Annotated in this window: 54 protein-coding genes (2 of these 54 cut by a window edge); 18 read left to right on the top strand and 36 right to left on the bottom strand. The window is 61.3% G+C overall.

Annotated elements, in window-relative coordinates:
• The 6 genes from AAFN47_RS14420 to AAFN47_RS14395 all read right to left on the bottom strand — a co-directional run.
• A protein-coding gene (locus AAFN47_RS14420; protein ID WP_499809944.1) for a TRAP transporter small permease subunit crosses the window boundary here: on the bottom strand, positions 1-507 show its 5' portion. The gene continues 18 nt to the left of window position 1, outside the view; only the first 507 of its 525 coding nucleotides appear in the window; its start codon is at positions 505-507; its stop codon lies beyond the left edge, outside the window.
• A 58-nt stretch (positions 508-565) separates the two neighbouring features.
• Positions 566-1,585, bottom strand: coding sequence for a C4-dicarboxylate TRAP transporter substrate-binding protein (locus AAFN47_RS14415; protein ID WP_499809943.1), 1,020 nt, complete (start codon positions 1,583-1,585; stop codon positions 566-568).
• Between the two features lie 120 nt (positions 1,586-1,705).
• Complete coding sequence (locus AAFN47_RS14410) at positions 1,706-2,653, bottom strand: LysR family transcriptional regulator (protein ID WP_499809942.1); 948 nt, start codon at positions 2,651-2,653, stop codon at positions 1,706-1,708.
• 117 nt (positions 2,654-2,770) lie between these two features.
• A complete protein-coding gene (locus AAFN47_RS14405; protein ID WP_499809941.1) occupies positions 2,771-3,055 on the bottom strand; it encodes a hypothetical protein in 285 nt (94 codons plus the stop codon).
• A 43-nt stretch (positions 3,056-3,098) separates the two neighbouring features.
• Positions 3,099-3,671, bottom strand: a complete 573-nt coding sequence (locus AAFN47_RS14400) for a hypothetical protein (protein ID WP_499809940.1) — start codon at positions 3,669-3,671, stop codon at positions 3,099-3,101.
• 24 nt (positions 3,672-3,695) lie between these two features.
• Positions 3,696-3,962: a hypothetical protein gene (locus AAFN47_RS14395; RefSeq protein WP_499809939.1), complete on the bottom strand. Its 267-nt coding sequence runs from the start codon at positions 3,960-3,962 to the stop codon at positions 3,696-3,698.
• A 155-nt stretch (positions 3,963-4,117) separates the two neighbouring features.
• On the opposite strand from AAFN47_RS14395, the gene AAFN47_RS14390 reads away from it, so the two are divergent.
• Positions 4,118-4,999: a sulfurtransferase gene (locus AAFN47_RS14390; protein WP_499809938.1), complete on the top strand. Its 882-nt coding sequence runs from the start codon at positions 4,118-4,120 to the stop codon at positions 4,997-4,999.
• Between the two features lie 47 nt (positions 5,000-5,046).
• On the opposite strand, the gene AAFN47_RS14385 is transcribed toward AAFN47_RS14390, so the two are convergent.
• Positions 5,047-5,796 (bottom strand): SDR family NAD(P)-dependent oxidoreductase, encoded by a 750-nt coding sequence (locus AAFN47_RS14385; protein WP_499809937.1) that lies wholly within the window; start codon positions 5,794-5,796, stop codon positions 5,047-5,049.
• 121 nt (positions 5,797-5,917) lie between these two features.
• Between AAFN47_RS14385 and AAFN47_RS14380 the strand changes: the two genes are divergently transcribed.
• The gene (locus tag AAFN47_RS14380; RefSeq protein ID WP_499809936.1) at positions 5,918-6,820 is read left to right on the top strand and encodes a LysR substrate-binding domain-containing protein; all 903 of its coding nucleotides are present in this window, start codon (positions 5,918-5,920) and stop codon (positions 6,818-6,820) included.
• Here AAFN47_RS14380 and AAFN47_RS14375 read toward each other — a convergent pair.
• The 3 genes from AAFN47_RS14375 to AAFN47_RS14365 all read right to left on the bottom strand — a co-directional run bounded on the left by AAFN47_RS14375 (position 6,817) and on the right by AAFN47_RS14365 (position 10,413).
• Complete coding sequence (locus AAFN47_RS14375; RefSeq protein WP_499809935.1) at positions 6,817-8,676, bottom strand: ABC transporter ATP-binding protein; 1,860 nt, start codon at positions 8,674-8,676, stop codon at positions 6,817-6,819. The two genes, AAFN47_RS14380 and AAFN47_RS14375, sit on opposite strands and share 4 nt — an antisense overlap.
• 192 nt (positions 8,677-8,868) lie before the next feature.
• Positions 8,869-9,582 carry a spermine/spermidine synthase domain-containing protein gene (locus tag AAFN47_RS14370; RefSeq protein WP_499809934.1) on the bottom strand — a complete coding sequence of 238 codons (714 nt, stop codon included), beginning with the start codon at positions 9,580-9,582 and terminating at the stop codon, positions 8,869-8,871.
• A 366-nt stretch (positions 9,583-9,948) separates the two neighbouring features.
• The gene (locus tag AAFN47_RS14365) at positions 9,949-10,413 is read right to left on the bottom strand and encodes a hypothetical protein (protein WP_499809933.1); all 465 of its coding nucleotides are present in this window, start codon (positions 10,411-10,413) and stop codon (positions 9,949-9,951) included.
• A gap of 319 nt (positions 10,414-10,732) precedes the next feature.
• On the opposite strand from AAFN47_RS14365, the gene AAFN47_RS14360 reads away from it, so the two are divergent.
• Both AAFN47_RS14360 and AAFN47_RS14355 read left to right on the top strand, forming a co-directional pair.
• Positions 10,733-11,488, top strand: a complete 756-nt coding sequence (locus AAFN47_RS14360) for a gamma-glutamyl-gamma-aminobutyrate hydrolase family protein (RefSeq protein WP_499809932.1) — start codon at positions 10,733-10,735, stop codon at positions 11,486-11,488.
• A 302-nt stretch (positions 11,489-11,790) separates the two neighbouring features.
• Complete coding sequence (locus tag AAFN47_RS14355; protein ID WP_499809931.1) at positions 11,791-13,962, top strand: vWA domain-containing protein; 2,172 nt, start codon at positions 11,791-11,793, stop codon at positions 13,960-13,962.
• A 313-nt stretch (positions 13,963-14,275) separates the two neighbouring features.
• On the opposite strand, the gene AAFN47_RS14350 is transcribed toward AAFN47_RS14355, so the two are convergent.
• Entirely contained in the window at positions 14,276-14,566 is a 291-nt protein-coding gene (locus tag AAFN47_RS14350) for a HigA family addiction module antitoxin (protein ID WP_499809930.1), read from the bottom strand.
• A gap of 698 nt (positions 14,567-15,264) precedes the next feature.
• On the opposite strand from AAFN47_RS14350, the gene AAFN47_RS14345 reads away from it, so the two are divergent.
• Entirely contained in the window at positions 15,265-16,272 is a 1,008-nt protein-coding gene (locus tag AAFN47_RS14345; RefSeq protein ID WP_499809929.1) for an adenylate/guanylate cyclase domain-containing protein, read from the top strand.
• A gap of 18 nt (positions 16,273-16,290) precedes the next feature.
• Here AAFN47_RS14345 and AAFN47_RS14340 read toward each other — a convergent pair whose 3' ends face one another.
• The 5 genes from AAFN47_RS14340 to AAFN47_RS14320 form a co-directional block, all read right to left on the bottom strand.
• Complete coding sequence (locus tag AAFN47_RS14340) at positions 16,291-17,526, bottom strand: aminotransferase-like domain-containing protein (protein WP_499809928.1); 1,236 nt, start codon at positions 17,524-17,526, stop codon at positions 16,291-16,293.
• A gap of 119 nt (positions 17,527-17,645) precedes the next feature.
• A complete protein-coding gene (locus AAFN47_RS14335) occupies positions 17,646-18,851 on the bottom strand; it encodes an ABC transporter substrate-binding protein (RefSeq protein WP_499809927.1) in 1,206 nt (401 codons plus the stop codon).
• Positions 18,852-19,023: 172 nt separating this feature from the next.
• Positions 19,024-19,950, bottom strand: coding sequence for a dimethyl sulfoxide reductase anchor subunit family protein (locus AAFN47_RS14330; protein WP_499809926.1), 927 nt, complete (start codon positions 19,948-19,950; stop codon positions 19,024-19,026).
• Positions 19,950-20,696 carry a 4Fe-4S dicluster domain-containing protein gene (locus AAFN47_RS14325; protein ID WP_499809925.1) on the bottom strand — a complete coding sequence of 249 codons (747 nt, stop codon included), beginning with the start codon at positions 20,694-20,696 and terminating at the stop codon, positions 19,950-19,952. Before AAFN47_RS14325 ends, AAFN47_RS14330 begins: the two co-directional genes overlap by 1 nt.
• Positions 20,693-23,575 carry a molybdopterin oxidoreductase family protein gene (locus AAFN47_RS14320; protein ID WP_499809924.1) on the bottom strand — a complete coding sequence of 961 codons (2,883 nt, stop codon included), beginning with the start codon at positions 23,573-23,575 and terminating at the stop codon, positions 20,693-20,695. The genes AAFN47_RS14325 and AAFN47_RS14320 overlap by 4 nt, the downstream gene beginning before the upstream one ends.
• A 330-nt stretch (positions 23,576-23,905) precedes the next feature.
• On the opposite strand from AAFN47_RS14320, the gene AAFN47_RS14315 reads away from it, so the two are divergent.
• Positions 23,906-24,304, top strand: coding sequence for a DoxX family protein (locus AAFN47_RS14315; RefSeq protein ID WP_499809923.1), 399 nt, complete (start codon positions 23,906-23,908; stop codon positions 24,302-24,304).
• A 10-nt stretch (positions 24,305-24,314) separates the two neighbouring features.
• Here the strand turns inward: AAFN47_RS14315 and AAFN47_RS14310 are convergent, their stop codons facing one another.
• Both AAFN47_RS14310 and AAFN47_RS14305 read right to left on the bottom strand, forming a co-directional pair.
• Positions 24,315-26,030, bottom strand: a complete 1,716-nt coding sequence (locus AAFN47_RS14310) for a flavin-containing monooxygenase (RefSeq protein WP_499809922.1) — start codon at positions 26,028-26,030, stop codon at positions 24,315-24,317.
• 144 nt (positions 26,031-26,174) lie between these two features.
• Complete coding sequence (locus tag AAFN47_RS14305) at positions 26,175-27,089, bottom strand: diacylglycerol/lipid kinase family protein (RefSeq protein WP_499809921.1); 915 nt, start codon at positions 27,087-27,089, stop codon at positions 26,175-26,177.
• A gap of 238 nt (positions 27,090-27,327) precedes the next feature.
• Between AAFN47_RS14305 and AAFN47_RS14300 the strand changes: the two genes are divergently transcribed.
• Positions 27,328-27,975 (top strand): ThuA domain-containing protein, encoded by a 648-nt coding sequence (locus AAFN47_RS14300; RefSeq protein ID WP_499810094.1) that lies wholly within the window; start codon positions 27,328-27,330, stop codon positions 27,973-27,975.
• A 3-nt stretch (positions 27,976-27,978) separates the two neighbouring features.
• Here AAFN47_RS14300 and AAFN47_RS14295 read toward each other — a convergent pair whose 3' ends face one another.
• The 3 genes from AAFN47_RS14295 to AAFN47_RS14285 form a co-directional block, all read right to left on the bottom strand.
• Complete coding sequence (locus AAFN47_RS14295) at positions 27,979-28,779, bottom strand: alpha/beta fold hydrolase (RefSeq protein ID WP_499809920.1); 801 nt, start codon at positions 28,777-28,779, stop codon at positions 27,979-27,981.
• Between the two features lie 86 nt (positions 28,780-28,865).
• Positions 28,866-29,627 (bottom strand): ABC transporter permease, encoded by a 762-nt coding sequence (locus tag AAFN47_RS14290; RefSeq protein ID WP_499809919.1) that lies wholly within the window; start codon positions 29,625-29,627, stop codon positions 28,866-28,868.
• Positions 29,628-29,645: 18 nt separating this feature from the next.
• Entirely contained in the window at positions 29,646-30,617 is a 972-nt protein-coding gene (locus tag AAFN47_RS14285) for an ABC transporter ATP-binding protein (protein ID WP_499809918.1), read from the bottom strand.
• Between the two features lie 89 nt (positions 30,618-30,706).
• Here AAFN47_RS14285 and AAFN47_RS14280 point away from each other — a divergent pair, with 89 nt between their 5' ends.
• From AAFN47_RS14280 to AAFN47_RS14270, 3 genes are all read left to right on the top strand, one after another.
• Entirely contained in the window at positions 30,707-31,261 is a 555-nt protein-coding gene (locus AAFN47_RS14280; protein ID WP_499809917.1) for a MarR family transcriptional regulator, read from the top strand.
• Between the two features lie 78 nt (positions 31,262-31,339).
• Positions 31,340-32,296 carry an agmatinase gene (locus tag AAFN47_RS14275; protein WP_499809916.1) on the top strand — a complete coding sequence of 319 codons (957 nt, stop codon included), beginning with the start codon at positions 31,340-31,342 and terminating at the stop codon, positions 32,294-32,296.
• Between the two features lies 1 nt (position 32,297).
• Complete coding sequence (locus AAFN47_RS14270) at positions 32,298-33,716, top strand: 8-oxoguanine deaminase (protein ID WP_499809915.1); 1,419 nt, start codon at positions 32,298-32,300, stop codon at positions 33,714-33,716.
• 135 nt (positions 33,717-33,851) lie between these two features.
• Here the strand turns inward: AAFN47_RS14270 and AAFN47_RS14265 are convergent, their stop codons facing one another.
• The 12 genes from AAFN47_RS14265 to AAFN47_RS14210 form a co-directional block, all read right to left on the bottom strand.
• Entirely contained in the window at positions 33,852-34,334 is a 483-nt protein-coding gene (locus AAFN47_RS14265) for a DUF302 domain-containing protein (RefSeq protein WP_499809914.1), read from the bottom strand.
• A 139-nt stretch (positions 34,335-34,473) separates the two neighbouring features.
• Positions 34,474-35,925 (bottom strand): aldehyde dehydrogenase family protein, encoded by a 1,452-nt coding sequence (locus tag AAFN47_RS14260; protein ID WP_499809913.1) that lies wholly within the window; start codon positions 35,923-35,925, stop codon positions 34,474-34,476.
• An 11-nt stretch (positions 35,926-35,936) separates the two neighbouring features.
• Complete coding sequence (locus tag AAFN47_RS14255) at positions 35,937-36,704, bottom strand: sugar isomerase domain-containing protein (protein WP_499809912.1); 768 nt, start codon at positions 36,702-36,704, stop codon at positions 35,937-35,939.
• 41 nt (positions 36,705-36,745) lie between these two features.
• Positions 36,746-37,474: a phosphorylase family protein gene (locus tag AAFN47_RS14250; protein ID WP_499809911.1), complete on the bottom strand. Its 729-nt coding sequence runs from the start codon at positions 37,472-37,474 to the stop codon at positions 36,746-36,748.
• Positions 37,471-38,316, bottom strand: coding sequence for a carbohydrate kinase family protein (locus AAFN47_RS14245; protein ID WP_499809910.1), 846 nt, complete (start codon positions 38,314-38,316; stop codon positions 37,471-37,473). The genes AAFN47_RS14250 and AAFN47_RS14245 overlap by 4 nt, the downstream gene beginning before the upstream one ends.
• Positions 38,313-38,870, bottom strand: coding sequence for a cysteine hydrolase family protein (locus tag AAFN47_RS14240; protein ID WP_499809909.1), 558 nt, complete (start codon positions 38,868-38,870; stop codon positions 38,313-38,315). The genes AAFN47_RS14245 and AAFN47_RS14240 overlap by 4 nt, the downstream gene beginning before the upstream one ends.
• Positions 38,867-39,763: an ABC transporter permease gene (locus AAFN47_RS14235; RefSeq protein ID WP_499809908.1), complete on the bottom strand. Its 897-nt coding sequence runs from the start codon at positions 39,761-39,763 to the stop codon at positions 38,867-38,869. The genes AAFN47_RS14240 and AAFN47_RS14235 overlap by 4 nt, the downstream gene beginning before the upstream one ends.
• Positions 39,760-40,833, bottom strand: coding sequence for an ABC transporter permease (locus AAFN47_RS14230; protein WP_499809907.1), 1,074 nt, complete (start codon positions 40,831-40,833; stop codon positions 39,760-39,762). Before AAFN47_RS14230 ends, AAFN47_RS14235 begins: the two co-directional genes overlap by 4 nt.
• The gene (locus AAFN47_RS14225; RefSeq protein WP_499809906.1) at positions 40,826-42,403 is read right to left on the bottom strand and encodes an ABC transporter ATP-binding protein; all 1,578 of its coding nucleotides are present in this window, start codon (positions 42,401-42,403) and stop codon (positions 40,826-40,828) included. The genes AAFN47_RS14230 and AAFN47_RS14225 overlap by 8 nt, the downstream gene beginning before the upstream one ends.
• A 64-nt stretch (positions 42,404-42,467) precedes the next feature.
• Entirely contained in the window at positions 42,468-43,502 is a 1,035-nt protein-coding gene (locus tag AAFN47_RS14220; RefSeq protein ID WP_499809905.1) for a BMP family lipoprotein, read from the bottom strand.
• A 16-nt stretch (positions 43,503-43,518) separates the two neighbouring features.
• A complete protein-coding gene (locus AAFN47_RS14215) occupies positions 43,519-44,325 on the bottom strand; it encodes a GntR family transcriptional regulator (RefSeq protein ID WP_499809904.1) in 807 nt (268 codons plus the stop codon).
• A gap of 74 nt (positions 44,326-44,399) precedes the next feature.
• Positions 44,400-45,419 carry a nucleotidyltransferase family protein gene (locus tag AAFN47_RS14210; RefSeq protein WP_499809903.1) on the bottom strand — a complete coding sequence of 340 codons (1,020 nt, stop codon included), beginning with the start codon at positions 45,417-45,419 and terminating at the stop codon, positions 44,400-44,402.
• A gap of 232 nt (positions 45,420-45,651) precedes the next feature.
• Between AAFN47_RS14210 and AAFN47_RS14205 the strand changes: the two genes are divergently transcribed.
• Genes AAFN47_RS14205 through AAFN47_RS14195 form a run of 3 tightly spaced genes read left to right on the top strand, consistent with a single transcriptional unit; the run spans position 45,652 to position 47,812 of the window.
• Entirely contained in the window at positions 45,652-46,041 is a 390-nt protein-coding gene (locus AAFN47_RS14205) for an MbcA/ParS/Xre antitoxin family protein (RefSeq protein ID WP_499809902.1), read from the top strand.
• Positions 46,038-46,730, top strand: coding sequence for an RES family NAD+ phosphorylase (locus tag AAFN47_RS14200; RefSeq protein WP_499809901.1), 693 nt, complete (start codon positions 46,038-46,040; stop codon positions 46,728-46,730). Before AAFN47_RS14205 ends, AAFN47_RS14200 begins: the two co-directional genes overlap by 4 nt.
• Before the next feature lie 11 nt (positions 46,731-46,741).
• Positions 46,742-47,812, top strand: a complete 1,071-nt coding sequence (locus AAFN47_RS14195) for an aminopeptidase (protein ID WP_499809900.1) — start codon at positions 46,742-46,744, stop codon at positions 47,810-47,812.
• A 72-nt stretch (positions 47,813-47,884) separates the two neighbouring features.
• Here the strand turns inward: AAFN47_RS14195 and AAFN47_RS14190 are convergent, their stop codons facing one another.
• From AAFN47_RS14190 to AAFN47_RS14180, 3 genes are all read right to left on the bottom strand, one after another.
• Positions 47,885-49,417: an arylsulfatase gene (locus AAFN47_RS14190; RefSeq protein ID WP_499809899.1), complete on the bottom strand. Its 1,533-nt coding sequence runs from the start codon at positions 49,415-49,417 to the stop codon at positions 47,885-47,887.
• 170 nt (positions 49,418-49,587) lie between these two features.
• Complete coding sequence (locus tag AAFN47_RS14185) at positions 49,588-50,385, bottom strand: DUF2189 domain-containing protein (protein WP_499809898.1); 798 nt, start codon at positions 50,383-50,385, stop codon at positions 49,588-49,590.
• Between the two features lie 320 nt (positions 50,386-50,705).
• Positions 50,706-51,422 carry a DNA helicase gene (locus AAFN47_RS14180; protein ID WP_499809897.1) on the bottom strand — a complete coding sequence of 239 codons (717 nt, stop codon included), beginning with the start codon at positions 51,420-51,422 and terminating at the stop codon, positions 50,706-50,708.
• A gap of 360 nt (positions 51,423-51,782) precedes the next feature.
• Between AAFN47_RS14180 and AAFN47_RS14175 the strand changes: the two genes are divergently transcribed.
• The 5 genes from AAFN47_RS14175 to AAFN47_RS14155 form a co-directional block, all read left to right on the top strand.
• Entirely contained in the window at positions 51,783-52,238 is a 456-nt protein-coding gene (locus tag AAFN47_RS14175) for a GFA family protein (RefSeq protein ID WP_499809896.1), read from the top strand.
• An 83-nt stretch (positions 52,239-52,321) separates the two neighbouring features.
• A complete protein-coding gene (locus AAFN47_RS14170) occupies positions 52,322-52,834 on the top strand; it encodes a P-loop nucleotide/nucleoside kinase family protein (RefSeq protein ID WP_499809895.1) in 513 nt (170 codons plus the stop codon).
• 86 nt (positions 52,835-52,920) lie between these two features.
• Complete coding sequence (locus AAFN47_RS14165; protein ID WP_499809894.1) at positions 52,921-54,423, top strand: amidase; 1,503 nt, start codon at positions 52,921-52,923, stop codon at positions 54,421-54,423.
• A 33-nt stretch (positions 54,424-54,456) separates the two neighbouring features.
• Positions 54,457-55,692, top strand: a complete 1,236-nt coding sequence (locus AAFN47_RS14160; protein WP_499809893.1) for a thioesterase domain-containing protein — start codon at positions 54,457-54,459, stop codon at positions 55,690-55,692.
• 21 nt (positions 55,693-55,713) lie between these two features.
• Positions 55,714-56,648: the 5' portion of a thioesterase domain-containing protein gene (locus AAFN47_RS14155; protein ID WP_499809892.1), read on the top strand. It continues 280 nt past the right edge of the window; 935 of the gene's 1,215 nt are visible here — the first part of the coding sequence; its start codon is at positions 55,714-55,716; its stop codon lies off the right edge, out of view.

Below are 56,648 nucleotides of genomic sequence, written 5' to 3'. Positions count from 1 at the left end.
TTCGTCGCCGGCCAGTTTTCCGCCCATGGCGCAGTAAATCGCATCAAGAAGGAACTGGATGGCGAGCAGCGCCAGACCGAAGAACACCGCGAACTTAACCGGCCATATCGGAAAGCGGATCGAACCGCGTTCCAGTTCGCCGATCGCAAAACTCTTCATCGCCATGTTCCATCCCGCATAGGCGGCCCAGGCGAAGAGCAGCGCGCCAAGCAGCATGGCGATTACCTTGACGAAACGCTGCAGCGGTGCCTGAAAATGCTGGGTCAGGAGAACGACCTTGATGTGCTCGCCCTTCAGCTGGGTCAGCGCCAGCGACAGGAAAATCATCAGTGGCAAGGCGCTTTCCGTCAGTTCAAGCGTGCCTGCAATCGGCGCGTTGAAAATGAACCGGAGAAGCGCGTTGGCGACGACGAGACACATGACGGCAAAGGTCAAGATACCGGCCAGCAAGCCGCACTGGGTCAACACCACGCCATAGGATGCGCGCAGACGTTCAAGATTTTTCATCGATTTCGCGGTCCCTGATAATTGTTGGCCCCGTCAATAGTGACGGGACCAGTCTCTATCAGAACTTGAGATTGCTGACGATTTCATCGGCCGGCAAACCGGCGGCGTTCGCCTTGTCGATCCATTCCTGGCGTACGGCCTGGATCCCGGCGTCATCGATGACGGCGAGCAGTTCATCCTGCGGGAATTCAATGACCTCGACGCCGAGATCGCCCTTCCACAGTTCGCCGACGCGCGCGCGATCTTCGTCCAGAACACGCGCATATTCGACAAGATAATCCTTGCCGAGCTGATCGACGATCGCCTTGGTTTCGTCGTCCATGCCGTTGTAGCTGTCGAGGTTCATCGCCAGCAGGTGGCCGAAAGACGCGCCAAGCGGAATATCGATATAGTACTTTGCGACTTCGTCGTATTTCCATCCGCGCGCCAGGGCCGGACCAATCGGCGTACAGTCGATGATCGAGCGCTGCAGGGCCTCATAGGCTTCGGATGTGGCGATTGAAACCGGCGTTGCGCCAAGCGCCTCGATCAGTTTCGGATAGGCGAAGCCGTAGGACCGGATGCGCAGACCTTCAAGGTCTTTCACATTGTTGACCGGCTTCGTGCAGAGCAGGCCGTAGCTTTCCAGCGGCCGGAAGCCGAAGGCGTAGAGGTTCTGACTCGCCAGTTCGTCCTTGAACTGCGGGTAGGTCTCGTGGAGTTTTTCCAGGAACTGGCCAACTTCAAGGGTGCCCATCGGCTGCGGAATAAAGAAGCCGACGGCGTTGTTCATCGGCATTGCGTCGGGGAAATAGGGCGTGATGATATCGCCGAAATCGCCAACTCCTGCCGCCAGCGCATCCGGTATTTCGCGCGTCTTTGCGACCGATCCGCCCCAGAACACTTCGATCTCGTGCTTGCCGCCTGTCCGCTTCGCGAACTCGTCGACCAGCCACTGGGTCGTGATCGCCTGGGCGTCACCGGCGCCCTGAGGCTTGAATGTGATCCATTTGTAAACTTCCGCCTGCCCCGATACGGTCAGGCCGAGAACCGTCGCCAGGGCGAGCCCGGTCGAACGAAACAGCTTCGTGTAATTCATGGTTCCTCCCAAATAATGGACTGCGGGTCACTCCTTGACCCGGTAGGGCGGACGATGCCGGATGCGGCCGATATATTGCAAATACTATAAACTGATCGCCTTCATACCTTTCAGGAATACCTACCGCCATATTCCCCGCGCCACGAGATCGGCGACAATGACCCGCGTCGTCTGCTCAACGATCTGGATCGCTTTCTTGCGGCGCTGGTCGGCTTTGGTGGCGATGCAGAGCGTCCAGTCGATCCTCGGCTCCGTGATCGGTCTTGCCTCCAGCGTTCCCTGCTGGATTTCGGAAAGCACGCCGCCATAGGTCAGGATCGTGAAGCCGTGACCGTTGCGAACGAGCGATTTGAGATGCCAGACGCCATCCACGCGTTGGACGATGTTCAGCTCTTCACCCATCGCGTCGGCGTGCTTGTCGACGAGGATCCGCAGATAATTCGGTCTGCTTGGCATGATCAGGGGCAGCGAAATGGCCTCGCGCAATGTGTAGCCAGGGCGGTCCAGCGAACCGTGCGGGCCGATAAGATAAAGATGCTCGACGAGCAGTTCCGACGTCTCGATGTCGTTTTGCAGCGGAGCGTCGTGCATCACAGCCAGACCGATCTCGCCGCGCCCAAGCTTGCTTTCCAGGTCGCGACTGAACCCCTCGACGAAACGCAACTCGATCTCGGGATATTTCGCTTTCATTTCCGCCAGCAGCGGCGGCACAATGAATTCTCCCGGCGTCGGCGGCATGCCGACGACGACCACGCCGCGCGGCGCTTCCGTGTGCGCCGTGACATCGTGGTGCGCCTGGGTGATCTGCGCCATGACGGCGTATATGCGGCGTTGAAGGATCTCGCCGGCTTCGGTCAGTTCGACGCCGCGCGGGGTCCGCTTGAAAACAGGCACGCCGAGGTCTTCCTCCAGCCGCGCGATCTGCCGGCTGAGGGCGGGCTGGGCGATGCGCAACCGCTCCGACGCCCTCGTCATGTTCTTCTCTTCGGCCACGCAAAGAAAATAGCGCAACGTGCGCAATTCCGGCTGCCAGTCTAGGTTACCGGTCTTGCCGGTGGTCAGATCCATTCAGACGTCCTTTGGCGCGATATCAAAGCGATGTTGTTTCGCTTTCTATTATCTTACCGCGCCAATGTCGAAAATCGGTTCAATCGCCCCGCCGGCTGCCGTGAAAAGCGTGAAGGGTCAGAGGCCCGCCGCCCTGAGGTACCGGGCGATGGTTTCCCTGGCGTCGCTTTCGAAGGGAAACAGCTTGAAGTAATCCTCCAGCCCGAAATCGGGCCGCGCGGCGCGCAGCCGCGCCACGTGGAAATCCACGCGATCAGGCAAGCCTGCCGCAACGGCGCACCAGACCGCGATAATGCTCGCCAGATGGCTCGACCGCGGGTGAAGATCGGATGCTTCTGCAGCGCGATAGCCCTCCTCCACTTCGCCTGCGAGCGTCAGCGCGTGCGCCCGGATCGCGCTCATGTGAAAACCCGCCGGATCCAGCGGACTGAGGGACTGCCCTGCGTCAGCGTGCGCGAGTGCGTCGGCGTTGCGTCCGACAAACAGCAGCGCCCAGGCGCAAAAACTGCGCGCGAGGTAGGAACTGGGGTTCAAGGCGACCGCGCGAAGCAGATGATGCAGGCCGTCGCTCCGGTCTCCCATGGCCCCCAATCGCGCAGCCCATCGCCACAAGGCCGTCCGGCTCGTCCGAGTCGAGTTCGATGGCCCGGCCCGCCAGATCGACGCAACGCATCAGCGCGTCAGTGCTGGTCAGCGGTTCGAACAGGAGTTGCCGGCGAAACTCCAGCGACGCCAGAGCGGCGGATATGCGGGCTGCGTCCGGCGCGAGCGTTACGGCGCGAGACAGAATGGCGTGCGCATGCTCGACTTCGGCAATCGTGGAGGCGTAACGCGACGGTCCTTCCGCGCGATGATAGAGGCCCCAGGCGTCGAGTTCCTCGATCGGCTTCAGGCGCGCGACCGTCCGCATATGCGTCTTAATGCGCGTTTCGACCGACGTCGCGATCTGCCTTCCGATGGCGTCGATCACGTCGATCACGCCGTCCAGCGCGCAATCGAACGTTTCGGCCCAGACCACGCGGGTGGTTTCCGCGTCGCAGAGCTAAACGGAGGCGCGCAGCCGCCTTTCGTCGGTCATCGCGTGACCGGAAAGCGCGTAGCGAACGCCGAGCCTGCGCGCCAGCGTCACCGGGTCGAGCTCTTCGGCCTTCAGAACCGCAACGCTGCCGCGACCGGTGACAAAGAGCCAGCGCGAGCGGGCGAGCGCCACCGCGATATTACGCGAAAGTCCGGTCGAAATCGCCATCGTCTCGGGCGACTCGGCTATGGTCTCGAAGGGCAGGACGACGACGGACGGTCCCGAAGGCAAGGCTCATTCGCCGTGTGACAGCGCCTCGTTGCTCGCAGGCGCGGTTTCGCTTGCCTTTACAGAGGCCGGCGCAACTGCCTCTCCGGGGAGAAGACGGTAACCGGACTTCGAAATCGTCTCGAGATAGCGGGGATTGCGCAACGGAGATCAAGACAATGAGAAAGTTTCTGATCGGGGCGACGATGGCGATCGCCATGTCCACCGCCGCGCTTGCCGGAGAAAACGCCTACCCGAACGATCATCTGATCATCGACGCGAGCACGCTCGGCGCGCTCGTTTCGGCCAGCAGTGAAACTCCGGTCGTCGTCATCGACATGCGTCCGGCCGAGGCCTATGCAGAAGGTCACATCGCCGGCGCGCAGAGCATGCCGTTCACCGCGCTGTCCGACCCGGAAGGGCCGGTCGAAGGCATGTTGCGCTCCGAGGCGGAGCTTGCCAACCTCTTCGCGGCGGCGGGGCTGGATGCATCGTCGCAGATCGTGCTTTACGACGATCGAGGCGGCTTCCGCGCGGCGCGCCTGTTCTGGCTGCTCGAGCTCCATGGCTACCGCAACGTCTCGATCCTCGATGGCGGAATCGACGCCTGGACAGCCTCGGGCCTGCCGCTGTCGGCCGAAGCCGGCGCGGCGCCTGCCGGGCGTCCCCGCTTTCCGGTCCCCTACACGCCGCGGCGCTACGCTTCGGCGGAATGGATCCTGGAGCGGCGGCATGACCCGGAGACGGTCGTTGTCGACGTTCGCCCCGCAGACCTGTTCGCCAAGGGGCACATCCCCTGGGCGCGCAACATTCCCTGGGCCGCCAATCTGGACGCCGACGGAACCATGTTCGACCCGCAGGCGCTCAGCCTCCATTTCCTCGAGGCCGGCGTCACTCCGGAAGCCAATGTGGTGGTCCACTGCCAGAAAGGCTCGGCGGCCGCGCACAGCTACTTTGCGCTCAGGCTTCTCGGCTATCCCCGGGTGCGGGTCTATGACCGCTCCTGGTCGGAATGGGGCGCCGATCCCTCCCTGCCGCGCGCGGCGATGGTCGGAGAATAGGCGAGAGACCCGGAGGCGGCCGCAACAGGCCGCCTCCGAATTGTTGGTCAGATCTGGTTCTGGCCGCCGTCGACGAAGAACTCGACGCCATTGACGAAGCTGGATTCGCCGGACGCCAGAAACAGCACCGCGCTTGCAATTTCCTCGGGTCGGCCGATCCTGCTTGCGGGATTGAGTCCGGCAAGCTGCCTTTTCGTCTCTTCGGCGTCCGCGCCGCCTCCGAAAAGTTCAGTCAGACCCGCGGTGTCCGTCAGGCCCGGACTGACGACGTTGACGCGAATCCCGCGATCCTTGAGATCGAGAATCCAGCTGCGGGCAAAATTGCGCACTGCCGCCTTGGTCGCCGAATAGACGCTGAAGTTGGCCGTGCCGGCGCTGCCGGTCGTCGAGCCGGTGAGGATCACCGAAGCGCCGTCGCGCAACATCGGCAGCGCCTTCTGCACGGTGAAGAGAACGCCTTTCACATTCGTATCGAAAGTCCGCTGGAAATGCTCTTCGGTGATCGCGCCAAGCGGCGCAAAATCGCCGCCGCCCGCGTTTGCGAACAGCACGTCGATCTGCGCATGGGCCTGCTGAACCGCATCGTAAAGCCGGTCGATGTCGGCCAGATCGGACATGTCTCCGCGCACGCCGGTCACGTTGCCGTCGATTGACCGAACCGCGGCGTCGAGCGCCTCCTTGCGGCGTCCGGTTATGAAAACGGCGGCGCCTTCAGCCGCAAACGCCCTGGCGGTCGCGAGGCCGATGCCGCTCGTGCCTCCGGTTATCACCACGACCTTGTTCTCGAACTTGCTCATCGTCTGTCTCCTGTGTCGCGGGCAGGACCACCCTGCCCCGTGCTTTGGAGATAATTCTGCGACGATTAAGCTTGTAGTATGCAAAAACGGCCTCTATCGTTCTGAAAATGGAACGATAATCATGAAAACCGATCTCAACGACTACGCCTATTTCTCGGAAGTGGTGACGCATGGCGGCTTCGCCGCAGCGGCCCGGGCGTTGCGGGAGCCCAAATCAAAGCTCAGCCGGCGCGTCGCCCGCCTGGAAGCGCGTCTCGGGATCCGGCTGATAGAACGCTCGAGCCGGCGCTTTCGGGTCACCGATGTCGGCCAGGCCTTCTACGAACGCTGCCGGACGATCCAGCTTGAGGCCGAGCAGGCCGAAGCTCTGGTGCTGCAGTCGCAATCCGAACCGCGTGGGCTGATCAGGTTCAGTTGCCCGACCGGTATGGTGGAGGTCGTCTCGGACCTGACGCGCAGCTTTCTGGAGCGCTATCCCGGCATGCGGCTTCAACTCGTCGCGGCCGACCGGCCCGTGGACCTCATCGGCGAGCGGATCGACCTCGCCTTGCGGGTGCGCGTCGCATTGACCAGTGACGCCGAATTGACAATGCGCTCGCTCGGCAGTTCCACGCGCGTCCTGGTCGCGAGTCCGGCGCTGGCGAACCGGCTGAACGATATCGAGCAACTGAAACAGACGCCGACGCTCGCCACCAGCGACACGGACGCCGAGACCGAATGGCGGCTGGAGTCCGCAGATGGCAAGGCGCATACGCTTCGCCACGAACCGCGCCTTGGCTGCGCCGACATGGCGGCGGTGCGCGAAGCCGCTGTTGCGGGGCTTGGCGTTGCGCTTCTGCCCTATCACGCCTGCCTCCCGGCGCTGGATGACGGCCGGCTGTTGCGGGTATTGCCCGAGTGGCGCGGGCAGAAGGGCCTGGTCCACCTCGTCTTTACGACGCGGCGCGGATTGCCCGTCGCCGTCCGCGCCCTGATCGACCATCTCGCCGCCGGGTTTCCGAGCGACGTGCTGGACGGCGGCTAATCCGCCTCCATCGTGTCGGCGATATAGCCGCCGGTCTGCCGCTTCCACAGCCGCGCATACAGTCCGTCGCGGGCGAGCAGGTCCGCCGGCGCGCCCTGTTCGACGATCCGCCCCTCGTCCAGCACCACGATCCGGTCCATCTCGGCGATGGTCGAAAGCCGGTGGGCGATCGCGATCACCGTCTTGCCTTCCATCAGCAGCGCCAGCTTTTCCTGAACGGCGGCTTCCGCCTCGCTGTCGAGCGCCGAGGTCGCCTCGTCGAGCACCAGGATCGGCGCGTTCTTCAAAAGCACCCTGGCGATCGCCACGCGCTGCCGCTGTCCGCCGGAAAGCTTGACCCCGCGATCGCCGACGAAGGCGTCATAGCCGGTGCGGCCTTCCGCGTCGTTCAGGCCGGTGATGAAGTCGTGCGCCTCGGCAAGCCGCGCGGCCTGCACCATTTCCGTGCGCGAAGCCTCCGGCCGGCCGTACAGGATATTGTCGCCGACGGAGCGGTGCAGGAGCGAGACATCTTGCGTCACGACGCCGATGCTCTCGCGCAGGCTCTCCTGGGTCACGCCGCCGATATCCTGTCCGTCGATCAGGATCGAGCCGTCCCGCAGGTCGAACAGCCTGAGCAACAGGCTGACGAGCGTCGACTTGCCGGCCCCGGACAGTCCCACCAGCCCAACCTTCTCGCCGGCGCGCACCGTCATCGACAGGTCGCGGATCACCTGTTGCCGCGCTCGGTATTCGAAATGGATGTTGCGGAACTCCACCTTGCCGTCGTGCACCTTCAGCGGGCGGGCGTCGGGCGCGTCGACGATCGTCGGCGGCGTCGTGATCACCGGCATCGCGTCGCGGATCGTGCCGGCCGCCTGATAGACCTGCCGCCCCATGTGAAGAAACGCCCGGGCGTTGCCCGAAAGCCGTTGCACGATCGCCACCGAGGCGACGAACTCCCCGATCGTTATGAACCCGGCGACAAGCCCCCAGAGCCCGACCGCGAAGTTGCCGAGCAGGAGGGCGACGTTGAAAAGCACCACCGTGGCGTCGGTCGTCAGGAAGATGCGCCGTTCCTGCTGCTGGCTCTCGACGGCGTTGCCCACCACCGTGCGCATGGCGCCGGCCTCGCTGTCTTCGGCCGCGAAGAGCTTCACCATCTGGATATTGCTGTAGAGATCGGTCATCGCGCCGACGACCAGGCTGTTGGCCCTGGCCGAGCGGCGGGAGCGGCCGGAAAATTTCGGCGTCGCCTTCACCACAAGCGCGATATTGGCGACAATCCACACGAAGACCGGTAGCGCCAGCGGCCACGCCAGCGCCCCCAGCAGCGCCAGCGACCCGACAAACTGCACTATGAAATGCGGCGCGCTCTGGAAGGCGACGACGATCTGCTGCTGCAGCGCGGACGCAACTTGCGAAATGCGGGTCGCCACCTGTCCGGCGAACAGATCATGGAAAAACGCCAGGTCCTGGCGCTCCACCGCCTTGTGCCCCTGCCATTGCATGGCCGCCGGCAGGCAGACCGCGACCACCTGTGAGCCGAGCGTGTTCGCAAGGAAGATGAAGACCGGCATGACCGGAAAAAGCAGGACGCCCAGAACGGCCAGCATCAGCCAGTCTTCCCTCAGGAACGCCTCGCCCCCCTTGGTGTTCACGCCGTCGACGATAACCGAAACGCCCCAGATGACGGAAAGATTGATCAGTTCGACGGCTATGCTGAGAAAGGCGGAAGCCGCCAGCACGCCGCGAAACATCTTCGCGAAATGCATGACGAGCGAAAACGGCCCGTCATCGGGCAGCGGCGAATAGGGAATGTCCAGGGGGCGGACAAGCCTCTCGAAGGGACCATAGATGGCGTCTGAAAGCGACATGCGGCGCGGACCGGCTCAGCTGAAAACGGGGTTCAATACACAGAATCGACAATCGATCCGGCGGGAATCGCAGTTTCGCATGAATGTCCCTCGCCTGACCATGGCGACTTTTAGCAAGACGCCGGGTTGCCGGGCGCCGCATCAAGTGCGGCAAGAGACCCTAGCGATCGCCACAACCGCCGGGTTCACCAGTTAACCGTCATGACGCGCGAGATAGACGGTCTGCGTGAAATCCCGTTCCTGTATGGGGTTGAAGAAGACAACGGGCTCTGCCCTGCCATTGCCGAACGCTTCCTTCAGGACATCGACGAAAGCCTGATCGGGTTTGTCGTTCGACCACAGGCCGAACACGCCTCCCGGTTTGAGATGCCTGGCAAGCTGTCGAAGGGCGGCCGGCCGATAGAACGCCGAACTGCGCGTATCGAGCAGGGCCTCGGGCGAGTGGTCGATATCGAGCAGGATTGCGTCGAAACGGCGTCCCGGCGCATCGAAACCCTCATCCTGTCCCGCCAGTTCGAAAAAATCGCCCTGCCGGAACTGGCATCGCGCATCTGCCGTCAGCCGCGCGCCGAGCGGCGCCAGCCCGGTGCGGTGCCAGTCGATAACCGCGTCGAGCAGTTCTATGACGACAAGCGAACCGACATTGGCGTTTTCCAGCACCTCGCTGGCGGTATAGCCAAGACCGAGACCGCCGACCAGGACGTCGAGATCGTCGCCCTGCAGGTCCGCCAGCGCCAGTGTTGCGAGCGCTGTCTCCGATGCCGTAAAAAGGCTCGACATCAGAAATTCCTCGCCGAGCTTGATCTCGTACACGTCGATGCCGAGCGACATCTGGCGTCGGCGGCGCAAGCTGATCGCTCCGATCGGTGTCGGCCGGTAGTCAAGCTCTTCGAAAAGCAGGCTCATGGTAAGATGATCTTTCGCTGATGACGCATGGCGTCGCTACAGTAACGCATGGCGGGCTATGCGCCTAGCGGGGTGGATTTGAAGCTCCTTTCATTCTTGCAGCAACCTCTTGCAGGAACTTCAGATTCGGGACGCCGGCCGACGGACATGGCTCCTTTCGGCAGCGCCAGCGTCGCTGCCACGACCGCGCGAACCAGTTCTTCCGGTTCGGACAACGCATAGGGCTGATCGTGATCAGGTTGTGCGTGATGACGCCTCGAATGACGCCGTCGCCCGTCTCCTTGACCACGCGTCAGCAATTATTCGCGTCAGGATCGATTCCAATCGTGTTCTGCGACCCTTGCGCTCCCGGGCGGCCGCCTGCAATCACTTCCGGATCATTGTGAAGCGGACGTCGTCGCGCGTGACGCCCGACACCCGGTCGGTAAAGGAATCGACCGGCAGGTCGATCGTGCCGATATTCGGCTGCGCGATGCCGGACAGGATGATGGTCCGGCCCTTGCGCTCCCAGGCGTTGATCCGGGAGACCCCGTTGATCCCGCCGAGGCCTTCCACGAGGTTGCAGGCGAACACGTTCACGCTGCCCTTGGCGCCGTTGGAATAGCTTGCCTTGAAGTCGGCGGTGCATCCCCTGCCGGTCGGCCCGATCGCCGGATAGACGTCCCACTTGCCGATAATGGAATCGGGAAGCTCCTGCACGGAGGCGAGGCTTGGCGATCCGGCGTTGACCGGACCGGTGTCGGAGACGGTGCAGCCGGCGGCTGCGGCCAGCATGATCGCCATCGCCACAGGCGCCAGCGCGGAACGGACAGTCGTTTTCTCAACAATCATGAGCACAAGCTAGCATGTCGGCTGCGGTCCGCGTCAACGACCCGGGTGCAAAAAATTGTGTCCCTGCGGTGCTGACATGCAGGCCCGCCACACTAGTGGTCCGATTCCGACATTTGCATCCCTATGCTGCTCGTCCTGGAGCAAATGTCGGAATCTTCAGGACCACTAGCCAGAATATTTTTCTAGTGGAGCTTTAAATTTGACATTTGAAAACAAATTCGCGTCTTGCAGGACTCAAATGTCAAATTTGCTCCACTAGGTTTTTTTTCGGTCTTGGTATATGCGATATCCGGATCCGGATGCTTTTGGGGACTATTGTATGCGAAAACGCGTCGTTGGCGTAATCGGGAACGCCTATCTGCTGGAGGCGCGATTTCAGACGCAGCTCTGCGGTGAATCGAATCTGCGGGCGATCGCCGACGTGGCGAACGCGCTACCGCTGATGTTCGCGGGCGCGCCGGAAATCACCGACCTGGATGCGCTGCTTGATACGGTCGACGGCGTCGTGCTGACCGGCGCACGGGCGAATGTGCATCCGACCCTGTTCGATGTCGAACCCGACGCGGCCTACGAACCCTATGACCTGCGGCGCGACGGACTGGCGCTTCCGCTCGTGCGGGCATGCGTGGAGCGCGGCGTGCCGCTGCTCGGCATTTGCCGCGGCATGCAGGAGATGAACGTCGCCTTTGGAGGGTCTCTCCATCCGGAAATCCGCGACCTTCCTGGACGCATGAACCATCGCATGCCCCGGCTTGAAAACGGCGAGGTCCATCCGGATCAGGCCGTTGTCTTCGCCGATCGTCACGACGTGACCTTCATTCCGGACGGCGTGTTCGCCAGTTTGCTCGGCCGGGAGAAAATCCGGGTCAATTCGCTGCATGGACAGGGCGTTCTGCAGCCCGGCGAACGCGTAGTGATCGAAGGCGTCGCCGAAGACGGCACCGTCGAGGCGATCAGCATCCGCGACGCAGCCGCATTCGCTCTCGGCGTCCAGTGGCACGCCGAATTCGATCCCCAGACAAACCCGGTGAACCAGGTCATCTTCGAGGCCTTCGGCGAAGCCATCCGGACGTAAGGCGAAGCGGACGACTGGCCTGCACGCACCCGGTCTGCTTTACGCCAGAACGCTCCCAACTCCCCTCTTCGCGGGCGAAGACCCGCGATCCATAGGGCGTTGCTGCATACTCTTCTTGACCGATTCGCGGAATGACAGACGCAGGAGGTGTTCTGCTTGATAACATTGCAGTTGGTAAGAATGATGGCTACCGTGATAGAACTGGATGGGCCATCTGATACTTGCTGATACTTGCGGGACACCTTCGTGTACGGCCGCATTACTCAAAAGCTCAGTCGGTGGGATAAAAGGGGGAGTCAGCCTTGAAATACCTGCGTTTTTTCATCATCGCCGCGATTGTGATCGCCGGAGCGTCCGCAACGCCGGCGACGGCGCAGGATGCGGCGCTGACAGCTCCCGCTTCAGCGCCCATGAACTCGGAAATAGCGGTGAACTGGACTGGCCCTGACGGCGACGGCGACTACGTCGGCATTGGTGATGAAACGGGTAAATACATCCGTAATTCGAGCTATCGATATACGGCGAATAGCGGTGGCAGCGTTGTCCTGAAACTGCCTGAGAGGCCTGGCGATTATTCGATTGTCTATGTCACGAAACCAGGCGAGACGCTTGCCTTCGTGCCGATCTCTGTGGAACCGGTCAGCGCCACGCTGGACGCGCCGGATAGCGTGCCTGCGGCCTCCGAATTCATCGTCGCATGGACCGGGCCCGACAACAACGGAGACTACGTGGCGATCGGCAACGTCGCCGGCGCGCGCATTCCCTATTCCAGCTATGGCTATACTGCCCAGTATCCCGACGGCGTCCCGCTGAAGGCGCCGGAGAAGCCCGGCGATTACAGCGTCGTCTATGTGACGGGGGACACAGTCGTCGAGCATCATCCACTGAAAGTGACTGGCCTGGACGCAAGCATCGAAGCGCCCGCTTCCGTTCCCGCCAACAGCGACTTCACGGTCATGTGGACCGGGCCCGACAATCCGGACGATCATATCACCATCGCTCGGTCGGGCGGCACACCGATCCCCTATTCGAGTTACGGCTACACAGCCCAGCACCCCCTGGAAATGACCTTGAAGGCGCCGTCGCAACCAGGCGACTACGCGGTCGCCTACGTCACTGGATCCACCGTCGTAACGCATGTTCCGCTCACTGTGACGGCGTTGTCGGCGACGATCGAGGCGCCGGAAACCGTCCCGGCGGGGAGCCCGTTCACCGTGGAATGGACAGGGCCGGACAATGACGGCGACTACCTCGCCATCCATACGGCGCAAGGTGCGCGCATTCCCTATTCCAGCTACGCGTATACCGCGCTCAATCCCGGACAGGCGGAACTCGTCGCGCCGGAGGACACGGGATCTTATACCATCGCCTACGTCACCGGTGACGCGGTCGTCACCACGACACCGGTTACCGTGGTGGAAGTAACCGCCACCCTGCGGGCGGAAGAAGAGGTCGACGCCGGCGTCGCCTTTCCCGTCGACTGGACTGGACCGGGTAACCGTCGAGACGTCATCGACTTGATCGGCGACGATCGGAATTTCCCGTTGAGCCGGGGCTATGTCGCCAATGGCGAGGGTCAGACTGTCATGCTGGACGCGCCTCCGCAGGAGGGCGACTACGAGCTGCGCTACATGACACCCGGCGGCAAGCAGCTCGCAACGCGGCCGATCAGTGTCGCAGCGCCTCCGGAGAAGCCCGGTAGACTGCTCGTGTTGCCGGTGAAAGGGAATGCCCCGCTCTCGGCACTGGAAGTCGTGCTCGACGCATCAGGCTCGATGCTGCAGCGCCAGGACGGCGCGCGCCGCATCGACATCGCCAAGGCGACGCTCTCCGACCTTTTGAACGAAACAGTGCCGCCCGGCACGCCCTTCGCATTGCGCGTTTTCGGCCACAGGGAGGCTGACAGCTGCCGTACCGACCTCGAAATCCCACTCGCGCCGCTTGATGCCGGCGCCGTTCTCGATATTATCGAGGGCATTGAGGCGATGAATCTCGCCAAAACCCCCATTGCTGCTTCGCTCGACTTCGTCGGCGCCGACCTGCAGGCGGCCGACGGCGAGCGCGTGGTCATCCTCATCACCGATGGCGAGGAGACCTGCGAGGGCGACCCAGCCGCCGCGATCTCGCGGCTAAGAGGTCAGGCGACCGACCTGCGCATCAACATCGTCGGTTATGCAATCGACGACAACGGTCTCGCTGAGACCTTCGCCAATTGGGCCGATCTCGGAGGCGGCGATTACTTTTCCGCCGGCAACCGTGAACAGCTTTCCGCCGCTCTCATCGCGGCAGCGCAGCCGAAATTCGCCGTGGTCGAGGCGGGCGGCGCGGTCGTCGCGCGCGGACTGGCCGGCGGCGACCCGGTCACGCTGATGCCGGGTGACTACGAGGTCCGTTTCGAGGCGGGCGGAAGTAGCCGCGCAATCACTGCGACGATCCGCCCCGAAATGACGACAGAGCTGGTCTTGAACGAATAGCGTAGGACTCAATGAACCTCCTCAATAACCTGGACCCACCGTTTTGTTTAGGAGAACGGAGGTGATCCTAAACAAAACGGCATGTCTGCTTTCTTAAGCGGTCAGTGCCGGAGGCGGTCAGTCCCTTCCCGGCCCCAATCAAGACCTTGAAATGAAACGCTGTGAAAAACAGAACCTTGAAGAACGCATCCGCCACAGGTCCCATTTTTCCTGATCTTGACCAAATGGTAAAAGCCAAACGCAGACAAGGCCAGATTATAATTGCCTATACCTCAATCGAGACTTTCGTCGGTCAGGCAAACTTTCGCACCCTTCACGCAACCGCCAGTGGCTCAATCTTCGAAATATCCACGACCTTCCTTGCCTGAGCGAGATCGTAAGCGCGCTGCAGGTTCATCCAGAACTCGGGCGTATTTCCGAAAAATGTCGAGAGGCGCAAGGCTGTGTCCGCCGTCAGCGCGGTTTCGCCTTTGACGAGACGCTCGATCCGGGTGCGCGGCACATCGAGGCGTTTTGCGAGCGCGCCGGCGCTCATCTTCAACGGGCCGAGAAACAACTCGCTGAGCACTTCGCCGGGACGAACAGGGTTGCATATCGGATTCATGCAACCACCATTCCATACCCATCAGAACAAATCAAGAACTTTGTCGTGCATTCACAGCCGTTCTGTGTTAGGATGCAGCCTGTTGAAATCGCCGGCGCCGCTTGCGGACGCAGGGCCGGACTGCAAGCTTCGAGCCTGAAATACGCAAATTCCCGAAACAAAGCCAGATGGCGTCAACCGAAGCCCGCAGACCTGAAAATCGCCGATTCCCGAAACGAACCCAGATTGCCAAGAGCGCCGAAAATCCGTTTTCCCGAAACAAAGCCAGATGGTGTCACCCGAAGGCCGCAGACCTGAAAATCGCCAATTCCCGAAACAAAGCCAGATCACAGAACACACCGAAAATCCATTTTCCCGAAACAAAGCCAGATCGCAGAACACGCCGAAATCTCGTTTTCCCGAAACAAAGCCAGAAGGCTTCAACCGAAGCCCGCAGACCTGAAAATCACGAATTCCCGAAACGAACCCAGAATTCAAGAAGCGCCGAAAATTCAATTTCCCGAAACAAAGCCAGATTGCCCGAACCAGCGGAGGAACCTGCCGATTAAAGGATTATTATGTAATAATATCATAATCTTACCCTGAATCACACCGTGACACGCACCCCCGCCGCGCTGATTGTCGGTCCGGCTCCTTTTAATTGCCTTGCCCAGCCCATATATTGTGGGCGCCCATCCGAGCCTACACGGAACACGACCATGCCAGACCCCGCCTCTGCCGACTCCGACGCCAAAGTGGTGCGGAAGCTGACGACGATCATGGCGGCCGACGCCGCCGGTTACAGCACCGCGATGGACAATGACGAGGTCGGAACGCTCGCCTCGCTGCGCGCCGCCCGCAAGGTCTTTTCCCGCTTCATCGAAAGGCACAACGGCCGCATCGCCAACACAGCCGGCGACGGGCTGATCGCCGATTTCCCGTCCGTGGTCGAAGCCGTGCAATGCGCCATAGAGGTGCAGCAGGAACTCAACGGCAGCACGGGCCCCGAGGCCGGCCTGCATTTCCGCATCGGCGTTCATCTGGGCGATGTGATCGTCGACGGCGAGGATCTGCTTGGCGAAGGCGTCAATCTCGCCGCCCGCCTGCAGACCATGGCGGAGCCCGGCTGCATCCTCATCTCCCAGCAGGTCTACGACCAGGTCTACACCAAGCTTTCCGTCGGTTTCGACTATCTCGGCGTCAAGCATCCGAAAAATCTGACCGAAAGCGTGACGGTCTATGGCGTTTCGCTCAACCGGGCGAAACCCGCCGCCGCCGTCTTCGGCCGGCATGGAGATCGCCAAGCGGGCGCTCGCGATGCCTCGCGGGAAAGCGCCCAACGGTCACGCCGCGGTCGCCACGAAGGCGCGCGTCGCGCAGACAGCGACGTGTCGCGGCAGGGCGACAATACCTACCGGACCAAGGTGATCCGCCACGCGCAGACCCTGGGGCTCGTGCTTGTCGGGCTCGCCGTCATCGACGTCGCCACCGGCAGCGGCATGTGGGTCCAGTGGCCGGCGATCGCCATCCTCGCCGTCATCGGCGTCGAGATGGCGCCGCTCGCGGCGTCCCGCAGCCAGACGGTGTTCACCCTGCGCATGGGCGTGGCGATTGCCGCGTTGGCGCTCATCAACCTGTTTTCCTGGAGCGGAACCCTCTGGTTCCTCTGGCCGGCCGGCGCAATGATCCTCGCCGCGCTCATTCGCAAGGTCGCAGTGCGGACCTGAAACAAATTCGCCGTGTCGTCAGCCCGCCTGCCGGACAATCCCAGCCAGCCGTTCTACGCCAGTGCGTATCTGCCCGCAATCGGGCAGCGAAAAGCTCAGCCGCATGGCGTCGGAGGTCCGGCCGTCGGCGTAGAAGGCGCGTCCCGGCACATACGCCACACGGGCTTGTCCGATGGCGCGCGGCAGAAGCGCCGCCGTGTCGATCCCGTCGCCGGCCGACAGCCAGATGAACATGCCGCCTTCGGGCTCGGACCAGCGGGCATGCGCCGGCATATGCTGCGACAGGGCCTCCAGCATGGCGTCCCGCTTGGTGCGATAGTGCGCCTGCGCCCGCGCTGCCTGGCGGTCAAAATGATCGGCCATCAGACGGGCGACGACCATCTGGTTGAGGGCCGGCGCATTGAGATCGCTGGACTGCTTGATCAGCACCAGGCGCCGGATCAGGTCCCGCGAGGCGCAAACCCAGCCGAGCCTCAGGCCCGGCGTGAACACTTTGGAAAAGGAGCCGCAGAACACGACGCGCGATTCATCGATGGTCCGGCCGTTCTCCAGATCGAGCGCCTGAATCGGCGCGACCGGTTCGCCCTCATAGCGGAGCGCAGCGTAGGGGCTGTCCTCGATGATGGCGATGTCCAGCGTTTCGGCGAGGTCGAGCAGGCGGCGACGCGCCGCGAGATCCATGGTTTTGCCGGACGGGTTGGCGAAATCGGGCACGACATAGGCGATTTTGCAGTCGGAGGGCTCGCTTTGCGCATGGGCATGAAACTGCGCCGCCGTCGCTTCGATATCGGCCATATCGAGGTCCTGGAAGACCGGCTCGCTCGCCGCAAAGGCCTGCAACGCGCCGAGATAGGTGGGCGCGGTCACAAGGGCCGTGTCGCCCGGCGACAGGAAAAGCTTGGCGGTGAACTCCAGCGCCTGCTGGGAGCCGCTGGTGATCAGGATATTGTCGCGGTCGCATCTCACGCCGCGCGCGCGCATGTGGTCGACAATCCGGTCGCGCAGATCCGCATCGCCCTCGCTGACCGAATATTGCAGCGCTTTGCCGGCGGACGCCGGGTCGGACAGGATATCGGAATAGTGCTGACGGATCGCATCGACCGGAAACAGGGCCGGGTCCGGAATGCCGCCGGCGAACGAAATCACGCCCGGCTGCTCGATGATCTTGAGCAACTCGCGAATCTCCGAGGCCTGCATCCGGGATGCGCGACGGGCAAGGCGCGGCGCGCGCGCAAGAAGTGCTGCGTCTGACATGATCGTTCTCCTCGACGCAATAGGTCAATAATACTGACCTATTGTCAAGAAGATTCATCGCAGCCACAAAAAAGGCCCGGATCGCTCCGGGCCTTCGATGCGTCACTGGTGGAGCGAAATTACTTCGCCATGCCGGTGTTCATGATCTTGCCGTCTTCGATGGCAGTGGTCACGTAGACGCCGGGAACGTCGCCGTTCGCGTCGAAATCCTGCGAGCCGGCGGCGCCTTCATAGTTGATGTCGGTGCCTGCTGCGATCAGTTCCTTGGCCTTTGCCCATTCGCCGGGAAGGATCACTTCGCCGGGAGCGTTGGCCACGTCGCGGATTGCGCCGGCGATCGCCGCGCGGTCGGTGCTGCCGGCCTTTTCAGCGGCCAGCGCCAGGATGAAGGCGGCGTCATAGCCGTTGGCCACGAAGGTGCCGTCAGCCTGCACGCCGGCTTCCGACGCAAGTACGTTGAAGGCGTCGGAGCCAGGCAGGTCCGGGGTGCCCGGACGGGTCATGAGGATCTTGCCGGTGGCGGCCGGAACGTTGTCGGCCATCGCCTGCGAGACCATGCCGTCGCCGCCGTAGAAGATCGGGAAGTCGCCGCCTTCCAACGCCTGGCGCAGGATCGTCTGGCCGGAGCCGTCGCCATAGGCGAGGATCACCAGCGCGTCGGCGCCGGAGGAGGAAAGCGAGCCGATTTCGGCGCGGTAGTCGGCCTTGCCGTCTTCATGCGCCTGGGAATCGGTCACCGTGCCGCCTTCCGCTTCAAAGGCTGCGACGAAGGCTTCGGCGAATCCCTTGCCGTAGTCGTTGTTGACATAGGTCACGGCGACGTTGTCCTGTCCGGCGGACTTGACGACGCGCGCCAGAACGCCGCCCTGGAAGGCGTCGGAAGTCGCTGTACGGAACACCAGGTCCTTGTCGTCCAGCGTGGTCAGCGCCGGCGAGGTCGAGGCCGGAGAGATCATCGCCACGCCGCCCGGAATGCCGGCGTTGTTGGCGGCGGAGATCGTTGCGCCCGAGCACAGCGCGCCGACGATCGCGGAAACTTTGTCGACATTGACCACGCGGTCGGCCGCGTCGGCGGCTTTGGTGGCGTCGGCGCAGGTCGTGTCGCCGACGATCAACTCGATGGTCTTGCCGTCCATCAGGCCACCATTGTCGTTGACGTTCTTGAGCGCCAGATTGGCGCCGTCGATGATCGGCGGCGTCAGGCTTTCGATCGGACCGGTCACACCGCCGAGAAAGCCGAACTTGACGTCGGCGGCCGTCGCTGCGCCGGAAAGGCAGGCGAGCGCGACGCCGGTGGCAAGCGCCATTTTGAGTGTTGGCATCATTGATTATTCTCCCAAATTGCAGACCGGTTTATCCGGCCCTTGATCCGATTGACACGGGTTCCCTTCCGCGCAGGGCGCGAAAAGTTGGCGCAATCATAGCGAAAGATACAGCGCTTTAAAGCCGAAAAGTGAAATTTGGTTGACGCCGGTTTTCGGTCTCCAAACGGCTGCTTTACCGGCCGTAGTAAAGCGATACGGCGTGCCGGGCTTCGGCGAAAAACAGCCAGCGCTCGACAAAGAGCCCGGCGATGAGACACACGAAGGCGACCGCCAGCAAGGCAAGCGGACCGCCGCTGATCGCCACGGCCAGCGAGATCAGAAGCGGAGCTGCAAATCCCGTCGTCAGGGCGATTGCCCGCAGCTTCGCCGCATGCTTGCGCCCGATGACGTGGACCATTTCCCGCGTCAGGTAGTTTTCCCCGGAATGCGGGCTTTCTAGTAATCGCACCCGACCGATCGCGCCGAGCCCCGTCGCCGTTTCCGGCGTCGAACCCGCAGCCTCCAGCGAGGTTCTGCCGGCTCTGTGCCACCAGGACAGCTTCAGCGCCCAGGCGACGATGAGCATCAGGCAGGCGATCCCGGCGATCGTCGCGCGATCCGAAGAATTCGTTTCCGGGTTCAGCGCCGACGCCGCCACATAGCCGCTGGCGATGGCGAAGCCGACATAGACGAGCGGCGTCAGGATGGAATTCCAGTGCGGCACAGTCCGCAGTTGCGCATAGATCATCGCCGTGGCGATCACCGTGACGATCGCCAGGATCGCGATCGGAACGCCGAGCCACAACGGCCGGTCACCGGCGAAAAGCCAGAACAGGACATAGACGCCGAACAGGCACAGCGTCGCCACCGCCAGCACGCCTTCGCGCGACAGCCACGACGAGCGCCATTGGGAAAAGGCTCGCCAGGCCCGTTCCGGATGGCCGAGATGAAAGGTCGAGGAAATCAGCCCCGCCACAGCAAGGCCGCCGGCCAGCAACGAGATCAGAAACGCCGCCAGCGGTCCCTGCGGCGTCGGCATGCCGATCCCGAGCATCGCGATCAGGCCGAAACCGGCGCCGGAGGTTACTGTAAAGAATATGACCGATATCGCGGGATGCATCAGCCAAGCCTTTCCAGAGCGCGGTCGAGCCAGCCGAGAAAGCCCGTGGCGTTCGCCGTCTCGTCCTGCGTGGCTGCGGACGCGCCACAGCCTTCCGTCGCCGTCTTCGGTCGCGGCGGCAGATACTTGTTGACAGGCGCCGTGCCCATTTCCGGCATCAGGTCGAAGCCGCCGCGATCCGCCACGAGCTTGGACACATTCGATTCAGGGTCCGAAAAGTCGCCGAAATGACGGGCGCCGGCCGGGCAGGTCCTGACACAGGCCGGCGTCCGGTCCTCCTCCGGCAGATTGTCGTTGTAGATCCGGTCGACACAGAGCGTGCATTTCTTCATCACGTTCTCGACCGGGTCCATCTCACGCGCGCCGTACGGGCAGGCCCAGGCGCAGAGACCGCAGCCGATACACATGGATTCGTCCACCAGAACGATCCCGTCTTCCGAGCGCTTGTAGCTCGCGCCGGTCGGGCACACCGTCACGCAAGGCGCGTCCGAACAGTGCAGGCAGGATTTCGGGAAATGCACGATAGAGGCCGGCGCGTCCTCGGGCGTCACCTCGAACGTGTGGATGCGATTGAGCCAGGAACCGACCGGTTCGTCGCCATAGGGGTCAAGGTCCGCCAGCGGAGCGCCGTAGCCGCCGGTGTTCCATTCCTTGCAGTTGACGACGCAGGCGTGACAGCCGACGCAGGTGTCGAGATCGATAACGAGGCCGAGGCTGCGCTCGGTGCTTGTCGGAAGCGAGGTCATTCGCCCTCTCCCCACTCCTTGCCGTAGGCGACGACCGTCGGCGGTTCAGGCAACGGATCCTTCTGGGGCGGGAATTGCGGCAGCGTCACCGGGTTGTCGCCGGCCTCGGCCTTTTCGATGCGAATTCTGAGGTCAAACCATGCGGCCTGGCCGGTAATCGGATCGGAATTCGACCAGCGATAGCCGTCGGCGGCCTGCGGCAGCAATTCGTGGATCAGGTGATTGAGCAGGAAGCCTTGTCTAGCCTCCGGCGCGTTGTCGTCCAGCGTCCAGGCGCCGGAGCGCTTGCCGATTGCGTTCCAGGTCCACAGCGTCTTCCCGTTGACCGCCTCCATACGCCGAACGGGAACCTTGATGCGGCTGTGATGCGAGATCACCCAGGCCCAGTCGCCGTCGCGCAGTCCGGCTGCGTCGCAGACCGGTCCCGGTACGTAGAGCACATTCGCGCCGTGGATCTGTCGCAGCCAGGCGTTCTGTGAACCCCAGGAATGATACATCGCCGCCGGCCGTTGCGTGATCGCGTGGTAGGGATAATCGCTCACGTCGACGCCCGCGCCCTCGAACGGCGGATACCACAGCGGCAGCGGGTCGAAGGTTTCGCGGATCCGCTTGCGATGGGTGTCCGGCGGCTGACGCTCTCCATGGCCTTCCGCTGCAAGCTGGAACTTGCGAAGCGGTTCGAGATAGAGCTGGAAGACATTGTCGACCGCCACGTCCTGCAACCCCATCGCGATCGCCCAGTCGCTCCAGGCGCGGTTGGCGTGCTTGAAGTAGCGCGCTTCCTCCGGCACATGCTTTTCAAAGAAACCGCCATTGTCGATATACCGCTTAAGCTGGTCCGGATTGGGCGCGCCGCGTCCTGCTTCCGAGCCATCCTCGCCGCGCCAGCCGGCCAGCGGTCCGACGCCGGGCTTCCTCTGGTGGTTGACCATGTAGTCGGCGTAGTCCGCGTAAAGCGGTTCGCCGTTCCCGTCGATCATGCCCGGCAGTTTCAGCCGCGCCCCGAGATCGAGCAGCACCGACTGGAAACCGCGCACGTCCCGGCCCTCGGCCTGGGTCTGCGGCTCCACCACCGGCCAGCGTATCGCGTCGGCCAGCGCGTCCGGCTCGGAGATCGGCCGGTCGAGAAGCGAGATGCAGTCGTGCCGCTCCAGGTACGTCGTGTCGGGCAGCACCAGGTCGGCGTAGGCGACCATCTCGGAATCGTAGGCGTCGGAATAAATGATCTTCGGAATGCGATAGTCGCCGTTTTCGTCCTTGTCCGTCAGCATGTCCATGACGCCCGACGAGTTCATCGACGAGTTCCACGCCATGTTCGCCATGTACATGAACAGCACGTCAACCGGATACGGGTCGCCGGCGTGCGCGTTGGAGATGACCATATGCATCAGCCCGTGCGACGACATCGGCGCGTCCCAGCTGAACGCCTTGTCGATACGCTGCGGCGTCGTCCCGTCCGCCTCCAGCAGCAGGTCCTCCGGCCCGCGCAGGAAGCCGAGATGCGGCCCCGGCAGCGGTTCGTCCGGCTTGCAGCCGCCGTGCGGTTTCGGCTGCGCCGCCACGGGCCTCGGATACGGCGGCTTGAAACGGAAGCCGCCCGGGCTGTCGATCGAGCCGATCAGGATCTGCAACAGATGCAGCGCCCGGCAGGTCTGGAAGCCGTTCGAGTGTGCAGAGATCCCGCGCATGGCGTGGAAGGAGACCGGCCGGCCGATCATCCGCTCATGCCGCTCGCCCTTCATGTCCGTCCAAGGCTGCTCCACCACCACTTCGCGCTCGAAGGCGGCCTCGGCGATCTCGGCTGCTATGCGGCGGATCTGCGCCGCGGAAACCCCGGTCTCGCTCTCCACCGCCGAGGGCGCATAGCGCGCGTCGAGATATTTGCGCGCCAGCAGCTCGAAAACGGGCCGCGCGGAACGTCCATCGGGCAGCGTGACTGCGCCTTTCAACGCCGCCTTGAGCGGCGCGCCGTTCTTGCAGGACACAACGCTGGCGGACTCGCGGTCGAAGACCAGCGGATCGCCGTTCTCATCGCGCGCAAAGAGCCCGTGATCGGCCGCCCCCTCGTCGTCGATCACCAGCCAGGGCGCGTTGGTGTAGCGAAGCAGGTAGTCGAGATCGACCTTGCCAAGCCTCAGAAGTTCGTGGATCAGCGACAGGATGAACAACCCGTCCGTGCCGGGCGTGACGCCCACCCACTCGTCGGCGATGGCGTTGTAGCCGGTGCGCACCGGATTGACGCCGACGATCTTGACTCCGCGCGCCTTCAGCTTGCCGAGCCCCATCTTGATCGGATTGGAATCGTGGTCCTCCGCGACCCCGAAGATCATGAAGTATTCGGTCTTTTCCCAGTCGGGCGATCCGAATTCCCAGAAGGCGCCGCCGAATGTGTAAATGCCGCCGGCCGCCATATTGACCGAGCAGAAGCCGCCATGCGCGGCAAAATTGGGCGTGCCGAATTGCTGCGCCCACCAGCCTGTCAGCGACTGGCTCTGGTCGCGGCCTGTGAAAAAAGCAAGTTTTCTCGGATCGCGATGTCGGATATCGGCAAGCCAGTCGGCGGCCACCGTCAACGCCTCGTCCCATTCGATTTCCTTGAACTCGCCGCTGCCCCGCTCGCCGGTGCGCAACAGCGGTTTCATCAGTCGCGCCGGCGAATAATGCTGCATGATCCCGGCCGATCCCTTGGCGCACAACACGCCCTTATTGATTGGATGGTCCCGATTGCCCTCGATATACCGGATGCGCGGCGTCCCGTCCTCGCCCTGCCTGATATGCACGTTGACGCCGCAACGGCAGGCGCACATGTAACAGGTGGTCTTGCGCACCTCGTCGGACACATGAGCCGAAAGCTCTACCTTGTGTCGGATCTCATTCATGAACCGCTACCGTCTCCGACTGTCCGTTTCGCAAGCACTGGCCGGTCTCCTCCCAGGTCTTTCTTGTCATCGCCCAAAGGTTACCGAGGTCCATACGCGCGCGAACATCGGAAATCTTATATTAACGATTCCTTATATGAATTTTTTTGGAACAGTTCCAGACTCTCCGAATCAATACCTAAATTGTCCGGGTTCGCTGATGGAGCGCCAAACAAAACAAAGGCAGGGGACCAGTCGCGTTTTGCGGCTGCCGTCACAACGAACTTGCAGCTCTGCAACCGGGTGATACATTTCTGCGCACCGACAAAGAGACAGGGAGCAATCTCCAGGATGCAGCCATGGATCGACCGGTTCCAGCCAATCGCCGCGCTTGCGGCGCGGCTGCTGATCGCCTGGATTTTCATCTATGACGGGTATGTGGCGATCGTCGATTACGGCGGCGTTGGCGACTATATGGAGGCGAGCGGCGTCAGCCGCAGTCTGCTGCCGCTCGCCATCATCGCCGAGTTCGGCGGCGGCCTGTTTGTCGCCGTCGGACTGTTGACGCGACTGGCGTCGCTCGCGCTCGCCGGGTTCTGCCTGACGACGGCCGTCCTCTTCCACGCCGGCTCAGGCGATCCGATGGCCGTCATCCAGCTTTACAAGGACATGGCGATCGCCGGCGGCTTCCTGGCGCTGGCGGCCTTCGGCGCCGGTCGCTGGTCGCTCGACGCGTTCCTGTTCCGCTAGCAGACTTGCTCTATGAGCGCCCGTGTTCAAGCTCTGGTCGCGGCCCAGAAGCAAAGCCGCTTCTTTTCGGCCCCGCATAGCCAACGATTTGGCCCCTTGCGAGCTTCCGGCGACCTAACCAGTCGGCGATTTCATCGATCCTCAGCAGCCTGCTCAGCGGAATGATCAGCACACACAACGTGACGTAGGACAGCGCGTTCGAGCACTCGAGATACCGCAGCGCCCGGCCGATCGGCGGCGTCGTCATCGGCTCGATTCCTTCCAGATCCGCATCGTCGCGACACCGGCTGAGACGCGGCGAGATCGGCACGGTCGCAAGCTTGATCGTCCGCCAGGGCGCGCGCAGAAAGCGGCGAAGCGTAAACACCGGATTACGTTCCAGTTTCACGAAACTCTCGTAGTACTGGACGGGATCGACGAGCGTGTTGAGCCGCGTTTTCGGAAAATGTTTCGCGCGCATGTCGCAAAACGCGTCCGCCTGTCGCACACGCTCCTCAATCGTCTCGGGCAGTGTGATTTCGCCTGCGAACACCTTGAAAGCGTAGCCGCACTGCAACTCCGTCATGAAGGGAAGCGACGACCAGGTCGGACGCGCCAAACCGAAAAAGGCGAGCGTCGGATCGACAGGGTCGAAGATCAGTTGCAGCAGGCGCGAAGGATCACGCTCCCGATAGGCCTCCGGCAAGAATGGAAAGGACGGCTGGTATCCGAAACAGTAGATGATGCGCGTCGCCTCGACGCTCTCTCCGCTTTCGAAGGTGACGCGATTGCCTTGTGTTTCGGTGATCGCTCCGGCTGCCTCCACCCTGCCCGATCGTACGAACTCGACCGAATGGCCGGCCTTGTTGAAGAAGGCGTGGCCCGTCGGAATGTCATTGCTCCATTCGGGCACGCCGTGCCCCTGGTAACCCATCAGCGAACCGGTGCACAAAAGGTTCGTCAGAACGCGAATGCCCGGCTGGCGATCCGGAATATTGCTCAGCACCCTGTGCATCGTGGTGATGTTGATGTCGAGCGCGCTCGTATGCCGGTCGAAGACGCCGGCGGGAAGACGTTCGTCGACCGCCGTCCTGCGATAGAAATGCTGTCCGCCGCTGATCGCCCAGGTGACGCGCGCCCTGGTCTTCGCCAGTTCGTCGATCATGTCCGATGCGGTTTCGCCGCCGCCGTAGACAATCACGTGGTCGGCGGCAGTGATGTTCATGTCGCGAACCGCCTTGATGTCGCCGGAGTGGATCAACTCGCCTCCGAACGACGCGATCGGACCGCTGGCAAGCCTTTTGCGACTGTGCACGCCGGTGCAGACCGCCAGCCGCTTCGCGCGCAGGCGCCGCGTGAGAATCGCGCCGTCGGCGGATTTCTGTTCGTAGGAGACGGTCCAGCCGTCGTCGTCCCGCTCTGTCCGGATAACGCTTGCGCCAAACTCCAGGTGTTCGCGCAGTCGGAATTCGTCCGCATAGGCGTTGAGATATTCCAGCGCGTCACTCCAGCGGAAAAAGTGACCGACATTCTCCGGCATCGGAAAATCCGAAGCTTCGGTCATGGTGCGCGAAGAGGTCGACACCGTGGTCGACATGGTTGTGACGACATCGCGATCTTCGGTGAAGTTCCAGACGCCGCCAAGATCCTCGCGACGTTCGAGAATGGTGAAGCTGAGACCGTGTTTTCGCGCATATCGGCCGGCATAGAGACCGGACCAGCCGGCTCCGATGATAGCAATATCCAACAAAGTAAATCACCCGAATAACTGTGTGTTCTTCGAGAGAAAAATCATTTTTATTGTTTAAAATCAATATTTAAAAGTATTCACTTATTTGTATAAAATGCTTCCAACTTTTTAGTCAGCTTCAATTAAAACTTTAACCAATACTCACTGATCCGCAAAAATCATGTTGATTGCGCCCGGAACGACGCTGACTGTCGCCGGCGTGACGCCGGCCGGTTCGCCGTCGATCTCGATCTGCATGGGCGCCGGCGTTTCGATGCGAAACACCCTTCCCTGCGTCACCCGCATGCCGGCTTTGCGGACATAGCTTCCATCCTTCATGGCGGGCAGGATTTGCGCCAGCATGCGGCCTCTCGAAACAGGGCCGACTTCCACGCAATCCAGCAGTCCGTCGTCGAATTGCGCCTCTGGCGCGAAACTGATCTCGCCTGCAAGACCGGGAAAGTTGCAAACGAAATATCCCCAGGCCCTGACGGTGGACGGCGGAGCAGCGTCTGCGAAAAAATCAAATTGACGGGGACGCCCGCCGAGCACCGACAGGACGCCGGCCAGAACGTAGGACGCGCCGCCGAGAAGCTTCACGAACGGCATCCTTGCAGTCAGCTTGCTCGCCTCGACCGGCAGACCGACGGAAACGATGACGAACCCGTGCCGCGCGGCGTTATCGCCGCCGCCTGCGGCGTCAAGCCGCATCACGTCAACCGGTTTCACACTGTTGCCGGCGAGGGCTTCCACGGCCTGCCGGGGCGTTGAAAGGCCCAGGCAATTGGCGACGACGTTCACAGTCCCGCACGGTATCTGGCCCATCACGACGTCGGATGGCGGCACGTCGCCATTCGCCATGATGGCGTTCATCAACAAGCCCATCGTCCCGTCGCCGCCGACGCCGACAATGCGCCTGTATCCGTCTTTCAAGGCTTCCGACGCCACCACCTTGATGTCAGCGCCGCTCTTCGTCGCCCGAAAACCGAATTCGCCGATGGCGGCGCGCATGTCACTCTCGACTTCCGACCACACCCGCGCAGCCTTGCCTCTGCCGGCCGCCGGATTAAGGATCACGAATGTTTCTGGTTGTGAGAAGTTTTTCTTTCTCAATAGTTTTGAATCACTTGGCAAGGCGCTTTCAACTTCTGAATCAGTGTGAGGTTTTACGCTGGATGACCTGTTGATGAAAGAAGATGCTTCTCGGAAAAAGACGTCGAAACCTTCAAGCGCTCACTCGATTGCTGGTTGAACAACCCTCCACTCTGCGTTAGCGGTTGCAACGGAATGGAAGAGAAGGACCAGGGAGGGCAATCTGGCCAACCGAACAGCATTGATCGTCTGGGGCGGATGGGAAGGCCACACGCCCCTGCAAAGCGCCACAGTCGTCAAGTCCATGCTTGAAGGCCACGGTTTCGACGTAACGTTTTCCGACACCACGGAAGCCTTCGCATCGCCGGATGTCGGCGAGCATTCGCTGATCGTACCTGTGATCACCCAGTCGGAGATAGGCCGCGAGGCGCTCTCCGGACTCCTCGGCGCGATCAAGGGCGGAACAGGGCTTGCCGGATTTCACGGCACGATGTGCGACGCGTTTCGCAAGGAGCCCGAATACCAGTTCATGACCGGCGGCCAATGGGTCGCGCACCCCGGCGACATCATCGATTACAGGATAGAGATCACCCGGCCGGATGATCCGATCATGGAAGGCGTAACAGACTTTGCCTATCGCTCGGAGCAATATTACCTGCATGTCGACCCGGTCAACGAAGTGCTTGCCACAACCCGCTTCGACGGAACCTACTGCGAAGACGTCAAGGGCGTCGACATGCCGGTCGTCTGGAAGCGGCGATACGGCAAGGGACGCGTCTTCTACAGCGCGCTTGGTCACGTCGCCGATGAGTTCAACGTGCCCGAGATGCGCACAATCTTCGAGCGCGGCGCCTTGTGGGCGGCGCGCTAGTTCCTACCGCTGTTCGCCAAGAAAAGACAAGACATGCTCGACCACCGCCTCCGGCGCTTCCCAGTGAATGGAATGCGCGGCATTCTCGATCACTTCGAAACGGAAATCGGCGACGCCTGAAAGAACCACACGCATGTCGTCCGGGGGTATCATCAGGTCGTTGCCGCCTGCAACGCCCAGCGTCGGCGCCTTGATCCGCGCAATCACGTCGCCGGCCTGGTAGGCTGCGATTGCCTGTTGTTGCTTTCGCATCGCCTCGATTGGCTGCCGCCATGGATAGGTCTTTGCCATCTCCACCGCCGAACTGACTGCGGCTTCGTCCTCGAAGAAGCCGGGCGAGAACAACCAATAGAAGAAAGAACGGAACCAGGTATCGTCCGAGACGCCTTCTTCGCGCTGGCGAATCAGGGTGTCGACAAGGGATATGTTTCTTGCCGTCCTGATCGGACCGGAACACAGGATCACGAGCTTCTCGATCCTCTCAGGGTACCGCGCCGCCAGATCAAGGGATACCGCGCCGCCCATCGAGTGGCCGACAATATGGGCTTTCTCTATGCCGAGTTCGTCCATCAGGGTCACGACATCGTCCGCCATGACGCCTATCCCGGTCTCGACGGTTTTCGGTTCGGTGCGGCCAACCATTCGATTGTCCGGCAGGATCAGCCGGTAATGCGCCGACAGCGGTTCAATGACAGGCAACCAGCTCTGACTGTCGCTCGAAAGCCCGGCGACAAGCAGCAACGGCTCGCCCTCGCCATGTTCCTCGTAGTAGAGCGAGATGTCGTTGAGTTGCGCCGTTGCCATAAATACCGCTCCGCTTGATTGAGTTCGCCAGTTCTTTAGCGGCTGGCGATCAACCCCGAAAGTGGCGAAAGACAAGAACAGGCGAATTACCGGGTCTGGTTGCGGAAAACGCGCGCGCCGGTCCACAGGCTGATCAGCACCAGCGCAAGGGACAGCCCGAAGCCAAACGGCACGATGAAGGTGAAGATTTCGCCGCGAAATACCGCGCGCAGCGCCTCGACCATGTGCTTGAACGGGTTGACGTCGGACACGTATCGCAGCCAGGCCGGCGCCATGCTCATCGGCAGCAGGATGCCGGAAAGCAGAAGCACCGGCAGCGCGAAGGTGTTGATGAGCGGAGCGAAGGCGTCCTCGGACTTCATCGACAGGCCGGCGGCGTAGGAGAGCGACGAGAACGACGCGCCGAGCATGGCCACCAGCGCCAGCGCGAGCAACAGCGCGCCGAATGGAATACGCAGACCGAACAGCATGGCGGCAAGTACGAGAACGATTGCCTGAACCATCAGCACCATCACGTCGCGCAGCACGCGGCCGGCGATGAGCGAGACGCGATGGGCGGGCGTGACCATCATCCGGTCGATGACGCCGCTGCGCCATTCGTTGATGATGGCGAAGCCGACGAAGGACCCGCCGAATATCCCGAGCTGCACCAGCAGTCCCGGCACGAAGACCTGCCAGGCGTTGCCAGGAGGAAAGCCCGGAACACTGGTCATGCGCAGAAGCAGTGGACCGAACAGCACAAGGTAAAGGATGGGCTGCATCAGCCCGATGATCACCCAGGCGGGATTTTGAAGGGACAGAAGCGTGGCTCGCCTGAAGATGATGAATGTGTCCCGAAAAAAACTCATGACTTTGCTCCAGTCAATTCAGTCGCGCAGCGAGCGACCGGTGAGGTTGAGAAAGACGTCCTCGAGAGTCGGGCGCGCGATCTCCACGCCGATGGGCTCGATATCGAGATCCGTCAGCTTGCGCAGCAGGCCCGGCAAGACAGACGCGCCATTGGGAGCGCGGAAATGAACCACATTGCCCTCGCATACTACATTGGCGGCGTTTTCCAGCGCCACGGCCGTTTCTTGCGACTTCGTTGCGTCTTCGGATGTCCTGAGCGTCAAGGTGATCGCGTCCCCGGACAAACGTTCCTTGAGTTCTGCCGACGCGCCTTCCCCAACGATCCGCCCATGATCGATGATCAACAGCCGGTCGGACAGGGCGTCCGCTTCGTCCATGTAGTGGGTCGTGAGAAAAACAGTGGTCCCGAATTGGTCGCGCAGACTGCGGATATGGTTCCAGAGATTGGCGCGCGCCTGCGGGTCGAGGCCGGTCGACGGCTCATCGAGAAAGACGAGTTCCGGCTCGTGGATCAGGCCCATGACAATGTCGAGGCGGCGGCGCTGCCCCCCGGACAGCGAACCGCAGGCGCGATCCCATATCCCGTCGAGGTCGAGCGCCTTGAGCAACTCTTTTCCCCGCCTTTCGCCTTCCTGCCTGCTGAGACCGTAAAGTTGCGCCTGGGAAACGATTTCGAGGCTGACCTTCGCCTCGCTCATGGTCGTTCCGCCCTGGGCGACATAGCCGATCCGTCTCTTGACGCCTCTCGCATCGCGCCGCAGATCGCATCCGGCGACCATGGCCTCACCGTCTGTCGGCTCCAGCAGCGTGCACAGCATCTTCAGCGTCGTCGTCTTTCCGGCGCCATTGGGACCAAGGAAGCCGACAATCTCGCCTTTGCCAACGGTCAGATCGATGCCCTGAACCGCGTCCACGGTTTCGGTGCGGGTCTTGTAGCTTCGTTTCAGGCCGCGGGCGATGATCGCCTGATCTTTGGCAGCTTCCAGCATCTTGACGATTCCTGATTATCTTGATATTCATATATCTTATGAATCAAAATACTTTTTCGTCAAGAGATAAAGAGTCGGCCGTTGCGGAAATGGTCGAAGCGTTGCGGGTCAGCCAGAACGCCTCGGACATGATGGACGAAGCGTTCTCCACGCTGTTGCGGATCAACAGGACGGATTCACGTTGTCTGGACATCATTCATCGGCTGGGACGGATCACCGCCGGAGATCTCGCCCGTATGAGCGGATTGACCACCGGCGCCGTGACAACCGTCGTCGATCGGCTGGAACAGGCCGGATATCTGCGCCGCATCCGGGACACGGAAGACCGGCGAAAGGTCTTTATCGAATCCACGGAACGGGCCAATCAACTCGCCGAAGCTGTCTATGGACAGATCAGCAAAGTCGGGCAGCGCAGGATGGGTGAGTTGACGATGGAGGACGTCCTGCGCGTGACCCGCTTTCTGCAGATCAACGCCCATATCAACAAGTCGCTCTCGGACGCGCTGCGTGAAGTCTGCGCTGCGGAAAACGACGAGGATGATCCGCTGAAGATCGCCGAGGTCTTTGCGACGCACATGCAATCTTACGCCGATATCGTCGACGAGGGCGTCGATGACATCATCCGCGGTAAAAAGCCGGAGTAGCGGAAAAAGCCGACGCTTCAATCTTGCGGCCGGCTGTGACATGGTGAGAGATCATTCGGCCCTTCGACGAGGTTCTTCATGAGCACAAGCCGGTTCCAGCCGGTGTCCGGTTTCGATCTGCCCCGCTTTGCAGGCGTGCCGACATTCATGCGATTGCCGCACATCACGCTCGACGATCCGGAGATCGCCAACGTCCAGATTGGCCTCGTCGGCGCGCCTTGGGACGGCGGGACCACCAATCGGCCTGGCCCCAGACATGGTCCCCGACAATTGCGCGACCTCTCGACGATGATACGCGCACAGAACGGTGCAACCGGCGTTCGTCCTTTCGAGGCGGTGAACTGCGCCGACCTGGGCGACGTTGCGCCCAATCCGGCCGATGTCATGGACAGCCTCGATCGCTTCACGACCTTCTATTCGAAGGTCAGGGACGCTGGAGTCCGGCCGCTGACAGCCGGCGGCGACCATCTGTGCTCGCTGCCGATCCTGCGCGGTCTGGCGTCCGACGGTCCGGTCGGCATGATCCATTTCGACGGCCATACCGATCTCTTCCACAGCTATTTCAATGGCTGCATGTACACGCACGGAACGCCGTTTCGCCGCGCTGTCGAGGAAGGACTTCTCGATCCGCAACGCGTTGTGCAGATTGGCGTCCGCGGCACGGCCTACGACATGGAAGACCGCGACTTCGCCAAATCCGTCGGCGTCAGGGTCATCGCGATCGAGGAATTCTTCGAGCGCGGCATTCCGGACGTCATGGCCGAGGCGCGTGAAATCGCCGGATCGGGTCCGACCTATGTCTCCTATGACATCGATTTCGTCGACCCGGCCTTTGCGCCCGGAACCGGCACGCCCGAGGTCGGCGGCCCGAATTCCTTCCAGGCACTGCAGGTCGTTCGCGAACTGGAAGGGGTCAATATCATCGGGGCCGATTTGGTCGAGGTCTCGCCGCCCTTCGATCAGGCGGGCGGCACGGCCTGGCTTGCGGTCTCGATCATGTTCGAACTGCTCTGCGTCATGGTTGGACAGAATTGACATGACGACGTTGCTTGTAAAGAACGCCCGCATACTTGTGACTATGGACGGGGAACGACGCGAGATCGAGGATGGCGGCCTCTACGCAGAAGACGGCGTCATCCGGCAGGTCGGCAACACGGAAGATCTGCCGCAGACAGCCGACAAGGTCATCGACGCCACCGATCAGATCGTGCTGCCTGGCTTCGTCAACACCCACCACCATCTCAACCAGACGCTTACGCGCAATCTTCCCGCCGCCCAGAACAACAATCTCTTCGACTGGCTGAAGGTCCATTACCGCATATGGGCGCGCACCCATCCGGACGCCTCGCGCATGAGCTGCCTGATCGGCATGGCGGAACTGTTGCTTTCCGGCTGCACCACGGTTTTCGATCACTCCTACCTCTTCAAAAGCGGCAATTCGATCGACGTTCATATCGAGGCGGCGAAGGATCTCGGCGTGCGTTTTCATGCAAGCCGCGGTTCGATGTCGCTGGGTCAATCCAAAGGCGGCCTGCCGCCGGACGAATGCGTGGAGGACGAAGACGATATCATGCGCGACTGCGTGCGCGTGGTCGATCGCTATCACGACGCTTCGCACGGCGCGATGACCCGCATCGTGCTCGCCCCCTGCTCGCCCTTTTCCGTTTCCGAGAACCTGCTGAAGGAGACGGCGGCCCTGGCGCGCGACAAGAAGGTGATGCTCCATACCCATCTCTGCGAGACGCTGGACGAAGAGCGCTACACGCTGGAGCGCTTCGGCAAGCGGCCGGTCGACTGGATGGCCGATCTCGACTGGCTGGGCGACGACGTCTGGTTCGCCCATGCGATCCACGTCGATGACGAGGAGATCGCCCGCTTCGCGAGCACCGGTTGCGGAGCGGCCCACTGCCCCTGCTCCAACATGCGGCTCGGCTCGGGCATCGCGCCGGTCAAGAAATACATGGCCGCCGGCGTCCGCGTCGGTCTCGGCGTCGACGGGTCGGCAAGCAATGACGCCTCGCACATGCTCGCCGAAGTCCGCCAGGCCATGCTGCTTGCCCGCCTGCAACTCGGCCTGCTGCCGCCGGAAGGACCGCGCAAGCATTTCCTGCTATCGCAGTCGCACCCGTTACGGGCAGACGAATGGATGACGGCTCGTGAAGCGCTGGAACTGGCGACAATCGGCGGCGCCAGCGTATTGGGGCGCGACGACATCGGGTCGCTGGAACCCGGAAAATGCGCCGACTTCTTCACGCTGAATCTCGATACGATTGGCTATGCGGGCGGCCTGCACGATCCGGTCGCAGCCGTCGTCTTCTGCGCTCCGCAGAACGCCCACACGACGGTTGTCAACGGCCGGGCAGTCGTCGAGGATGGCCGCATCACGGCGATGGAAATGGAACCGGTCATCGCCGAACACAACAAGTGGAGCCTCGAGCTGGCGGCTGCGACGTGAGGAATGAAGAGAGACTGTTCCGGACAACATCCGCGCCACATGTCGCGCCTGCCGATAGCTGCAGATCTCTCAACACACCCTCATTGCGGGCTCGATCCGCAATCCAGCAGGCGCCGCGTCCGCGGCGCGAAAAAATCACTCGCCGGCGGCCTGATCAGCGATGCTGTCAAAGATACCGTCGAGTTCGGTTGTAAGCGTCTTCAGCGCCTCTCCGCCTTCGTCGAAATAGGGAGTGAAGACGAAGGTCGGCGTCTTGTAACTGAGCGTCGATCCGTCCTCGCCTTCCGTGACGTAGAAGCGGATCGGCGCCTCTATGCCGGCGGCAAGGCTCGCCTCCAGCATGCGGACGGCGAAATCGTTGCGATAGACGCCAACAACGCGGTTGCCCGGAATTGTGACGCCGCGGCTTTCGGCGCCGCGCGAGGCGCTTGCCTGCGTCACCAGTCCCATCATTGCATCCATGATCGCCTGATCCAGACGGCTGTTGAGATCGGCGAAGCTGTAGGACGTGTCCATGATCACCCAGCCTTCGCGCGCCTCGATGGGACCTGCGGATACCGGACCCGCAAATGCAGTCACCAGGAAAAATGCAAAGATGCTCGAAACCAAACGGCGCATGACCGCCTCCCTTGACTCATATTAATGACGCCATCCTTTGCCAAAGTGTGAGGGCCCGCAATGCGCAGACCTCTCAACTCTGATCACGTCTCGTTCAGGGACATGCGCCGGGCCGCCGATCCCGACGACGGGGCGAAAATCAGTCGAGGCTGGCGGAAACGCGCATCTTCAGGAATTTTGTCTCCAGGTAGGCTTCCAGTCCTTCCGGTCCGAGTTCGCGGCCAAGGCCGCTCATCTTCCAGCCGCCAAACGGCGCCTGTAATTCGCTGACATCATTGACGTTAAGGCCGATCCCGCCGAATTCCAGCCGGTCGGCGATGGTCCACATCCGTTCGAGATCGGCGCCGTACATGTAGGCCGCCAGCCCGTATTCGAGGCTGTTGGCCATCTCGATCATCTGGGCATGGCTGTCAAAGGCCGTCATGGCCGCCAGCGGCCCGAAGGTCTCCTCGCACATCGGCAGGCTGTCGAGCGGCGCATCGTCGATCACCGTCGGCCTGTAGAAATGACCTCGCGCAAACTCTCCCTCCGTCGGCGCGTAGCCGCCGGCTATCACCCGGCCGCCACGCATCACGGCGTCGTGTCGATGGGCTTCCACCCTTTCGATGACTGAACGGTTCAACACCGGCCCGTATGCGACGCCGGGTTCTACCCCGTGGCCAAGTTCCGTCTGATCGGCGAGATCTGCGAGGATCGTCGCGAATTCGTTGTGAACGCGCCTGTCGACAAGGATCCGGTTCACCGTGATGCAGATCTGACCCATATTCGAAAAGGACCGGCGATGGGCCGCGCGCGCCGCAGCCTCCAGATCTGCGTCGGCCAGCACGATGAACGGCGCGTGGCCGCCAAGTTCAAGGCAAACACTTTTCAGGTTCTCAGCCGCGTTACGCATGATCTCCTGACCTGCGGCGATCGAGGCCGTTGCCGAAATCACCCGGATCTCCGGATGCCTGGCGATTGCGGCGCCGGCCACCGGCCCGTAACCCGGCACATCGGCAAGGCACCCGTCAGGCAACCCCGCCTCGTGCAGGCAATCGACCAGCATCGCGATCGCCAGCGGCGTCTCGTGCGGTGACTTGACGATAATCGGACAGCCGGCTGCAAGCGCGGGCCCGACTTTCCAGCAATAGAGATCGACGGGATAGTTCCAGGGCACGATGGCGCCTGCGACGCCGGCCGGATGATAGGAGACGACGTTCTTGATGCCCGGCGCCGATGCAGGCCGGAGCGAACCGAAGATCCGCGTCGCCTCTCCGGCATAGTAGCGCAGCACCGTTGCTCCGAAGAGGATTTCTTTCCGATTGTCCGGTTTTGGCTTGCCCTGCTCCCGCGTCAGCAGCAGGGCCATGTCCTCGACCCGAGCTTCGATCAGTTCGGCCGCGCGCACCAGAATGGCCGCGCGTTCGGCCGCCGGCATGGCGGCGAAGCTCTTCTCAACCTTTTTAGCGGCTGCAACCGCCTGTCCGACAACAGCGCCATCGGCAAGCAGGGTCGAACCGAGCCTCTCTCCCGTGGCGGGATCGTTGATGACGAAGGTTTCCTTGCCTTCCGGCACAAGCCATTGGCCGTCGATGAAAAATCCGCGATCCATGTTCCTATGCCTCATCGCATCTTGAGGCGGCGCCAGAGTTCCGCGTAATTGCGGTCGTTCTGCACGTCAGCAGCCGCCTTTTCGGTGGTGTTGGGGCTGACCATGATGAAAGGCTCGTAACCCTTGTCCATCATCTTCTGAGCGGTCGCCGCATTGATCGCTTGACCGATGGCGATCGCGATCGAAGTCGATGTGGCCCCGACCCGACCCGCCAGGCCGTCGATCTCAAGGCCTGCGTCACCCTTGGGAACGCCGGTGTCGATCACCACGTCGGCAAGTTCGTAGAGCCGCTTTCCGCAACTGTGTCGCGACGGGGTCGAAGAGGAATGCGGCACCGACGTCACTCCGATGACCTTCATGCCGCGTTCCTTCGCGCCGACGGCGATATCGAGCGTAACCGCATTGAGGCCGGAGTGGGAAAAGATCAGCATCGCATCGCCGGCCAGAAGCTGGTGCGACGACAGGATCGCGTCTCCGTATCCTTCCCTGCTGTGGATGAAACGGTACTGGCGCGCGCCGCCGTCGCCCAGCACCCGGTGGAACGAGATCATCGTGCTCTCGACGATCGGCCGGAAGCCGGTGACGGTGCCGGTGCGCGGAAACATCTCCATGGCGGCGAACGAGCCGTGGCCGGTGCCGAAGGTGAAGACCAGCCTGTCATCCATGATCGTTTCGGCGCAGATTTCGGCGGCTGCCTCGATTGCGTCGCCTTGCGTGTCGGCGACCGTCTGCAGGCGGCCGATCAGCGTTTCGAAATAGCTTCCGGCAATATCCGTCATGTCAATTTCCTCTTACTTTTCTTGTTGTTGCCGCAGAATGTTCAGGCAATGCCCTTGAGCGCGATATCGAAGAGCATGTCCTCTCCGGCGGCCAGCGGTTCGGCCCCGAGTTTCTGCTGCGTGATGGCATCCACGGTGCCAAGGCAGAGGCTCGCGCAGGATACGCCGAGCACCTTCGCCGCCGTCAGCAAGGCGGAGGTTTCCATGTCCGTCGCCATGACGCCCCGGTCGGCCAGCATCTGGCGATTGGCGCCCACGCGATCGCGGCTCGTTTCGTCCAGGGCAAACATGTCCCGGTAGAAGGCGTCGAACGTGGCGTAAAGACCGGCATGGACAGTCTGGCCAAGGTCTTCGGCGACCGACTTCAACTGCGCCACGAACACCGGATCGGCCAGAACCGGATCATTCGTCTCATCATAGGCTGGAGACGTGCCGTCGAAGCCGATAGCGTTTTCGCTCACCAGGAAGTCGCCGGCTTTCGCGGGCGGGAAATACATGGCCGTGCCGATCCTCAGGAACTTGTCGACGCCGAGATCGGCGAGTTCATGCAGCACGATCGTCGCGATCGGCGCGCCCATGCCGAAGGAGACAACCGTCACGCCGTATCCGTCATAGTCGCCGACGACAGTCTTCAGCCCGCGGCTGACCGGCAGGAACCGGGGATTTTCGAGCTTGTTCGCAAGGCGGTCGACCCGGTCGGGATCGCCGACCAGAATGGCCCTTTTCTCCACCGCATCCTGGCGGTGACCCAGATACCAGGCCGTCTTCATGCCAATTTTCCCCCTGACCTTTCAACAAGCAGTGTGCGGACATCCGCAATGCCGCAACGGGCGGCTTCAACCGGATCGTCGACGCCGGAATTCCATGCGCCGAGAAAACCGCCGGCGAACGTATCGCCCGCCCCGGTCGTGTCGAGCGCCGACACGGGCTCGACCGCGATTTCTGTTCTCTCGCCGCAGCGTTCGACGACGACGCCTTCCGCGCCTTGTGTCTCGACGATCAGCACGTCGTCGCGCGTCTCGGCGATAAGGCCGCGTTCATGGCGGTTGCAGAAAATGATTTCCGCATCGGCTGACAGGCGGCGGCAAATCTCCGGCGTGAAACAGTTGAGATCGTTTTTCAGCACCCAGGACAATCGGCCTTGCGGGTTGCGCGCCGCCAGAATGGCGTCCATCAGATGCCCCGGTCCAACCGTGACGCAAAGGTTTTCGGCTTCCGCGACAACCTCGGCCTGATCGTCTGTCAGCCTTTCAGCGCCGCCAAAGGCGGGATCATAGAGGCAGATGCAACTGCCGTCCGACTGGTAGATCAGCATGGCTGACGGGGCTCTTTCGCCCTCGATCCTGTCGACGCCGGCTGTGCTGACGCCCTTCTTCTCCAGCGCAGAGACGAAGAGATCGCCCTCGCGGTTGGCGCCGGTCCAGCAAACCGGAGAAGCCGTTACCCCGTGACTGACGGCCGCTGCTGTGACATAGGCGGGACAACCGCCAAGACGCGGCCAGTCCTCGGCGGACCGCCACTTGATATGCGTGGTGGCGTTGCCTTCGGCGCGCCCCGACAGGGCGACCGGATAGTCGAGGCTCGCATACCCGGTCACGGCAAGCTGCGTCATGCCAGCATCTCCAGTGCTTCGGCCGTGTCGACGACCTTGCCGAGATAGCGGTCGATATCCTCAAGCGACGCCTTGGCGAGATGCTCGCGGTTGGAATTGGTCGCGTCGCCGACGACCACCACTTCGAACCCGTGCGCAAAGGCGTCCTGGGAGGTGGCGCGCACGCAGACATTGGTCTTAACGCCGCAGATGACGACGCGTTCGACGCCCTGTTCGTTCAGGAACAGTGCAAGCTCAGTGGCGAAGAAGGCGCTGAAGCGACGCTTTACGATCTCGATTTCGCCGGCGGCGCCCGACGGTCCGAAACCCTCGAAGAATTCGGCGTTGAAGCCGCCGGTCACACAGTGACGCGGCAATCGCTTGTCCTCGAAATCCTCGAAGCCTTCCCGGTGCCGGTCGGCGACGTGAACGACGACGACGCCATTCGCATTCGCCTTTTCGATCAGCGCCCGGATATTCGGAACCACGGATTGCGCGTCCGGATACGTATTCTCGCCGTCGGGATGCAGGAACGAGTTCTGCATGTCGATCACGATGAGTGCGGTCTTGGTCATGCCAATGCCTTTCTGCGGCTCGCGCGCCACCCGGCGATGCACAGCGCCACCAGAACCATGAGATAGGGAATGGTGCCGATGAGCTTGGGCGGCAGGCCGGCCGTCTGCATGCGGATCTGGGTCGCCTCCAGAAAGCCGAAGAGCAGGCAGACCATGGCCGTCGCCACCGGCCGGTCGCGACCGAAATAGAAGGCTGCGAGCGCAATGAAGCCGCGTCCCGCCGTCAGCCCCTCGTTGAAGAGACCGATCGAGGCGAGCGCCAGATGCGCGCCGCCAAGGCCCGAGTAGAAGCCAGCGAAGCTGGTTGAGAAATCCTGGATCGACTTCTGCGGCAGACCCATGGAGCGCGCGACCTGCGGAGCATTGCCCGTCACCCGGACCCAGAGGCCGATCCTGGTGCTTGCCAGCAGAAACGGCAGCACGGCGACCGTCGCCCATGCGAAAACCGTCAGAGGTTCAAGCTCGGCAAGCGCTCGCCCTATGATTGGGACGCCGGAAACGGACTCCGGCAGGAAATGCGGCAGCAATTGCACGTCGGGAAGCCTCAGCGTGCCGCTGGATTTGTAGACCCATGTCAGAATGAAGCCGAGGAAGCCCGCGACGAAGACGTTGAGGCCAAGGCCGGCGACGATCATGTTCGCATTGGCGCGGGTGATGACCAGCGAGAACAGCAAGCCGACGAGGGCGCCCGCCAGCGCGGCCGCGATGACGGCGACAAGCCAGCTTCCGGTCGCCGACGACACGACGACGGCGACGAAGGCGCCGGTGAGCATCTTGGCGTCGAGCGCAATATTGACGATGCCGGCCTGCCTGTTGACGAGGCCGCCCATGGCGGCGAGCAGGATCGGCGTCGTCATGACGATCGAGGCTGCGATGATCTGTTCGACGATCATGGAGCGGCCCTCCGCGTGAGCAAGCGCAGCCGGCCGATCTCGACGACGGCGAAGATCATGACCGTGCCCTGAATGATATTCACCAGATCGAGCGGGATGTTGGAAAAGAGCTGGATCGTCGTGCCGGCTGAAGCCAGCGCTCCGAACAGGATCGCGCCCAGCACAATGCCGATCGCCGAATTGCGCCCGAGCAGCGCGACAGCCATACCTGTAAAGCCGTAGCCCGGGGAAAAGCCGTCGCTGAAACGGTGAAGCTGGCCAAGCGCGTGCGAGGCGCCTCCGAATCCGGCGACGACGCCGGAAAGCACCATGACGAGGATGATGCTCGCCGGCACGGAAATGCCGACCGCGCGGGAGAAGCGCTGGCTGTAACCCACCATGGCGGCGGAAAAACCGGTCGGCGTGCGGCGGGTCCAGACGGCGTAGGCGATGACGACCAGGATGCCGACAATGAAGCCGGCATGCAGCGTCGAGGGCGGCATCAGCCGGGTGAGTTCGGCTGCTTCGTGAACTGGCGGCGTGACGTTGTTGCCGGAGACTTCCGAAAGCAGAGGGCCGTTGACCAGGTAGCCTGTGACGCCGAAGGCCACGAAATTCAGCATGAGCGTGGAGACTACCTCGTCGACCTGCAGTTTCGCCAGCAATACGCCCGGAATGTAGAGCCAGATCGCGCCGACAAGGGCGGCGAAGGCGAACGCGCAAAGGATGATGGCAAAGCCCATGCCGGCCGGCAGGCTGAAACCGATGAAGGCCGCAGCGATCCCGCCGACGACGAACGCGCCTTCCACACCGACATTGAAGACCCCGGTGCGGAAACAGATGGCGGTCGCAACCGCGGTGAAGAGCAGCGGCGTGGCGGCGGACAGCGTCGCGGCGATGCGCCGTTCCGACCCGAAGGATTCTTTCGCCATGAGCGAGAAAATATCGATCGGGTTCTCGCCGATCACCAGCAGGATGACAGCGGCGACGACAAGCGCCACGATGAAGGGAAAGGCAAGCCCGAAACCCTTTTCGAACCATAGGCTTGGCGACATCGCCGAAGATTGTGATTCAACGGAAGCGTCAGCCATCGGCGTGCCCCTGTATCACCATCATCCGGCCGATCTCGGCAATGTCCGTGCCCTTGACCGGCGCCTCGCCCACGATGCGCCCGGCAGCCATCACGACGATCCGGTCGCAGAGATAAAGCAATTCCTCAAGTTCCTCAGAAACCAGTAAAACCGAGCCGCCGTCGTCGCGAAACTGCAGCAACAAGTTGTGAATCGCAGCAATACCGTTGAGATCGACGCCGCGTGTCGGCTGCGAGACCACCATCACTTTCGGATCGGAGGCGATTTCGCGGGCGAAGACCAGCCGCTGCTGGTTGCCGCCGGAAAGGCTGGAGACCGGATCACTCAGGCGTCCGTAGCGGACATCGACGCTGGCGAGCCGCTCGGTCGCGACACGCCGCTTCTGCTTCAGGCTCAGGAACATGCCTTTCCCGATTGGCGGCCGGTCGTGGCTGCCGGCCACGACATTGTCTTCCACTGGCGCGAGCGTCGCGAGCCCCTCATGTCGGCGGTCGGCGCTGATATAGGCGATCCCCTTGCGCCGTCGCTCACCGTTCGTGGCGTGGGTGACATTGCCGCCCAACAGCTCCACCCTGCCCTTCGAAGCGGACCGCAGGCCCACCAGGCATTCGACCAACTCGTCCTGGCCGTTGCCGGATACGGCCGCCAGCCCGACAATTTCGCCCTTGCGAACCGAGAGCGACACGTCGTGCAATGGATGTGATTTTTCAAGCGACGGGGCTTCGAGCCCGGCCACGTTCAACACGACCTCGCCGTCTCCGGTCCCGCTGCGGGAGGCGCGCCCCGTTTCGATCAGCGACGTATCGTTTCCCCCGACGATGTAGCGGGCGATCGTGTCGCTGTCGGTCTCGGCGACATTGGCGGAATGGGAGACCTCGCCGCGGCGGATCACGGTCACGCGGTCGGCAAGCGCCACCACCTCTTTCAACTTGTGGCTGATGAAGAGGATGGTCGTTCCCGCATCGCGTAGATTTCTCAACAGCACGAACAGGTCTTCCACCTGTTGCGGCGCGAGCACAGCGGTCGGCTCGTCAAGGATCAGAATGCGTGTCCCGCGGCGCAGCAGACGGATGATCTCGACGGTCTGCTGGATATGGACGGGCGTTCCGCCGGCCCGGCGACGCCAGTCGACTGTCACGCCCGTTTTCTTCGCCAGTTCCTCGCCGGACTGCAGGGCTTGCGCCCAGTCGATCCGCGACAGCGGCCCGGCGGCGAGCGAAACCGGCTCGTCTCCGAGCACCAGGTTTTCAAGCAAGGTCAGGTCGGGCGCCAGCATGAACTCCTGGTGGACCATGCCGATTCCTGTTTCGAGAGCCTGCTGGGGCTGCGAGAAACGAACTTCCTGATCGTCAACGATGATCGCGCCGCTGTCCGGATGCTCCATGCCCTGCAGAATGCGCATCAGCGTCGACTTGCCAGCGCCGTTTTCACCAACGATCGCGTGGATCTCGCCCGGCGCCACGGAAAGGGAGATATCCCTGTTCGCCCGCACCGGTCCGTAGGATTTGGAGATGTTTCGGGCGCCAAGCCGAACTGTCGCATCGGCGCGGGCCGTCGCCGCTTCCGCCATGGATTTGCTCTTCGTCAAACAGGATCGGGGCAGTTAAAGCCCCGATCATTCGCCTTCATCGATCTTACTTGAAAAAGTCCGGATAGCCCTGCGCAGAGACGTCCCAGACTTCAATCTTGCCGTCGATGATATCCTGCTTGAAGGCTTCGACCTTCTCCAGATATTCGGCCGGGATGATGTCCTTCGTATACTCCATGTCGGAGAGCGCGACGCCATTCTGGGCGAGGCCGAAATCCATCACTTCGCCGCCGGGAAACTCGCCGGCAGCATAGCCCTGGACGATTTCGTCGACGGCGACGTCAACGCGCTTGATCATGCTGGTGAGCACGCTGCCAGGCACCATGCCGTCCTGATCGGTGTCGACGCCGATTGCGTAGTGGCCGGCGTTCTTCGCAGCTTCGATAACGCCGATGCCGGTGCCTCCGGCGACGTGATAGACAATGTCGGCGCCCTCGTCGAACATGGCGTTCGCCATCTGCTCGCCCTTGGCCGGGTCGCCAAAGGATTCCGCATAGGCGACCTTCACCTCGATGTCCGGATTGATGGCCATCGCGCCCTGGATGAAGCCGACCAGGAACTTGTCGATGCCCGGCGATTTCACTGCGGCGATCACGCCGATGATCGGTTCTGCGTTTATGCCCTTGATGGAAGTGTCGGTGGTCACCTGGGCGGCCAGCGCGCCGGCGAGAAAAGACCCTTCATGTTCGGCGAACACCACGGAGGCGATATTGTCGCCCTTGCGGGTCTGGTTCATGATCACCCAGTCGGTGTCCGGATAGTCGACGGCGAGTTTTTCCATCGGTTCGCCGTGGATCCATTCCAGGCTGATCACCAGGCCGAAGCCGGCGTCGGCGGCGCGGCGCATGATTTCTTCACCTTGCGCGGCGACGTCGTTCGATTCGATCGGACGACCTTCAATGCCGGTTGCTTCAAGCCCTGCTTCAAAACCTTCAAAAGCGGTGTCGTTCCACGATCCATCGCCCAGACCGCCTTGGGAAATGATGAGCGCGGCAGGCGCAACATCCTGGGCCGTCGCGGGCATCGCCGCGGCTGAAAGCGCCATTGTGGCGCCGATTGCAAGTGCAGACAGTTTCTTCATGTCACAGTTCCCTTCTTCAATTGTCGGAATTGTCGATCCGTGTCTTCAGACTCACGACTTGCCCGGCCGGGGATGAGGAACGTGTGTCCCTGCCCCGGACAAGGCGCATGTCGTAAGTGTAGTAGTCTCCGTGATAGACGGCTTCGACGGCCTCGATGAGCTGGCCGTCGCGATCGAAGCTCTTGCGAAAAACGACCATGACCGCAGCCGGGCCGGAAAGGCCGAGCAGACGCCGCTCTTCGTCATTGGCCAGCCGCGTGGTGACGCGCTCCTGCGCTTCGTCTGCGGCGAGACCTATGTCCTCGAACGAACGGTAAAGCGAAAAGCCGGGATCCTTCAGCGCTTCGGGCGCTTCGCCGTTCAACGCCGGGATCCGCATCGCGACCGTCGACGGCACCAGAGAGTGGTGGACCGCGCACGGCACGTCGTCGACATGGCGCAACCGGATCAGCGACACGGCCGGCTGGCCGCAATCGAATTCCCGGATTTCTTCGGGCGTCGCCGCCCGCAAATCGACAAGCTGCTGTGAGGAGCGATGGCCACCCCCGGCCGCCGCTTCGGTGAAGCTCAGGAGACCTCCTGCACGCCTGTGCAGGGAAGGCCTGGCAACAAAGCTTCCCGACCCCTGATGGCGGTGGACGATGCCCTCGCTCACCAATTGCTCCACGGCCTTGACCACCGTTCCCCTGCTGACACCGAACTCAAGGCACAACTCGGCCTCGCTGGGCAAACGGTCCCCCGGGATCAGGTCGCCGTCATGAATACGGCTCCTGAGAAGCTCGGCCAGAACCTGATAGCGCGGCTTGACGTTCGGTCTTTGCATGAGGGCAGACTAGATATGACCAGTTGACTAGTCAAGTTGGAAGTTAGCACTATCCTCGTCATCTGCGAAAAGCATCATACAAGTGCTGAGAGTCGTTCTTCGGTTTCCGGCATGCGTTTCAAACTCGCGTTGATACGATCGCGCCAGCGGGGACCGCGCGACAGTGCGTCCTCATAGGCTTCCGCAAGTTCTTCCGGACGATCCTCGGAAAGAACTGTCACAAGAAACTCAGCTTGGGCGCGATCCTTCTTGGCCTTTAGTCGATCAGGCCCACCATGACGGCGGTCGGCCACGATAAGTTTGTGGATCGCAAAGCGCTCGGGCCGCGGAATTTGAACAAGAACACCGGACCGGTAGAGGGCAACGGCATACAGGGGGTCTGCGATTAGAAAGTTGAGGTAGTTGAGCGCCTGTGCGCTTACCCCCAGTGCAGGCAGAGGCTTGACCTTTTCGTCGCCAAAAGCGGGCGTCAGGAACTCCACCATTGCCTGGGAATTGCTTTGCCGCCATCTCCAGACCTGCCGATCGGTTATTCCGGGAACAGGTTCGAATTTGAGCATCTTGAGTATTTCGGCAGGGCTCTCTTCCACCTTGTCTTGCAAAACAAGTGAAAGCCGTTGGAAACTGGCGAAATCAATATCGCCCGTTTGGGCCAGTTCCTCATAATCCATGCGCACACCCAGATCACCCTGATAGAGACCGTAGGCAGACGTCCCGATGAGTGTGCCGCCAAGTCTGAATACTCCTGCTCTCGAAAATGCGAGAAGCAGCGAACCGGTCTCGCGATCTGTAGTGATGAAACCTTCGGCTCGAAGTGTCTTGGCCAGTGTAGCCATTCGCTTTTGTCTGTCTTTTGACTCAGCCTTCAGCGCTTCTGCGCGGTTCAGGCGCGCGCGCAGTTCCGGTTTGTCTTCTCCAAGATACCGGCTCTTCATTTCGGTTCCTATTCGAAACCGGTCATACAGGTAGGTGCGTCCGTTTCGCTGCCGTTCTTCTACAGTCCCAACCAGGCTGGACGCCTTCTCATCCAGGTGAAGACGGAGCAAATCTTGATAAGCCACAACGGCCGCGCGGCTTTGGGCGATAATTTCCATGCTGCAACCTCTCTTTGTGTGCAGCAAACTATTTATTGATGCACACAAATTCAAGTGTGCAGCAAAAAAATTCCTGATGCACACAATTTAGCGACCAGCATTGCAAGCTATTGAAAGGGAGGGAAAAAGCGATCTTTGCCTTGTCGATTTGCCGGAGGGGCAATCCTGCATTCCATATGAACTTGATTTTCCGTCCATATGAACCTAAATTGAACTCCAATTGGAGCCACACATGGAAAACGCCGTCATTCAGCGGTCAGCAGGCGATGTCCAGGCCGTCGCGCTCAAGGCCTATGGCAGGATCGCTCAGGCGTGGTCGCTGACGGGTCGGGAGGCCGCGGCCCTGGCCGACATGTCGGAATCGACCTGGAAACGCGCGCGCAAGCCGGGTTTCGCCGGCGATCTGACGCGGGACCAGATGCTGCGCCTCAGCGCCCTGACGGGTCTCTACAAGTCGCTGGAACTCTATTTCAATCCGCCGATCGCCCAACGATGGGTGAAGCTTCCGAACCGCGGCCCGGAGTTCGAAGGCCGAACGCCGCTCACCACCATGATCGATGGCGGCCTGCCCAAAATCCTGCGTGTGCGCGCCTATCTCGACGCCTTGCGGGGCGGCGTTTGAAAATCACCGGCGTCAATGATCGCGGGCTGATCCGGCTCATCCCTGAAACCCGTCACAAACCGCCTGTTCTGCGCGGCCTCGTCGACACGGACGAGGAAGCCGCCATTCTGGCCGAACTCGAGGGCGAAACCAGCGCGCGCCTCGTCGCCGAGCGCGACGGCGGCCCTGCCCTCGATCGGCGCGAGCTCGTCTTTGCGCGGCGCGCGCATGACCTCAAGGTCTATGGGCAAACCCATATCAACGCGGCCTTCACCTATACGCGACCGAGCGGCAACCGTTTCAACAGCGGCGACCGGGGCGCCTGGTATTGCAGTTTTGATGTGCTGACATCCGCTGAAGAAGTGGGTTTCCATCGCACCAGGGAACTTGCAAACATCGGGATCTACGAGGACGAGGCGCGCTATGTCGAACTCCTGGCTGACTTTATCGGCGACTTTCCAGATCTCGACGGCGCCCCGGAGCATCCGGCGCTCGATCCCGATCCGGATATCGGTTATCAGGAGGGTCAGGCGCTTGCGAAGACGCTTCGCCGGCAGGGATATCGCGGACTGCTCTATCCTTCGGCGCGGCGGCCGGGCGGTCGGTGTTTTGTCGCCTTCGATCCGGGCATTGTCCAGAATGTACGCCCCGGCGCAAGCTGGAAGCTGATTTGGAAGGGCGCGCCCGACTTCTCCATCGAGGGAACTTGAAGCGAAAGCACATGGATTTCAGCCTTCCGAAAATGTTCGCCGTTATGGCGCTGCTGCCTGCGCTGCAAGCTTGCAATCCCGCCTATTACGCCAGTTCCGTTGGCGGCCATATCAAGATCGTGTCGTCCAGCCAGCCGGTGGACAGGCTTCTGGAGCGTCGCGACATCAACCCGGATCTGAAGGAGCGGCTCGCGATATCACGGGAGATACGCGACTACGCGTCGGAGCAATTGGCCCTGCCGGACAACGCCAGTTACCGGCGATATGTCGACACCGGCAGAGAGTATGTGTCGTGGGCTGTGTACTCGTCGCCGGAGTTTTCCGTCGGCTTCAACACCTGGTGTTTCCCGGTCTATGGCTGCGTTCCCTATCGCGGCTATTTTTCAGAACAGGCCGCGGAGGCGTTCGCCGAAACCCTGCGCGAGCAGGACATGGACGTCTATGTCGGCGGCGTGCCGGCCTACTCATCGCTCGGCTGGTTCGACGATCCATTGATGAACACGATGATCATTCGCGGAGACATCTATCTTGCGGGCGTCGTGTTTCATGAGCTCGCTCACCAACGAGTCTATGTCCAGAACGATTCGAACTTCAATGAGGCCTTCGCCGTCACGGTAGAGGAAAACGGCGTCGAGAAATGGCTGCGCGAGCGCGGCGAGGACGCTGTCTTGAAAGACTATGAAGCGGGTCTGCGACGCTACAAGGATTTCCAGATTCTGGTGGCGGAAACACGCCAGGAGCTTGCAAGGATTTACGCATCGGACATTTCAGTCGAGGAAATGCGCACTGCCAAGGCAAGGGAGATCGAGCGTTTGCAGGCGCGGTATCATCAATTGCGGGACGGAAAATGGAAGGGGTATCGCGGCTTCGATCGCTGGTTTGACGAGCCGATCAACAACGCCAGGCTTGCGACCATATCCGTCTATGGCGATCTCGTATCCGACTTCAAGAGATTGTTCGATCTTTGCGCCGGCAATTATGAACGGTTCTACGGCGCAGTCGAATATCTGGCGCAACTTGAGAGGAGCGAGCGGGAAGAGGCTTTGAAAACAGCTTCGGCCTGCTTGGCAGGTAGAATCTAGATAATTCGATTCGCTGCTTATTGCGTCTCCCCCGCCTGGACCGAACGTCCATAGCGGGGGAAACTGAAAAGCCTACTGGCTGCCCGGCGAACCAGCGGTCAATTCTTCCATCACATTGTCGAGCGAAAAGCTGCCCGGCTTCTGGCGCGGCGGGAATTCCTTGAAGCTCTGCAGCCACCGTCCAACATAGGCTGCGGCCGGAGCGATGGCGAACATGTGTTCAAGATACCATCTCTGAAATCCCATAGCATGTTCCTGCTCTGCTCTCTCGAAGGGGTCCATCCGAAGATTGGTCAACAAGGGAGCGCGCAGTGTTTCGAAAGGCCGCTGCCAAACTTCCAGACCCTCCGCGTTCTGCTTCATGAAGGTCACCTTCCAGTCGTCGTAACGCAGGGCCGCAACGTCGCCGTCGTCGGTCCAGTAGATGAAGTCGTGACGTGGCCAGTCGCCTTCGCCCTTGAAGGCGGGCAACAGATTGTAGCCGTCCAGGTGCACATGATAGTCGCGGCCGATTGCCTGAACGTCGCCTTCAAGCAGCTGTTCCTTGATGTCGGGATTGCCTGCCGCGGCGAGCAGCGTCGGCAACATGTCCTCATGGGCGGCAAGGTCGTTGATCACGGTCCCGGGTTCGATCACGCCCGGCCAGCGGATCATCGTCGGAACCCGGAAGCCGCCTTCCCACTGGGTGTTCTTCTCGCCCTTGAACATGGTCGTTCCGCCATCGGGCCAGGTGAACGTCTCCGCGCCATTGTCGGTGGAATACATCACAATGGTGTTGTCGGCGATTCCGAGTTCGTCCAGCTTGTCGAGCAACTGGCCAACATCCGTGTCATGCTGCGCCATGCCATCGGCGTAGATGCCGTACCCTGTCTTGCCTTCCCATTCGGGAGACAGATGCGTGAAGATGTGCATGCGGGTGGAATTCCACCAGACGAAGAACGGTTTGCCCTGCTCGTGCGCCCGGTCGATAAAATCAAGCGCGGCTGCCGTGGTTTCCTGGTCGACGGTTTCCATACGCTTGCGCGTCAGAGGCCCCGTGTCTTCGATGTCCCCGTCGGCGGAGGATTTGATGACGCCGCGCGGCCCAAATTTCTCGCGGAATGCCGGGTCCTTCGGATAATCCGGGTTTTCAGGCTCTTCTTCGGCATTCAGATGGTAGAGGTTGCCGAAGAACTCATCGAAACCGTGATTTGTCGGCAGCATTTCATCGCGATCGCCGAGATGGTTCTTGCCGAATTGTCCCGTGGCGTATCCCAGAGGCTTCAGGAGGCCGGCGATCGTTGGATCCTCGACCATCATGCCTTCAGGAGCGCCCGGCAAGCCTACCTTAGTCAGACCGGTCCTTATCGGCGACTGGCCTGTAACGAACGCCGCGCGGCCGGCCGTGCAGCTTTGTTGGCCGTACCAGTCGGTGAAGAGAGCGCCTTCCTGTGCGACCCGATCGATATTCGGCGTGCGGAATCCCATCATTCCATGGTTATAGGCGCTGGTGTTGAATTGACCGATGTCATCACCCCAGATGATGAGGATGTTTGGCTTGTCCTCTTGAGCATGTGCGAGTGTGACGCCTATAAGCAGAGCGCCGATCATGTAAAACAGTCGCATCTTTTCCTCCGAAAATGAAAAACAAAGGTTAGGGAACGCACGCACCCTATCTGTATTGCAGCAATGTTAGAAGAGCCTTTGGCAGAAACTAGAATTTCTTTCTATTCAGAGATCTGCGCTTCCTTCTACATGGCAAGAATTCTTGCAGAATTTGGCAGAGGCGTTCTAAGTCAACCAGCCTCGTGAACAAGCCTTTGATACAGATGCCAGGTCGCATGCCCGAGGATCGGAAAGATGAAAATCACACCGAGAAGCAGCGGCGCGACGGCCAGCAGGGTCAGCGCGCCTATGATCGCGCCCCAGCCCAACATGACCATTGGACTTTTATGAACGGTCTTCAAACTCGTGATCATCGCGGTCACGAAGTCAACGTCTTTGTCGAGCAGCAGCGGCATGCCGATGACTGTTATCGAGTAAAGAACCGTCGCCAGAAATGCGCCGACAAGCGTTCCGACAATCAGAAAACCGGCGCCTTCGCTTGTCGTCAGCACGACGGCGACAAGGTCGTTCATGGATGACACGGACTGCCACTGCAGAAAGATCGCAAACAAAAGCCGCACCTGATAGGCCCAGATCCAGAAGACGAACAGAACGACAAACGCCATCCAGCCGAATTCGCGGCGTTGCTGATTGAATACGACCAGAAATATGTCCGATGCGGTAAAGGGTTCGGAACACGCGAGCCGGCGCGACATCTCGTAAAGCCCCGCCGCCAAAAAAGGCGCGACGAGCGGAAAGCCGACGCTGACAAGCACCACGAACCAGATTTGCTGGAATACGAGAAAGCCCGAGAGCAAAACGGCGCCGAGCAGAGCATAGAACAGCCCGAAAAACAGACTGAGACCGGGTCGAGCCAGGAAATCCTGCGCCCCGGCGCGCAAAGCCAGTTTCACGTCTCCGAAGGTAGCGGCCTTGACCGCCAGCTTTATCGGTTGAGCCGAATAATGTTCCTGTTGACCAGCGGCCATGGTTCCGGGGCCTCCCCACCCCGCGCTCGGCTAGCGCCTCGCGCGCCCACAGACTAGATCAAGGCGCGCGTAAATAAAACGGCGCCGTAAACTCAAATCTTGAAACAAAACAGGAACAAACTGATGCATGACGCGCCGAACTGTGCTATAAGGAGAATAGCCCGCCAGCCGTCTCGGAAGTAACCGAAACCGAGCCCGATGGTGTGTCATGGACGAAAAAACCGGATTCCCGAAACAAAGCCAGACCGCAAATCGGCATTTCCCGAAACAAAGCCAAATTTACGCCAAGCCCCCGAAATTCTCCTATCATTTTGTTTTTATTATGTTTTTAATTTCACATCAGCAAACCTCATTTCACCGTCATGCAGAAAACATGTCTTCGAAAAGAGTCCGGGCTCGATCCTGTTCGGCGCATTGATGTCTCCGATCTCCGGCAGAGGTCGGATTTCGGGATCGTAAGACCGATGAACCTGTGAAAGGAAAACAAGGATAACGCCCCGTGTTCTTGCAAAGTGTTGCAGATCTTCCATCTGGACTGAAAGTTCTGGATTGCTGCGCTGCTGGTCGAGAATTTGCAGATAATCAACAACGGCCAGCGTTCCAGGCGGCGCAAGCTTCAATGTGTCCATGATCAGCGCTGCGCTGATGTCTTCGGAGGTGACAATGGTCAGGTTTTCTAAAGACGCCTGGGGTGCAAGCGACGCCAGCAATGCAGACGCCTCTTTTTGAGTGTAGACGAGTGAAAAGAAAGCCGCCGTGCGCTTCAGCGCCAGAGCTTCGATCAGGATCTCGAGACCGAGCAGGGTTTTCCCCTGCCCCGGGCGCGCGCCGAGAAGAACAAGGTCGCCGTCACTCAGCCGCGCGAGAATTGACCTGGCCGGAGAATCTTGCGCCGCTGCTGCGGCAAGCAGGCTCCATTTCGAAAATCCCTCTCGGCGAGCAACCGTGTCGAGCGCCTTGCCGAGACTGATTTTCTTTTCGCGCGAAAGCAGCCTGGCCTCGCGTTTCAACCAGTAAACGGGAGAAGAAAATTTCATTCGGAGAACCTCCGTTGCGAGCAAAAACGCAACCCCTCCTCATGCGCGCGCTCGAACAGACGGTTCGACAATGAAACTGCCCCGTATGTTGGATACTTCCCCGATCGGAGGGAGGGAGGCGCGGGCCGAGCCTGATTCGAAAGGTTACAGGCGGCGGATACCCAGGGCAAGACAATCTGCTTGCCGAAGGTTGCTGCCTGTCGGGTCAGGAAGGCGCGTCAATACGACAACGGACCCATTTGGCGCCAGACCTCGTATACTCGAGCTTGCCTGCTGTAAAATGGTGGACTTCATGGCGCCGGAAAGTATCGGCGCTTTCGGCTGGCTTGACCGCCAGTTAAAACAAGAAGGACCCTGCACATGAACGATAAAAACTGGCCTGCAACAGGCAACTGTCGATGTGGACGTGTCCGCATCGAGATATCCGCCCCTCCGGTCATGACCGCGGCATGCCATTGCCGCGGTTGCCAGCGAATGAGCGCAAGCGCCTTTTCCCTGACTGCGATGGTCCCGATGGGGGATTTTCATGTTGCGGAAGGCGAGCCGGTGAAGGGAGGCATAATGGGACCGCGACTCGACCACTTCTTCTGCCCGGACTGCAAGACCTGGATCTTCACGCGGATCACAGGCATGGACAATCTGATCAATGTACGGCCGACGATGTTCGATGAACCCGAATGGAGCCGCCCCTTTATCGAGACCATGACGTCCGAGAAGCTGCCGTGGGCGCAGACCCCCGCCCTTTACAGCTACGAGGGTTTCCCGACGCCGGAGAGTTTCCCCGCTCTTCTGGAAGAATTCGCAAACCGTCGGTAGGGCGCGTCGTCAGACCGGTAAACTGATGCAGCCATCGGGTTTTGTCATGAACACGAAAGCCAAGGTCTGCTATTACGAGCGCCATGCTGTTCCTGATCTCCTTCTCGGGCCTTCCGGGCGTCGGAAAATCAACGATCGCCAAAGCTTTGGCGCGTGACATTCCGGCCGTCTACATACGGGTGGATTCCATTGAAGCGGCGCTCAAAGTGAGTGCGCTTGGCGTTCCTGATGCCGAAGACGCCGGATATCTCGCGGCAGCCAACATCGCAAGGGACAATCTTGCGCTTGGTCAAAACGTGGTCGCTGATACGGTGAACCCGGTTTCGGAAACACGGGCGCTCTGGGCTCAGGTCGCCGCTGACTGCCGCGCCATGCTGTTGAACGTCGAGATTGTATGTTCAGACGAGAACGAACATCGCCGCCGCGTTGAAACGCGAACAAGCGAGATCCGGGGACTGGTCTGTCCAGACTGGGGCGAGGTTGAGCAACGGCTCTATCAGAAATGGACGCAAGACCGGCTGATACTCGACAGCAGCGCACTCCATGTCAGCGAAAGCATTGCGAAGATCATCGAATATATGAACACAATCGACTGAACCGTTCGAGGCTTTCGCGAGGATCAATGTTTACGGAGCAACAGCGGCGACCCATACTTGGAAGACGAACAGCAAAGAGGCGCCGGATGTCTGGAATTTCTCCGTTGGAGCTCGATCTCACGCAGTTGCGCGAGGCGATAGCACAAGGCCGGTGGACCGCCCGCGAAGTGGTCGAGGCTTCGTTGTCCAGAATAGAATCGGTCGACGGGGATTTGCATGCATTCTGCACACTGGACGAATCCGCAATAGCGCAGGCGGAGAACGTCGATCGTCGGATCGCCAACGGTGAGACCGTGGGGAAACTGGCGGGAGTTCCGGTTGCCATCAAGGATCTGATCTGCACCGGCGGATTGCGCACCACCTTCGGATCTCGTCTCTATGAAAACTTCGTTCCTGAGCAGGACGACATCGTGGTCGAACGCCTCAGGGCGGCGGACGCGATCATTATCGGAAAGACGAACGCGGCCGAATTCGGCTACGGCGCCATGGGCGAAAATCACATATTTCCGACAACCTGCAATCCATGGAACCTGACGCTGACCTCTGGAGGCTCAAGCGCAGGTTCGGCGGCGGCGATCGCGGCCCGGATGGTCCCGCTGGCGCTGGGCAGCGACGGCGGAGGCTCGGTTCGCATTCCTGCGTCCCTGTGTGGCGTTTTCGGAATAAAGCCCTCCTGGGGGCGCGTGCCTCTCTATCCCGGTTGCCGCGACGAGAGATTTCCGGGCCAGTCGAGCTGGGAGACGCTCGAACACATCGGGCCTTTGACGCGAAACGCGGCTGATGCGGCGCTTGCCTTGTCGGTGCTGTGCGGTCCCTCTGCCTATGATCGGCACTCGATCCCCTCACAGGATGTCCATTGGGAACTCAGCGACTTCGAAACCATGAAAGGGGTTCGGATCGCTTTCACGAAAGACCTTGGCTACGCTCTTGTCGATCCGGAGGTCGGCGCGGCGTTCGACAACGCCGTCAACCGGCTGCAAACAGTGGTGGACTGCGTCGAAAACAAATGCCCGGCGGTCGGCGGAGCCGAGGGTCTTCTGGACACGCTCGTGGCGCTTGAAACGGATCGCGCCGGTCTCAAGGCAATGGCCGCCGATCAGGGCGTTCAACTGGATGGCTGGCTCGGCAGCATCCTCGAGCGCGAATGGAACGCCGATCAGTTTACCGCCGCGCTCATGGAACGAAAGCGCGTGGCCAACGCCATGGCCAGGTTCATGAACGAATTCGATTTTCTGATAACGCCTGCGACGGCGACAGCCGCGTTTCCGATCGGCTCATTCGGACCCTCCGAGATCGCGGGACGGCCTGTGCCCCCGTCCGCTTGGACGACATTTTCCCCGCTTGCCAATTTGACGGGGCTTCCCGCCGCATCGGTTCCCGTCGGATATACGAGCGACGGCCTCCCGGTTGGCTTGCAGATCATGGGCCGCCATCTCGACGATCAAGGCGTACTTACATTGTCCGCTCTTGTAGAGCACCTGTTCCCGCGTGATCGTTGGCCCGGTCCCGAACTGGAATCAGCATACACAGCAAAAGCGCGTCATGTTGAAACCATGGACAGTTGTGCTAATACCGCCTCTTCCAGATAGTTGATCGCACCGGATTACGACGACGGAAGTTCAATGGACGCACAGTCACTCCACACATCGAGGGATCTGCTTGACCTTCCGAGCGCCTATGAGGCGCCGACGAGCGAAACGGAAAAGAAAATCGCTTCGATTTGGCGCGCGGTTTTCGAAATCAGCGACATCGGAATCGACGATGATTTCTTCGATCTTGGCGGCGACTCCGTCAAGGCGACGCGCATTACCGAGGAGATCAACCTCTCCCTTGGCGAAAGTTTCAAGGCAGGCCAGATCGTTGAAAAGCCGACAATCCGCGACGTCGCGGCGGCAATCGATCGCGACAGCGCCGGAGACAATGCGGACAAGTTGGCCTCCCATATCCTGACCGTGCGCAAAGGCGGCGATCATCCGCCCCTGTTCATCGTGCACGGGCTGGCCGGCTTCTTTTTTCCGAATGCCGAATATATGAGCGCTTTCCGCGACGACCAGCCGATCTACGCCTTTCAGGTTCCGGGCTTCGACGGGCAGATGGAGCCCCTCGGCACGGTGGAGGAGATTGCCGAAGAATACGTCAAGGCGGTGCTGGCGGTCGATCCGGACGGCCCCTGGCATCTTGCCGGCATGTGTTCGGGATGCTGGATCACCTTTGAAATGGCGCTCCGGCTCAAGGAGCATGGCAAGGAGCCGGGCCGCGTTATCCTGATCGATCCCTATATCGAGCGCGGCAGAATGCGCGAGCAGTTCGAGACAAATCGTCGGGTCGGAGCGTCAGGTCCTGTCGCTTTCGCCGCCTCGGCCTTGTCGAGAGCGCGGCTCGCCTATACGCGCCTGAAAAGCAAGATCGGAAATTATCGCGCGACCGGTTTGTGGATCAGCAGCACGGACCCGAAAGCGTTCGATATTCCCGAAGTGCGGCAAAAAATTCTCGAAGATGGCCGGAAAAACCGGAAACAGCCGACCAGGGATGAGGACGTCACCGGCAAGGAGCGTTTCCAGAACGAGGCGCTGATCAACAAGCACCGCTCGGACACCGGCGTCTACGCATCCGAAGTCCTGCGATACGCCTTCTATCGCTACAGCACCGATCATTCGATCGAAAACCATGTCGACATCATCGCCAGCGAGCATCTGAAGAAGAAGCTGAAAAACCCGCATCACCCGGTCTGCAGAGCGATGCCCAATCACGATATCATCGTGGCCGGCCGCAGGCATGACGACACCGTATCGACGACAACTTCGCTCAACAGCTCCATCATGCAGGATCTGATAGCCAAGCCCATCGGGCAGGCTTGAACGTCAATGGAAGCGCAGACCATGGACACGGAGCTTATTGCCCGGGACGATCTCGGACTGGACAACCCTCACGCGCCGCCGGAAACCGTCGTCGAAGAAAAACTGGCCGGCTTCTGGCGCGAGATCTTCGGCATCGAAGGGATCGGGATCGATGACGACTTCTTCGATCTCGGCGGCGATTCCGTCAAGGCGACCAGGCTGACCGAGACCATAAAACAGGAGCTCGGCAAGAGCTTCATGGCCGGGCAAATCGTCAAGAACCCGACCATTCGCGAAATCGCCGCGGCGCTCGAAGCCGCCGGAAACACGCAACTGCCTTCGCACGTTTTCGCCTTGCAGACAGGCGGAACGAAAGCGCCTCTGTTTCTCGTGCACGGCGCCGCCGGGTTCTTCTTCCCCCATGTCGACTACATGCGGGCCTTTCATGACGACCAGCCGGTCTACGCCTTCCAGGTGCCAGGTTACGATGGCCAGATGAAGCCGTTCGACACTGTCGCAGACATTGCCGACTGCTATCTAGACGCCATCCTGCAGGTCAGCCCGGACGGCCCGTGGCATCTTGCCGGCATGTGCTCCGGCTCCTGGATCGTTTTTGAAATAGCCCGCCGTCTGGAGGAAAGCGGCAAGAGGCCCGAGAGGATCATTCTTATCGATCCCTTTATTGAAGACGGCCGGATGCGTGATGAATATGAGCGGGCAAGACGCGATCATTCGGGAAGCCTGACAGCGCAGATCGCCTACGCCAATACGCGTATCAAGTCGTTCACACGGAGCCTGCGCCAGAAATTCACCTGCTGGCGCGCGACGGGGCACTGGATCGATCCGATCGACGAGAAGGCGCTCGCCATTCCGGTAATCAGGGAGTGGCTGCTGAAGGAGCGACACGACTTTGTCTCGGCAGACGACATTGACGCAACGAAGTCGCATGAGGCTTTCGAAGGCGAGACGCTGATCAA

The sequence above is a fragment of the Hoeflea sp. CAU 1731 genome (assembly GCF_039888615.1).
Classification (GTDB): Bacteria; Pseudomonadota; Alphaproteobacteria; order Rhizobiales; family Rhizobiaceae; genus Flavimaribacter.
Note: the sequence above shows the minus strand (reverse complement) of the source record. Positions and strands in the feature narration are given on the sequence as shown.

Coding starts and splice junctions, on each gene's coding strand:
- AAFN47_RS14365 (WP_499809933.1), bottom strand. CDS start 10,413: ATGATTGTTGAGAAAACGACTGTCCGTTCCGCGCTGGCGCCTGTGGCG.
- AAFN47_RS14410 (WP_499809942.1), bottom strand. CDS start 2,653: ATGGATCTGACCACCGGCAAGACCGGTAACCTAGACTGGCAGCCGGAA.
- AAFN47_RS14265 (WP_499809914.1), bottom strand. CDS start 34,334: ATGCGCCGTTTGGTTTCGAGCATCTTTGCATTTTTCCTGGTGACTGCA.
- AAFN47_RS14360 (WP_499809932.1), top strand. CDS start 10,733: ATGCGAAAACGCGTCGTTGGCGTAATCGGGAACGCCTATCTGCTGGAG.
- AAFN47_RS14220 (WP_499809905.1), bottom strand. CDS start 43,502: ATGAAGAAACTGTCTGCACTTGCAATCGGCGCCACAATGGCGCTTTCA.
- AAFN47_RS14175 (WP_499809896.1), top strand. CDS start 51,783: ATGAACGATAAAAACTGGCCTGCAACAGGCAACTGTCGATGTGGACGT.
- AAFN47_RS14315 (WP_499809923.1), top strand. CDS start 23,906: ATGCAGCCATGGATCGACCGGTTCCAGCCAATCGCCGCGCTTGCGGCG.
- AAFN47_RS14350 (WP_499809930.1), bottom strand. CDS start 14,566: ATGAATCCGATATGCAACCCTGTTCGTCCCGGCGAAGTGCTCAGCGAG.
- AAFN47_RS14280 (WP_499809917.1), top strand. CDS start 30,707: ATGGTCGAAGCGTTGCGGGTCAGCCAGAACGCCTCGGACATGATGGAC.
- AAFN47_RS14345 (WP_499809929.1), top strand. CDS start 15,265: ATGCCAGACCCCGCCTCTGCCGACTCCGACGCCAAAGTGGTGCGGAAG.
- AAFN47_RS14235 (WP_499809908.1), bottom strand. CDS start 39,763: ATGATCGTCGAACAGATCATCGCAGCCTCGATCGTCATGACGACGCCG.
- AAFN47_RS14180 (WP_499809897.1), bottom strand. CDS start 51,422: ATGAAATTTTCTTCTCCCGTTTACTGGTTGAAACGCGAGGCCAGGCTG.
- AAFN47_RS14245 (WP_499809910.1), bottom strand. CDS start 38,316: ATGACGCAGCTTGCCGTGACCGGGTATGCGAGCCTCGACTATCCGGTC.
- AAFN47_RS14375 (WP_499809935.1), bottom strand. CDS start 8,676: ATGTCGCTTTCAGACGCCATCTATGGTCCCTTCGAGAGGCTTGTCCGC.
- AAFN47_RS14385 (WP_499809937.1), bottom strand. CDS start 5,796: ATGAGCAAGTTCGAGAACAAGGTCGTGGTGATAACCGGAGGCACGAGC.
- AAFN47_RS14160 (WP_499809893.1), top strand. CDS start 54,457: ATGGACGCACAGTCACTCCACACATCGAGGGATCTGCTTGACCTTCCG.
- AAFN47_RS14415 (WP_499809943.1), bottom strand. CDS start 1,585: ATGAATTACACGAAGCTGTTTCGTTCGACCGGGCTCGCCCTGGCGACG.
- AAFN47_RS14370 (WP_499809934.1), bottom strand. CDS start 9,582: ATGAGCCTGCTTTTCGAAGAGCTTGACTACCGGCCGACACCGATCGGA.
- AAFN47_RS14225 (WP_499809906.1), bottom strand. CDS start 42,403: ATGGCGGAAGCGGCGACGGCCCGCGCCGATGCGACAGTTCGGCTTGGC.
- AAFN47_RS14230 (WP_499809907.1), bottom strand. CDS start 40,833: ATGGCTGACGCTTCCGTTGAATCACAATCTTCGGCGATGTCGCCAAGC.
- AAFN47_RS14340 (WP_499809928.1), bottom strand. CDS start 17,526: ATGTCAGACGCAGCACTTCTTGCGCGCGCGCCGCGCCTTGCCCGTCGC.
- AAFN47_RS14250 (WP_499809911.1), bottom strand. CDS start 37,474: ATGAAGACGGCCTGGTATCTGGGTCACCGCCAGGATGCGGTGGAGAAA.
- AAFN47_RS14275 (WP_499809916.1), top strand. CDS start 31,340: ATGAGCACAAGCCGGTTCCAGCCGGTGTCCGGTTTCGATCTGCCCCGC.
- AAFN47_RS14190 (WP_499809899.1), bottom strand. CDS start 49,417: ATGCGACTGTTTTACATGATCGGCGCTCTGCTTATAGGCGTCACACTC.
- AAFN47_RS14185 (WP_499809898.1), bottom strand. CDS start 50,385: ATGGCCGCTGGTCAACAGGAACATTATTCGGCTCAACCGATAAAGCTG.
- AAFN47_RS14195 (WP_499809900.1), top strand. CDS start 46,742: ATGGATTTCAGCCTTCCGAAAATGTTCGCCGTTATGGCGCTGCTGCCT.
- AAFN47_RS14390 (WP_499809938.1), top strand. CDS start 4,118: ATGAGAAAGTTTCTGATCGGGGCGACGATGGCGATCGCCATGTCCACC.
- AAFN47_RS14255 (WP_499809912.1), bottom strand. CDS start 36,704: ATGACGGATATTGCCGGAAGCTATTTCGAAACGCTGATCGGCCGCCTG.
- AAFN47_RS14295 (WP_499809920.1), bottom strand. CDS start 28,779: ATGGCAACGGCGCAACTCAACGACATCTCGCTCTACTACGAGGAACAT.
- AAFN47_RS14330 (WP_499809926.1), bottom strand. CDS start 19,950: ATGCATCCCGCGATATCGGTCATATTCTTTACAGTAACCTCCGGCGCC.
- AAFN47_RS14165 (WP_499809894.1), top strand. CDS start 52,921: ATGTCTGGAATTTCTCCGTTGGAGCTCGATCTCACGCAGTTGCGCGAG.
- AAFN47_RS14335 (WP_499809927.1), bottom strand. CDS start 18,851: ATGATGCCAACACTCAAAATGGCGCTTGCCACCGGCGTCGCGCTCGCC.
- AAFN47_RS14260 (WP_499809913.1), bottom strand. CDS start 35,925: ATGGATCGCGGATTTTTCATCGACGGCCAATGGCTTGTGCCGGAAGGC.
- AAFN47_RS14270 (WP_499809915.1), top strand. CDS start 32,298: ATGACGACGTTGCTTGTAAAGAACGCCCGCATACTTGTGACTATGGAC.
- AAFN47_RS14240 (WP_499809909.1), bottom strand. CDS start 38,870: ATGACCAAGACCGCACTCATCGTGATCGACATGCAGAACTCGTTCCTG.
- AAFN47_RS14210 (WP_499809903.1), bottom strand. CDS start 45,419: ATGGAAATTATCGCCCAAAGCCGCGCGGCCGTTGTGGCTTATCAAGAT.
- AAFN47_RS14285 (WP_499809918.1), bottom strand. CDS start 30,617: ATGCTGGAAGCTGCCAAAGATCAGGCGATCATCGCCCGCGGCCTGAAA.
- AAFN47_RS14325 (WP_499809925.1), bottom strand. CDS start 20,696: ATGACCTCGCTTCCGACAAGCACCGAGCGCAGCCTCGGCCTCGTTATC.
- AAFN47_RS14290 (WP_499809919.1), bottom strand. CDS start 29,627: ATGAGTTTTTTTCGGGACACATTCATCATCTTCAGGCGAGCCACGCTT.
- AAFN47_RS14170 (WP_499809895.1), top strand. CDS start 52,322: ATGCTGTTCCTGATCTCCTTCTCGGGCCTTCCGGGCGTCGGAAAATCA.
- AAFN47_RS14405 (WP_499809941.1), bottom strand. CDS start 3,055: ATGAGCGCGATCCGGGCGCACGCGCTGACGCTCGCAGGCGAAGTGGAG.
- AAFN47_RS14205 (WP_499809902.1), top strand. CDS start 45,652: ATGGAAAACGCCGTCATTCAGCGGTCAGCAGGCGATGTCCAGGCCGTC.
- AAFN47_RS14380 (WP_499809936.1), top strand. CDS start 5,918: ATGAAAACCGATCTCAACGACTACGCCTATTTCTCGGAAGTGGTGACG.
- AAFN47_RS14320 (WP_499809924.1), bottom strand. CDS start 23,575: ATGAATGAGATCCGACACAAGGTAGAGCTTTCGGCTCATGTGTCCGAC.
- AAFN47_RS14215 (WP_499809904.1), bottom strand. CDS start 44,325: ATGCAAAGACCGAACGTCAAGCCGCGCTATCAGGTTCTGGCCGAGCTT.